Below are 57,671 nucleotides of genomic sequence, written 5' to 3' on the forward strand. Positions count from 1 at the left end.
AGAAGAAACGCTCTCGGATTCATTGACCGAGACATAGCCGCCGCGGGTCTCCGTGGATCCTTCGCTGCGGCCAGTATTGGGGGCCGAGAGCCACCACGCGCCGACACCCACGATCAGTGCGATCGCCAAGCCGGCAGAGGTGAATAGGAAGAATCGCTTCAGGTCGGTATCAACCATCGCTCACCTCTCTTCCGCTCAGCGAGCGTTATGCACCGCCTATGAGCAAATATAACGAATCTATAACTCGCCAAGGACGATAACACGAATAGGGGACCCGTGAAAAGAGCGATAAGCCAGAAAAGTTGAGCGCTGCGGCGCTTGTGCTTGACAGCGGGGACATCAGACGTTAGCCGCGGTGTGCCTATTGGGCGGGTTCAGGAGCCCATTTCGCCGCGCGGCGCGCACTCCGGCTCCACGTGCCGGTGGGAACAAATATTGCGCCGAGGTAAGCCGTGGTAGATATGGGATAAACACGCGTCATCGCCCTCATACAGTCCATCGTCCTTCGGGCAGCTCCACTGTTGCTGTCCCGCCGCGGCGAAAGCGGACACCAGCGTAGCTCAGGGGTGCGACGGTGGCGCGGTCGGAGTGAATACTGAACAAGCACGGGAGTGAGGTCAGCATGAGTAGTTGGGATGAAAGCATTTTCACCGAGGACGTCAATGTGGAGTTTCTCGATGAGCTCTCCACCCTCGACGGCGAGGAGATCATCGAAGCTGTTGACGATGCCTGCACGCTAGCCCTGCGCCAGCCCGAGGTATCCGAGGCCGAGCTGCACAATGGGCTCGCCGCCGCCACCATCGCCGCCATTTGGGCTGGCGCGCCCTATAGCGCCGGTGCGGTCGTGGAGGACTATCCCTTCATTCGCGAGTTCAGTGGCTCGGGCTCCGAGGAGCTGCGCGAGACCGCGGCCGAGCTCTTGGAAACCTCGGTCGAGGACGCAGACATCGACGTATTCCTCGAGGCGCTCAACTAATGCTGGTTGCCGTCGAAGGAATTGACGGGGCAGGAAAGAACACGCTCGTCACTGCCCTGCAGCAGCGCATCCCCAGCATGGAGGTGCTCGGCTTTCCCCGCTATGAGGACTCCGTGCACGCCCAGCTGGCAGATAAGGCCCTCAAGGGCGGCATGGGCGATCTCATCGACTCGATTCACGGCATGGCCACGCTCTTTGCTCTCGACCGTTTGGGGGCGCGGGAGCAGCTGGCCGCCGCTGCGGCTGATCCCACCCGAGTGCTGGTGCTCGATCGCTATGTGGCCTCCAATGCCGCCTATACCTCGGCGCGACTGTGCGATGACTCCGCAGCGCAGTGGGTGGCGGAGCTTGAGTTCACCACCTTTGCTCTGCCCGCGCCTGATGTGCAGGTGCTGCTGGATACGCCGGTGCAGATGGCGGCGGCGCGAGCGCAGCGTCGTGAAGCGCAGGATGCCACCCGCACCCGCGATGCCTATGAGCGCGACGCGGATCTGCAAACGCGCACGGCCTGTGCTTATCGACGCCTCGCCGCGGAAGAATGGGGCAGCCCGTGGATTGTGGCCGCCCCGGAGGATTCGCCGGCGAAGACAGCTGAACGCATCATGAATACATTAGGTATGGAATTATAAAACTATGGGTGCACCGAAAATTCTCGTCGTAGATGACGATCCCGCAATCTCTGAGATGCTGGTCCTCGTGTTAAAGACCGAGGGCCTGCAGGCGATCCCGGTTCTCGATGGCGCCGAGGCCGTGAGTGCTTTCGAGCAGCATCAGCCCGATCTCGTGCTGCTGGACCTCATGCTGCCCGGCATGAATGGCATCGATATTTGCCGTGTCATTCGCCAAAACTCCACCGTGCCGATCATCATGCTCACCGCCAAGACGGACACCGTGGACGTGGTGCTCGGGCTGGAGTCCGGGGCCGATGACTATGTGAATAAGCCCTTCAAGGTTCAAGAGCTCGTGGCGCGCATTCGGGCGCGTCTGCGCCGCGCCGATGATGAACCCGGCGAGCACTTCGAGATCGGTGGGCTAAAGATCGATGTGCCGAGCCATTCCGTCACCCGTGATGGGGAGGAAACCCAGCTCACCCCGATCGAGTTTGATCTGCTCACCGAGCTGGCCCGCAAGCCCGGCCAGGTGCTCTCCCGGGAGGAGCTGCTGGAAAAGGTCTGGGGCTATCACAATGCCTCCGATACCCGACTGGTGAATGTGCACATTCAGCGCCTGCGCGCCAAGATCGAGAAGAATCCCGAGAATCCGCAGATCGTATTGACCGTGCGCGGCGTCGGTTATAAGACCGGCGCAGTGTAGGGCGAGCCGGCTCATCGTTGTGACCATCCGCCAACTCAAATCCGAGGCGCGGCGACTGCGCTACACCGTCGCCCACAAGTGGAACACATCACTGCAGATCCGAGTGATCGGATCGATCTTCGTGGTGTGTGCCCTTGTCGTGCTCATTTTGGGTCTGTCCATGATCTCGATCACCACGCAACGGCTGGTGGACGCCAAGCTGGACATTGCCAATTCGGAAATCGATAGGGCGCGCCAGACCGTGGAGCAGCAAATCGCCTCCATCGATTCCGCCACCAGCTTGCAGCTGCAGGTGAACTCGGCGCGCTCGGCGCTGGCGGCGCGCGCCGGCGGGCCAGTGGCGGATAAGGCCGCGGTATACGAGCCGGTGGTGGTGGTCAATAGCGATAATGATGCCGATGTGATCAGCTCCCCCGAGGGCTATCAGATTCCGCCCCGCCTGCGCCGCTTTGTCAGCGAAGGGCAGGTCTCCTATCAGTTCACCGTGGTGGACAATGCGGATGGCAGCAGCGTGAAATCGCTGATCATTGGCACGCCGACCGATTCTGGGGTGCCGGATCTGCAGGTATATCTCGTGCTCTCGATGGAAAACGAAGAGCAAACCCTGGCGCTGATGCGCGGCCTCTTCGCCGCTGGTGGCGTGGTGCTGCTGGTGCTGCTGGTGGGCATCTCGTGGCTGCTCACCCAGCAGATCACGGGGCCGGTGCGCTCGGCCTCACGTATCGCCCAGCGCTTCGCCGATGGGCACTTCCGCGAGCGCATGGTGGTCGATGGCGAAGACGAGATGGCGCGCATGGCCATGAGCTTTAACTCCATGGCCGAGGAGCTCTCCAAGCAGATCGACCAGCTCAAGGAATATGGTGATCTGCAGCGACAATTCACCTCCGATGTCTCCCATGAGCTCTCCACCCCGCTGACCTCGGTGCGTATGGCCGCCGAGTTGATCGCCAATCAGCGCGAGGAGTTGGATCCGCTCACCCAGCATGCCTCCGATGTGCTCATTCGCGAGCTCGACCGCTTCGAGGCCCTGCTCAAGGACCTGTTGGAGATCTCCAAACACGATGCCGGAGTGGCGACGCTATCCGCCTCCGAGGGCGATGTGCGCTCGGTGGTGACCTCCGTGTGGAAACAGGTCAAGCACTTGGCCGAAAAGGTGGGCGTCTCGGTGCGCTTCGACCTGCCGCAGGAGCCGGTGATGGCCACCGTGGATCCGCGGCGCGTCGAGAGAATCCTGCGCAATCTCGTGGCCAATGCCATCGACCACTCCGAAGGTAAACCGGTGTTGGTGCGCCTGCGCGGCAATGAACAGGCCGTGGCCCTGGCGGTTTGCGATAACGGCGTCGGGCTCAAGCCCAGCCAAGAGGAGCTGGTATTTGAACGCTTCTGGCGGGCCGATCCCTCCCGCAAGCGTCACTCGGGCGGCACCGGGCTGGGGCTGGCCATGTCCCGCGAGGATGCCCAGCTGCACGGCGGTCGCCTCGAAGCCGTCGGCGAGCCCGGCGTGGGCACCATGTTCCGCCTCACCCTGCCGCGCCACCCGCATGAGCACGTCGAGGAGTCGCCGCTGCCGCTGGATCTCATCGATACCTCAATCTCGGTAGGGGTGACCGAGCTGCCCACCGATGAGTTCGAGGCCCAGGCGGCGGCCTCCGGCTCCGCCCTCGGTGCGGCCGCAGAAGAAGAGGAGACCACGGAGCCCGCGGCGGCAGCCACCGCTGGTGCCACTGCCGCGAGTGCTATGGCTGCGAGCGCCACCGAGCTATCGGAGGATGAGATCGCCGAGATCTCCGATGAAGAATGGGCCCGCGCTGAGTTCGGTGCCTTCGATGATCCCGCCGCAGCGGGGGAGAGCCACCCCAGTGCAGCTGCTGAGGAGACTGCGGGCGAGATGGATTCCACCGAGGCGTCGCAGGCGCGGCCGCCGCACCGGGACTACCTAGCCGATCTCATGGAAATCTCGGAAGAGGAACTCGCCGCCGCGGAGTTGGAAGATTTTGGTCCCCTCGAGGATTCCGAAGACCCCGACGATTCCGCGGACTCCACAGACTCCGACGGCGCAGCCGATGCCCCCGCCGCTGACTCGCACACGGAGCCGCCGATGCTGAAGGAGGACGATGATGACTGGCGCGAATAAACCCCGAGCCGCCGCCCGCCGCACCGTGGCGGCCGCGGTGCTGGCCACGGCGCTGCTCACCGCCGGCTGCACCAGCCTGCCCACCGATTCCGATCCGCAGGCGCTGCGCTCCTTCGAACCCGGGGCCGATGTGGGCGGAGAGCTCACCCCTGAGCCTGGGCGGGAACCGGACCTCCTGCTGCGCGATTTCTTTACTGCCTCGGCGAATCCCAGCAAAAACTACGCCAGCGCTCGCAACTTCATGACCTCCGAGGCCGCCGCCGCGTGGAAAGAAAGCCCCGAGTCCAGCACGGGGGCGATCATCGTCGATCGTGTGGATCTCAACGCCAAGGGAACCCCACGCGATGGCACAGTCGGCTACACGGTGCGCGGCGAGGTGGTGGGCTACCTCCGCGAGGGCGGGGTCTATCAGCCGGAACATGCGTCCTTTGAGGCAGAAATGTCGCTGAAAAGAGTGGACGGCGAGTGGCGGATCGCCTCGCTACCCGATGGTGTCATCATCGAGATGAGCGAGCTGAGCAAGCAGTATCAGCCGCGCGATATCTACTTCTTTGATCCCAAGTTCCAAAGGCTGGTGGCGGATCGCCGCTGGGTCTATTCCGATCCGAATTCCCTCGACACCACGCTGCTGACGCTATTGGCGGCCGGTCCGCGGGAGGCGCTGCGCGAGGGCGTGAAATCGGCGCTGCCGCCGAATTCCACCTTCATTGGCGAGCAAAACTCGGCCTATGAGTTCACGGGGCTGCAAACCCTCAGCTCGGAAGAACGGCAGCTCTTTGCGGCCCAAGCCGCTTGGACCCTCGCCCGCTCCGATATCGCCGATCCCTACACCATCACCTCCGATGGCCTGCCGCTCACGGCGGGAGCGAATACCACCTCATTATCGGATGTGGCCGAGTTCAATCCCTTCGCCTCCGCAGCGGTGTCCTTGCCGCTCTATGCGGTGGCGCAGGGAGAGCTATATTCCATCGAAAATGACACCCCGGCGCGAGTCTCCACCCAAGGCGGGACCAAGGGCGTGATGCAATCGGCAGACGTGTTCGCCAGCTCGGACTCGGTGGCGGCGGTGTATTCCACCGATCCCAGCGAGGATGAGGACCCCGAGGTGTCTGCGGTGGATGAGTCGGTGAAGGACTCCACCCTCTACTACGGCGGCTTCGATGTGCCGATGAAAAAGGCCCTAGAGGGGCGCAGCATCACCCGCCCCACCTTCGCCGCCGATGGCCATGCCATCTGGAGCGTGGTGGATGGCACCACCGTGGTGCGCACCGCGCGTTCCACCTCCACGGGGGAAGTGGCCAATACCGAGGTGGACGTGGACGAGCTCTGGGACACGATCGACGTCGAGGAGGAATCGCGCCGCCCGCCGATCACGGCGCTGCGCCTGTCGCCGACGGGCGTGCGCGCCGCGTTCATCGTCGAAGGCGATGTGTATCTGGGCACGGTGGTCTCGGAGCAGTCGGGCGAGTATGCGCTGCACGCCATCCAAAATATTGCGCCCTCTCTGGGCAATCAGGCCACCACATTGGACTGGACGCCCACGGGCTCGTTGATCGTGGGCACCAAGAGCCAAGAAACCCCGGTGTGGCAGCTCTCCACCGATGGCTCGGAGGCGATCGCATTGCCCAATGGCAATATCACCGCCCCGGTGCGGGGAGTGGCGGCCGGCAACTCCAACTATGTAGTAGCCGATCAGCACTCGGTTCTGCAATTGCCCATCGGCGGTAATTCCACCTTCTGGCGCGAGGTCCCGGCCCTACAGGGAACCCGTGCGATCCCCGTGGTCGCGCGCTAAGCTGCGGGCACGAGACGGCGCGGAATCGCCCTGAAAAGAGGGCGCGCCGCTAGGGCCCACACGGGGGAGGCTTGCCATGAGCGGGGCGTGGGAATGGATGCTGCCGGTACGCTGCGCGGGATGTCACGCGCCGGGGGTGCGTGTATGTCCGCGGTGTGCGCGGGCGTTGGCGCAACCACCGGAACTGGTTATGCCCACTGTGGAGCTGGATATTCCGGTATGGGCCTGCGGCCCCTATGGCGGGGCGCATCGCCAGATCATCGTGGAGATGAAAGAGCGCGGACGGGTGGATGTGATCCCGCACGCGGCGGCGGTGCTGCGGGCGGCGCTGGAGTTTATGGCCGCGCGCGGTGAGCTGCCGGAGCCGCAGCGGCTGAGCCTCGTTCCGGCGCCCACCACCCGGCGCAATGCGCGTCGTCGCGGCGGCGATCATGTGACCGCGCTGTGCCGCCACACCCGTATCCCCACCTCTGAGCTGCTCTTCCGCACGCCCAGCGCCCGCGATTCGGTGGGTTTGAGTGCAGCGGAGCGGCGGCGCAGCCTAAGCGGCTCGGTGCGGGTGCGGCGGGCCCCGCGGCCACGGTTTCCCGCTGTGCTTGTCGACGACGTCCTCACGACAGGATCCACTCTGGCCGCGAGCCGGGCCGCGCTGGCGTATGCGGGGGTAAGGGTGATCGGTGCCATAACCTTAGCGGCGGCTTAGAGAAATCCACGTTGCTGGGCTAATGCGGACTCGTCCTGTCCGCTAAGGGCGAACATCGTTGAGAACCCTAGAAGATTGGTCATAACCAGATGTATTCTTGAGGTGCAAGACATCATCGTCACCGCAGACCGCGGAGGAGCAATCCAGCCCTTCCGTTGGTGGTGGCCAACCCCGGGAGGTACACGCACGTGACTACACCTGCTGACAACACCGAGACTCTGCGCCCAGAAGCACAGGTTCGCATTACTGGACGTAACGTTGAGGTTCCCGAGCACTTCGCTGAGCGTGTCAATACTAAGCTCTCCAAGATCGAGCGCCTCGATCCCACTCTCACCTTCTTCCACGTCGAGCTGCAGCATGAGCCGAATCCGCGCCGTGCCGATCGCGCCGATCGTATTCAGATCACCGCCACCGGTAAGGGCCACCTGGCTCGCGCCGAGGCGAAGGAGGATAGCTTCTACGCCGCGCTGGAGACCGCGCTAGCCAAGATGGAGCGCTCGCTGCGCAAGGTGAAGGCCCGCCGCACCATCAGCCGTTCTGGTCACCGCGCCCCGCTGTCCACCGGCGAGATCGCCCGCGAGCTCGTGGATGAGGCAAAGGCCGCCCGCGAGGAGGAAGATGATCGTTATGCAGACACCTACGCCGACAAGGTGGAGGATGTCATGCCCGGCCAGGTCGTTCGTCGCAAGGAGCACACCGCTACTCCGATGAGCGTGGACGATGCTCTGTCTGAGATGGAGCTTGTGGGCCACGATTTCTACCTCTTCATCGATGAGGAGACCAACCGCCCGTCCGTGGTGTACCGCCGTCACGCTTTCGACTACGGCCTGATCGCCCTGACGGAGGACGAGGAGAGCTAATCCCTCGACCGCCACGGCGGGAATGCCATTCGACCCGCCCGGAGCAGAGAAGCTCGGGGCGGGTCGCTGCTGTGTCCGGCCCGCCCAGCTCGGGCGGGTTAGCTGCACCCTCCAGCCAGCCGGCGGGGCTGTGCTCTTAGGGCATGCTGCATCGTCTGGGTGCTGGGGTGCGTACAATAGGCACAGACTTGTGGCAGCTGCGCCTTATCTTCATCTTCGATAGTGCGTTATGCTGCACGAAGCAAAAGCTTGAACGTGGGTGTGTCGTGCGCCGCGCCGATGAAGGGCGCGGTGGCGGCGCGTCGCTCCGGTTGTCGATATATAAGGAAAAGTAGAGCCTGTGCTAGGACTGTCAAAGCTACTCCGGATGGGTGAGGGGCGCGCTGTGAAGCGTCTGCGTCACCTCGCTGATCAGGTCATCGCAGTGGAATCGGATTACGAAAAGCTCAGCGATGATGAGCTGCGTGCAAAGACCGACGAGTTCAAAAAGCGCCTCGAGGACGGCGAAACCGTCGATGACCTCGTGGTTGAGGCATTCGCGGTGGCACGCGAGGCGTCGTGGCGTGTGCTCGGCCAGAAGCACTACCCGGTGCAGATCATGGGCGGCGGTGCCCTGCACTTCGGCAATGTGGCCGAAATGAAGACCGGTGAGGGTAAGACGCTCACCTGTGTGCTGCCCGCCTATCTCAATGCCCTCGAGGGCAAGGGTGTGCACGTGGTCACCGTGAACGACTACCTGGCTAAGCGTGACTCCGAGTGGATGGGTCGTGTCCACCGCTTCTTGGGGCTGCGTACCGACGTGATTCTGGCTACCAAAACCCCAGCGCAGCGTCGTGAAGCCTATGCTGCCGACATCACGTATGGCACCAATAATGAGTTCGGTTTCGACTATCTGCGAGACAATATGGCGCGCTCGCTCAACGATTTGGTGCAGCGCGGCCACCACTACGCCATCGTGGACGAGGTGGACTCCATCCTCATCGACGAGGCCCGCACCCCGCTGATTATTTCCGGCGCCGTGGAGGGAACCTCGCAGTGGTACACCGCCTTCTCGCAGATCGCGCCGCGCATGAAGAAGGACATCCACTATGAAGTGGACGTGCGCAAGCGCACCATCGGGGTGAAGGAAGAGGGCGTCTCCTTCGTCGAGGACCAGCTCGGCATCGACAATCTTTATGCCCCCGAGCACTCGCAGCTGGTCAGCTACCTGAACAATGCGCTCAAGGCCAAGGAGCTGTTCACCCGCGATAAGGACTACATCGTGCGCAACGGTGAAGTCATGATCGTGGATGAGTTCACCGGACGTGTGCTTTCTGGTCGCCGCTATAACGAGGGCATGCACCAGGCCATTGAGGCCAAGGAGCAGGTGGAGATCAAAAACGAGAACCAGACTCTCGCGACCATCACCCTGCAGAACTACTTCCGCCTCTACGACAAGCTCGCCGGCATGACGGGTACCGCCGAGACCGAGGCCGCCGAGCTGCACCAAATCTATAAACTCGACGTGATCGCGGTGCCGCCGAACCGCCCCAACCAGCGCAGCGACGAGCCCGACTTGATCTACAAGACGCAGGAGGCGAAGTTCGCGGCCGTGGCCGATGACATCGCCGAGCGTGTGGAGAAGGGCCAGCCGGTGCTGGTGGGTACCACCTCCGTGGAGCGTTCCGAGTACCTGTCCACCCTGCTGCAACGCCGCGGCATCAAGCACAATGTGCTCAATGCCAAGCACCACGAGCAAGAGGCCCAGTATGTGGCCCAGGCGGGCTTGCCGGGCAATGTCACCGTGGCCACCAACATGGCCGGCCGTGGTACGGACATCGTGCTGGGCGGCAACCCGGATATCCTCGCGGACTTGGCCTTGCGTGAGCGCGGCTTGGATCCGGTGGAGAAGCCGGAGGAGTACGAGGAGGCCTGGGACGAGGCCATCGCCGAGGCCAAGAAGCGCTCCGAGAAATACGCCGAGCAGGTGCGCGAGGCCGGTGGCCTCTATGTGCTGGGTACCGAGCGTCACGAGTCCCGCCGCATCGATAATCAGCTGCGTGGCCGTTCCGGCCGCCAGGGCGATCCGGGCGAGACCCGCTTCTACCTCTCGCTGCGCGATGAGCTCATGGTGCGTTTCCGCGGCCAGGCCATCGAGTCCATGATGAACCGCCTGAATGTGCCGGACGATGTGCCGATCGAAGCGAAGATGGTGTCTAACTCCATCAAGACCGCGCAGTCGCAGGTGGAGAACCAGAACTTCGAGGCGCGCAAGAACGTGCTCAAGTACGACGAAGTGATGAACGAGCAGCGCAAGGTGGTCTACGGCGAGCGCCGCGAGATCCTCGAGGGCATGGACGTCGAGCCCTTCGTGAAGAACATGATCGACGAAACCCTCTCGGCCTATGTCGCCGCCGCCACCGAGGTCGGCTACGTCGAGGACTGGGACCTCACTGAGCTGTGGAACGCCCTCGAGGCGCTCTATGGCCCCAGCTTCGAGTACCAGGAGCTCATCGACGGCACCGAGTATGGAGCGGCCGGCGAGCTCTCCGCCGAGGAGCTGCGCCAGGCGCTGATCGACGACGCCCGCTCCTGCTATGCCCAGCTGGAGGAGGCCGTCACCTCCCTCGGCGGCGAGGAGCAGATGCGCAACTTGGAGCGCACCATCATCTTGTCCATCGTGGACCAGAAGTGGCGCGAGCACCTCTATGAGATGGACTATCTCAAGGAGGGCATCGGCCTGCGCGCCATGGCACAGCGCGATCCGCTGGTGGAATACCAGAAGGAGGGCGGCGACATGTTCAATGCCATGAAGGACGGCATCAAGGAAGAAACTGTCCGCCAGCTCTTCCTGCTGCGCCAGCAGTTTGTGCCCAAGATGGAAGAGGCCGGCACCGCCGACATCAACAACGATGGCAAGATCGACGCCGAGGACATCGGCGGAGATGTAGCCAAGGTGCGCGAGGCCGAGTCCAAGCGCACCTACCGCGGGCCCGCCGAGAGCTAAACTCGCCCGCCCCGCCGCCCGCAGCACATCAGCTGCGGGCGGCGCCGCTTAAAACACCCGCAGCGTGTGAACACACCACAGCCTGCGGGTTGTTTTATGCGCGTGCAGCTGCATGGCCCCGGCCATGAAGCGGTGGTGGCTCACTGCGCCCAGTGGCTGGCCGAGGCGCACCACAAAGTCGAAGCGGTCGGGGCGGTAGACATCCGGGATCACCCGCAGCTCAGCGATAGGTGGGGGAGTGGAATCCGCCGCGACTTTCTGGGCGGCGATGAGCCGACGCATCATGGCCACATGAGCGCGAACCTGCAGGGCGAAGCGGGCAGGAGCGAGGGTGCTGGGCTCCGCGGCCCCGCTCATCACCGCCAGCATTCTGCTCACCGGAGGTTGGGCGATGCTGTGCAGATCCGAAAGCCGGCGGGGCTGGCGCGCTCTGGGGGCGGTGCCGGGCTGGGCGCCGGAGTGTGCCGCGGATGGTGCCGCCCCGCCGCCGAGATGGCGCCGCGACTCTGCAAGGGAGAGTGCCGATTCGGCGGCGGATGTGGCGGATGCGGTGGCGGCGGATAGCGCCGCGGCTGGGGGCAGCTTTTTCAGATGGGTGCTACCGGCGATGGAGATAAAAGGCGAGCTCTGGGCGCTCATGGCTCTCATAGGGCCTTCCTGCGCGGGAGGTGCGCGATCGCGGAAAGCAGCCCGCGGCCGCGTGGCGGCTTGTGGCCCGTGGAATCCCCCTGTGTCCCGCGTATAGTATGGCATGGTTAGCAGCGCGGCGCCCGCCGTGCCTGCATAGATGCGCCCCTGGGGCGATAGCAACAACACAAGGAGAACAATGCGCGGACTGGTAGTGGATTATGTGGGAGTGCTCGATGGCTCAGAAGAGGTGCAGCGTCGCTGGCGTAACTTCTTCTCGGCGCTGCGGAAGAAGGGCGCACCGATCGCCATTTTGTCCAATGATCCCGGCGGCCCCGGTGCGGATGAGATCCGCGAGTGGGAGTTCCGCGGCATCGTCGATGCGGTGCTTCTCTCCGGCGAGATCGGCGCGGAAAAGCCCACCGTGGAGGCCTTCCAATTCGCGGCCGACACCTTGGAGTTGGAGCGTAAGGACCTGGTGATGGTGGATGATTCCATCGTGAACGTGCGCGGCGCTGTGGAGGCCGGCCTGATCGGCGTGTACTTCCAGCAATTTGATCGCGCCATCGTGGAGATCGCCGGCGTCTTCGAGATCGAAGGGGAATTCTAAGACGATGCGCGTCTATCTTCCGGCCACCTTTCCCATGCTTGAGCAGCTGCACAGCGAGAGCGTGATCCACGCCCGCAATGGGTGGGCTTTTGCCCTCACCCCGGCGCTGCGCGAGTTCTACACCAGCGGCGATGATGAGGAGCTCTCCGAGGTCGCCTTCGACGATGCGGCGCTGGCCTCCATCCGGCTTTTGGCTATCGATAGCGAGCAGCGTTTCCCCCATCGCCGCGTGGTGATCAGCGCGGATGTGGACGATGACGCCGTGGAATTCCAGCCGGAGATGGGCGAGTCGGTGGTGCGGCTTAGCCCTGCCGAGGTGGCGCTGCGCGATGTGGCCGCGCTGCATATTGACCTCGAGGACGCGGAAGCTGATATCGAGCGCGCACTCGCCGTATTGGATGCCGCGGAGCTGGGCGATGAGGATGCGCAATTGGCGGTGGGGGACGCCGCCGAGCACTTCTTGGCGTGGTACGACCCCACCGAACTGCCCTTTGTAGTGGAGTTACTCTAGCTGGCTGAGATTTCGGGGGTAAAACTAGACAGGTGGGGTGGTCGGGGCTAAGGTACGCTAACGTAATAGTTATTTCTTGGAGAGAAAATATTTTGGAGGCCTAGCTGTGGCCACCCCACCTGCCGATACCCCGCGTAGCCGCCGCTTCAGCCCGGACCGGCTACGGAAGTTCCGTCGCGCTCTCGGCGCGATCACTCACCCCCTGCTTCCCGATGACTACACCGCGTTGCTCAACCACCGGTGGTCGACGCGCGAGCTGCGCGGCGAGATCACTCGGATTGAAGCACTCAACGAGCGCACCGTCAGCCTGGAGATCGCTCCCGGCTGGGGAGTGCCCTTGGACTTTCAAGCGGGGCAGTTCATCGGTATTGGCCTGCCCATCGATGGCCGTTTCGTCTGGCGCAGCTATTCGCTGACCAACGCCCCGGTGCAGGGCAGCGACTCTATCTTCCACATCACCGTGCGCGCGATCGACGGCGGCATGGTCTCGCAGCATCTCATCTCCCACGCCCGCGCCGGGATGGCGATTCGCCTCGCCGCGCCCGCAGGAGATTTTCACCTCACCGATCCCGTGGCCGATCACCTGCTCTTTATCTCCGCCGGCACGGGCATTACCCCCATCATCAGCATGCTGCGCTATATCGCGGATACCGGCGCCATCGAAGACACCACCATTGTTATTGCCCATTCGGTGCGGGAACGCTCCGATCTGCTCTTTGCCGAGGAGCTCGAGCATCTCGGCACGCATCCGAATGTTCGCCTGCTGCTGACCATTACCAGCGAGCAGGGGCGGATGACTATGCAGTCGCTTATCGACGCCATCCCGGAGATATCCAGCTACGCCGTCTATGTCTGTGGCCCCGAGGAGATGATCCGCGCCGCAGAGGACGAGCTGGGTGCCGTGCTGGATGATCCCAGCCAGATCCGCAGCGAGCGCTTCACCTTGGACCGCTCGAAGGCGGGATCCAACCCGGGCGGTGTGGTGAGCATTGGAAGCAATGCCTCGGTGGAAGTCGATGGCGCCACCACGGTGCTGGAGGCTGCGGAAAGCATCGGGGTGGCCCTGCCACATGGCTGCCGCATGGGTATTTGCCATACCTGCGTCCAAGAGATCAAGGAGGGCCAGGTTATGGATTTGACCACCGGCCAAACCTGCGGCCCAGGGGAGCGAGTGCGCGTGTGTAACTCGGTGCCCTGCGGGGACGTCAGTATCTAAAACCAGCACAATTACTGCACAATCGCTGCAACGCGAAGGAGAGACACAGAGACATGGCTATCGATAACATTCGCGCTTATTCGCATCTCACGGACGAGGACATCGCCGCCATCGGAGCTCGCTTCGACGCAATCAAGCAAGAGGTGGAGTCTGATCTGGGAGAGCGCGATGCGCGCTATATTACGAACCTGATTCGGGTGCAGCGCGGCTGCGAAATTGCCGGCCGCGCGGCGCTGTTCTTCGGCAAGAACAAGACGGCCTTTGCCACCGGCACCGGGCTATTGGCGCTGTCGAAGGTCCTCGAGAACCTCGAAATCGGCCACAATGTGATGCACGGCCAGTGGGACTGGATGAACGATCCCACGGTGCACTCCACCACGTGGGAATGGGACAATAACTGCCCGTCGGAGCAGTGGATGCACTCGCATAACTACATCCACCACACCTTCACCAACGTCCTCGGCATGGACAATGACGTGGGATATGGCGTGTTGCGCGTGACTCGTGACCGCAAGTGGCAGCCCTATCACCTGGCGCAGCCGCTGACCAACACCATCTTGGCCACCTTCTTCCAGTGGGCGGTGGCATTCTACGATGTGGAGCTGGGCAAGATTCCCGCCGGCAAGGCCACCTGGGAGGAGACCAAGCCGAAGCTCTGGCAGACCATCGCCAAGGTGCGCAACCAGATGGCCAAGGACTACGCCATCTTCCCGCTCGTGGCGCTTCCCTTCGGCTTGGGCGGCACGATGCTCAAGGGCAATATGCTCGCCAACTTGATCCGTAACCTATGGGCCTATTCGGTGATCTTCTGCGGGCACTTCCCGGATGAGACCGAAACCTTCACCAAGAAGCAGCACGCCACCGAGGACCACAACCAGTGGTACCTGCGCCAGATGCTGGGCTCGGCCAACTTCCGCGGCGGTTTCCTGCTGAGCGTGCTCTCCGGCAACCTCAACTACCAGATCGAGCACCACCTCTTTCCCACCATGCCCTCCAACCGCCTGGCCGAGGTGGGCAAGAAGGTGGAGAAGGTCGCCCGCGACTATGACCTGCCCTATCACACCGGTTCCTTCCCGGAGCAGTTCTTCAAGGTGCAAAAGACTCTGCTCAAGCTGAGCCTGCCGCCGCGCTTTATGGTGGCCGATAAGGACAACGCCCCGGAGGTGCGCTCCAATGCGGCCTTCAGCGATAAGTTCCCGGTGGAGCAGTATCTCCACGTGGGCGAGGGCGAGAACGGGGTGCGCCGCGGCCTGGCCACGGGGCTGATCATGCTGAAGAAGATCCGCCCCGGGGTGAAAGAAGTAATGCTGAACTTCTCCGGCCGTACCCCGCTGCGCCGCTAATTAGGGCCGGTTCCACGGCATCGTCACGTTCAGCGGGATCTTCATGGTCTCGCTGGCGGCGCGTCCCGCGAGGGAGGCGGTGGCGGCGGCCAAGAACAGCGCGAGATAGGCGCTGGAGGTTTGGCCGGTGAACTCGATGGTGACGATCACCGCGAATAGCGGTGCGGCCATGGAGGTAGAGAGGAAGCTGGCGCAGCCCAGCAGCGCGAAGTCCGAGGCCGGCAGCCCCGGCATGAAGGGCTGGAGGAACACGCCGATGCAATAGCCGGCGAGCGCACCGATGGCGAAGCCCGGGGTGAGCACACCGCCGACCGCGCCGGAACGCAAGGTGACAAACACGGCGATGCCCTTGGCCACTAACAGGGCCGCAGCGAAGGTGAGGGCCGGTCGGCCCACCAGCACCTCGGTGGCGGCGAGACGGCCATTGCCGAGCACAGTGGGCAGATAGATAGACATCAGCCCCACCAGAATGAAGGCCGCGGGGATGGTCCACATCATGGCTGCGCCGTGGGTCTTATTGCTCTCTGCGCGAGAAATAGCGCTGCGAAACACCACGCCCAGCAAGCCGCAGAGTGCGCCCACGATGATCGCGGCCCCCAGATTGCCCCAGCCCTCAGAGAGCGGAATGGTGGCATAGAGCGGATCATTGCCCACCACGATGCCGGAGGTCACTGTGGCCACCGCGGAGCAGGCCAGCACGGTCATCATCGCGCGAATAGTGATGGATCCGAGGAGAATCTCCACGGCGAAGATCGCCCCAGCGAGGGGGATGTGATAGATCGCGCCCAAGCCGGCGCCGGCTGCGGCCGCCACCAGAATACGGCGGGTTTCCGAATCCAATTCCAGCCGGTGCGAGAGCTGGCTGGACATCATGGCGCCGAGTTCGCGGGGAGCGTTCTCGCGGCCCACCGAGGCGCCGGCGGCCACGGTGATCATCTGCAAAAAGGCGTTGATGAGGGTCGATAGCACGGGCATGGGCTTGCCCTTCATGCCCTCGGTCACCGAGCGAATCGGCTTGCCCTTGGTTTGCAGCAGATAGTAGGCCACACCGGCCAAAAGCCCAGCGATGGTGATACCCCAGAAGCGTTGGGCGGCGGTGGTGCCGGCGGTGAGGTGGGCCGTCATGCCTTCGTGGCGGCCATAGACCAGCATTTCCACCATCTGCATCGTTTTCACCAGCGCCGCGGCCCCGAGGCCAGTGCCCACTCCCACGATGAGCGTGTAGATACACAGCAAGGCGAGGCGCTTGAGTCGGGCCTGCGGGGTGGCTGCGCCGGTGCCCTTGCGGCCGCGGGCGCCGGTGTCGCCACTATCCGCCGGGGCGCGATCGGAGCTGGCGCGTGCCGCCGTATCCGTGGCCCCGCCGTTGGCTGCACCGCCGCTGGCCGCGGCGGTGTCCTCGCTGGCTGCCTCGCTATCCTCTGCTGGGCGCTGGGTACTGCTCACAGGTTTTTCATCTCCCATTCATCATTGGAGTGCAAAGACGTGAGCAGCAGGCGCACCGCCTCGGCGCGGCGAGCTGAGGGGCCGTCCAAATCGTCTAATCCGCACTCAGGATCGGCAGGAGGCCCGAGGTGGGTGCAGCCGCGCGAACACGTCTCGGCGGCGGCCGCGAGATCATCAAACACCGCGATCACGTTCTCTGGGGTGACATGGGCCAGCCCGAAGGAGCGAATACCTGGGGTGTCAATAATCCAGCCGCTGCCGGAGTCGAGGGGCAGCGCCACCGATTGGGTGGAGGTGTGGCGTCCCTTGCCCACGCCCGAGACTTCACCGGTCGCGCGATCCGCATCCGCCACGATGCGGTTGACCAAGGTGGATTTCCCCACCCCGGAATGGCCTATGAGTGCGGAGACCTGGCCGTCGATGAGGGCATTGAGCTCATCGAGGGGATCGTTAATCCCGCACACCACCACCGGCACCTCGAGGGCGGCGAACTCGGCGGCAAAGGCAGAAGGATCGGCCAGATCGGATTTGGTCAAGCACAGTACCGGCGAGAGATTACCCACATAGGCCGCCACCAGAGCACGTTCCACAAAGCCGGCCCGGGGCGGGGGATCGGCCACGGCGCACACAATGAGTAGCTTCTGGGCATTGGCCACCACGATCCGCTCATAGGGGTCGGTATCGTCGGCGGTGCGGCGCAGCACCGAGGAGCGCTCGCTGAGTTTCACAATGCGGGCCAAGGTGCCGGGCTTGCCGCTGGTATCGCCCACCACGCCCACGCGATCGCCCACCTCGATGGCGGTGCGACCCAGCTCCCGGGCGCGCATGCAGGTCACGGTGTCCGCAGGGGCGCGGCCATCTAAGGCGACGCCCCAGCGGCCGCGGTCTTTGCTAATCACCATGCCAAACTCGGCGTCTTTGTGCTTGGGGCGGTGTTTCGTGCGCGGCCGCGAGCCCCGAGAGGGGCGGATTTTTACATCGGATTCATCAAAATCGCGCCGGGATCTACTCACTATCTCACCTCACTCGTGCCGTGTCGGGGCGGCGGGTTGTGCGCCGTCGATCATCTGCGCCCACATGGTGTCGAAACCGGGCAGGGTTTTTGCGGTGGTGTCGATATTTTCCACCTGTACCCCCTCGGTGACGAGGCCGATAATGGCCCCGGCGGTGGCCATGCGGTGATCGTGGTAGCTGTGCCATACCCCGCCGTGCAGCGGCGCTGGGGTGATGGTGAGCCCGTCTGCGTGTGCCTCGCAGCGCCCGCCGAGCCGGGTGATCTCGGTGCTTAATGCCTCGAGGCGATCGGTTTCATGCCCGCGCAAATGCGCGATACCGCGCAGGAACGAGCGGGAATCGGCCAGGGTGGCCAGGGCGGCCACGGTGGGGGTGAGCTCGCCGATATCGCTCATCTCGATATCGATGCCGCGCAGCCGGCCATCGCTGGGGCCGGTGACCACGAGGTCGTGGCTATCGCCGCGCGAGTGCAGCTCGGCCTGTGCGCCCATGCGGGTGAGGATGGAGCGAATCTCGTCCCCGGGCTGGGTGGTGGTGTGCGGCCAGTGGGGGATGCTCACCTCGCCGCCGGTAACCGCGGCCGCCGCAAGGAAGGGGGTGGCGTTGGAGAGATCGGGTTCGATAGCCCAGTGCCGGCCCCGGATGGTGCCGGGGCGTACCCGCCACACGTGGCGCTCGGAGGTGTCCACCTCTACGCCTGCCTCGCGCAGCATGTCGATGGTCATATCGATATGTGGTTGGGAGGGCAGCACGGTGCCGGTGTGGCGCAGCTCGATGCCCTTGTCGAAGCGGGCGGCGGCCAGCAGCAGGCCGGATACGAATTGGGAGGAGCCGGAGGCGTCGATAGCGATCGTGCCTCCCTCCAGGCTGCCGGTGCCGTGCACCGCGAAGGGCAGCCGGGTGCCGTTGATATCCGCGCCCAGCCCGCGCAGGCCGTTGAGTACCGCGCTCATGGGGCGGGTGCGGGCTTGGGCATCGCCGTCGAAGAAGACGGTGCCATCGGCGAGTGCTGCCACCGAGGGCAGGAAACGCATGAGGGTACCGGCCAGTCCGCAATCGATGGTGGTGCCCGACAGCGGCTGGGGTTGCACGCGCAATTCGATATTGGGGCTGCCATGGGAGGGGGAGATATCGCTGATAGAGACGCCCAGGGCTTTGAGGGCGGCGATCATCAGGTCGGTATCGCGGCTGCGCAGCGCCCCGGAGATGGTGGAGGGCCCGTCGGCGAGCGCGGCTAAGATGAGCGCGCGGTTCGTCATCGACTTCGATCCGGGGATGTGTACGCGGGCGCGTACAGGGTCCGTCACAAATGGGCTGTCCCACAGGGGCATGCGTGCTGAATCCATACCTCGATTCTAGGGCTAGGGCCCGGTGGCGTCGTCGATGCGCCCTAAAACCGCAGGTGATTGTGAGCATACGGGGGATGCGTGGCCAGGCTGCTGGCACAATGGGCACTATGTGTGGTCGTTTTGTTTTATTCACCACTGAGCAGGAGCTGCTGCGCCATGCCCAGCGGGTACTCGGGGTGGCGGAGATCGACGCGCCCCAGGGCTGCCCGCCGCCGCGCTACAATATCGCCCCCACCCACGCGGTGCCGGTATTTGTTTCTAGCGAGCTGCTCAGCGATGCCGCTCCGACGGCTCCGCTGAGCCTGCGGGCCGCACGGTGGGGCTTGCTGCCGCATTGGAAGAAGGACAGCACCGGTCCCGTGCTCTTTAATGCCCGAGCTGAAACCGTCGCCACCAAGCCGTCCTTCCGCGACGCCTTCGCCCATTCCCGCTGTGTGATTCCCATGGATGGCTATTACGAGTGGAAGGATAAGCAGCCGCACTTTGTCCACCGGGAGGACGGCGAGCTGCTGTGGGCTGCGGGCGTGGTCGCCACCGGGCTGGAGCAGCTCTCCACCACGATCATCACCACCGCCAGCGCCGAGCCGCTTGCGTGGCTGCATGATCGCATGCCGCGCCTGCTCACCGCCGAGGAGGCCCAGGCGTGGCTCACCCAGGATCAGCAGGCGGCGGAGGCCATCGTCTCTGGGCCGTCGCCGGAGTCCCTGCGCGCGAGTGTCATCACCACCCCAGCCGATAGGGCCGTGGGCCGGGTGGGCAATGATTATCCCGAGCTGATCTCCTAGCAGCACGCTTATCGACGCTCACCTGCTGCCGCGCCCTGTTGTCGTCCTAGGGTGCGGCGAGATCGCTGAATTCAGCGCCGAGGACGGCGGCCATATCGCTGGCGCGGAGCTGGATATCGAGCCCGCGCTTGCCGCCGGAGACATAGATGGTCGGATGCGCCGTGGCGCTGGCGTCGATACGCGTGGGCAGGAGTTTCTTCTGCCCCAGTGGGGAGATCCCGCCGGTGATATAGCCGGAGGACTTTTCGGCGTCATGCGGATCCGCCATGCTCACCTTGGATACACCGAAGGCGTGAGCGGCCTTCTTCAACGACAGCGAGCCGGTGACCGGTACGCAGCACACCGCGAGGCTGCGGCGGGGCCCACGGCCGGCGCTTAAGTCCACCACGAGGGTTTTGAAGATGGCCGCGGCCGCGACGCCCTCGCTCTCGCCGAGCGCTGCGGCAGCCTGCTGGCCGAAGTGATCGTGGCCGGCGTCGAACTCGTGAACCTGGTGCTCGATTCCGGCCGCGCGCAGCATCGCCAGGGCGGGAGTGGCGGCACCCGCGGCACCCTTTTTCTTTTTCTTTGCCATAACGGAGACACTATAACGCTGGATCGCCCTAGCGCCGCAGCGATCAAACGCTAGGCTTAGAGAGTATGGATACGCCTGTACCTTCCATCACTGATCTGCCAGTGCGCACCCAGGATTACTTGAAGAACATTTTTGATATTTGCGAGCGGACGCAGGCGCCGGCGTCGTTGAAAGAGCTCGCCACCACGATGGGGCAGAAGGCCCCCACGGCCTCTGAGGCGGTGAAAAGGCTGGCGCAGAATGGCTATATTCACCGCGAACCCTATCGCGGCATCACCCTCACCGCGCAGGGGCGGCAGCTGGCCCTGGCGATGGTGCGGCGGCACCGGCTGGTGGAAAGCTTTTTGGTGGAAACGCTGAACTATGGCTGGGACGAGGTACACGAGGAGGCCGAGCTACTCGAGCACGCCATCTCTGATCGTTTGCTCGGCCGGATTGATAGCTTTCTCGGGTTCCCCAGCCGCGACCCGCATGGGGATCCGATCCCCAGCGCGAGTGGGGAGATCGACACCGTGGGTGGGCAGTCGCTGGCAGCCGTTGCTCCCGGCACAGACACGGTGGTGGAGCGCATCCACGATCACAGCGTGGATATCCTGCGCTATCTGAACGATAACGGCATCGTGCCGGGGGCGCGCATCAGAGTGGAGCAGCCGCCTTTCGACGGCATGGCGGCACTCTATGTGGGCGCAGCTGACGGCACCTGGTCGGCCGAGCCGGTGCTGCTCAATGAGGAGGCGGTGCGGTGTGTGGATGTGGCGGCCCCTAAAATAAATGAGGACGACTAGGACGCACGGCGCACACCGCGACTATAGAGGCAGGAGCCACGGGAATAAGCATGGTGGACACACCTGAGGACGCACAGGCCACGAGCCGAGCGCGCGCAGGCGAGGACGAGCGCAGCCTTGAGCAGCGTTTCGAAGACGACGCCCTGCCGCTGCTGGATCAGCTCTATGGTGGCGCGCTGCGCATGACGCGCAACCCGGCGGATGCCGAGGATCTCGTGCAGGAAACCTATTTCAAGGCCTATCAGGCCTTCTCCTCTTTCCAACCGGGCACCAATCTCAAGGCGTGGCTGTACCGGATCATGACCAACACCTATATCAACAGCTATCGCAAGAAAAAGCGCCGGCCGCAGCAGCTGCCCACCGAGGAGATCACCGATCATCAACTGATGAATACCTCCACCCACGATTCCACCGGGCTGGAATCCGCCGAGGTGGAGGCATTGAAGCTGCTGCCGAATACCCAGATTGCGGATGCGATGAACCAGCTCAGCGAGGACTATCGCATGGTGGTCTACTACGCAGACGTGGAGGGGCTGGCCTATAAGGAGATCGCGGAGATCATGGGCACTCCCCTCGGAACGGTGATGAGTCGGCTGCATCGGGGAAGAAGACAGCTGCGCGATGCGTTGAGAGAAGTAGCTGCCGATCATGGCATCGGCGTGGAGCCCGAGACTGACAGCACCGAGCAGGCCACAACAACGCGGAAGGTGAGCCAATGAGAGACTGCGGACGCAAGCATGAATGCTCCGAAAGCTGCGAGCGCGCCTATGCCTCTCTCGCTCGGCTGCTGGAAGGGGATTGCAGCCCCGTCGAGCGGGAACAGCTGCGCCGGCATGTCCAGGCCTGCCCAGAGTGCTTTGAGCGGCTCGGAATAGAGGAGCAGGTACGTGAGCTTCTGCGGCAGTGCTGCTGCCAAAAAGCCCCCACCCGGCTGCGCGAAACCATCCGCTTCAAGATGCGCGTGGAGTGGACCATCGGCTAGCCGCAGTGGTGGGGAACAAGAGAAAACCCAGCGTGGTTCTGAAAAGAAACCAGGCTGGGTTTTGCTGCGCTAGGGCCTAGGCCAGTGGCTTAGGCGTTGGGGCGCTTACCGTGGTTAGCGCCCTTCTTACGACGGTCCTTACGCTTGCGACCACGCTTGCTCATAGTGGTCTCCTTCCTAGAGGTGGGTATGAATGAAAAGAAAGTTTGAGTGCCCAGTGTATCGTCTCACTGACGGCGAGAACAATTCACTGCGGCACTCATGCTTCCTAGACGGTGGCGCGGGAGCGCTGGCGCGCTAGCGCCTTATTGCGGCGCTTGAGGGCGCGGCGCTCGTCCTCGCTCATACCGCCCCAGACGCCGGCATCCTGGCCGGACTCGAGGGCCCACTTGAGGCAGTGGTTGGTTACTGGGCAGCGGTTGCACACCAGCTTTGCCCGGGCGATCTGTGCCAGGGCGGGCCCGGAATTTCCTACAGGGAAGAAGAGCTCGGGGTCCTCGTCGCGGCAAACTGCGTTGTGGCGCCAGTCCATGGTGTACTCCTTAAAGTTAAGCTAAAGCTTTTGTGCATCTATTGGGGTGAATTATCGGTTTCGGGTGAAGGCAGGGTACGCATCGGATGATCCGGATGGGGGCGTTCTTCTCGTCGCAGTTCTGACATCCTACGGCTAGTAGAGGGCACGAGCGACTCCCAAGAAAATGGGGGCCGTGCTTGCTAGCTACAGTGAAGCCAGTGGAGAGAAAAATTAACGCCCGCCGCTTAAGCTTTCCGTCTCAGCTGCGGGTTTAACGTATGGTTAATCTCTGCTTCTACCGAAGTTCGGCAAAGGGTTGCGCTTTCTTTGCCTTCGCTGAAGTGAATTCTTGCACGACTATGTCTGTTTGGCTAGAGCTTTCGCCAAATTAGTGACATATCTCACGAAAAATGAGCGCTCTCAGGGGCGATCACGTCGATCACATCGGGGACAGAAACGATATCGATGCGATCTGTCTCGCCCATAAACTCGCCGTCTAGCTGCCACTTCGTCTTCTCTGTCAGGGTGAGTGTAAGTGCGTTGATATCGTCAACTTGGATTTCTCCGGTATCCACGGGCAAAGCAGACCAGAATCGGACATTCGAGCCCACCGTCTTCATCAACGCCGCTAGGCCACCGGCCCCTTCGGCGCTGGTGAGAGCGAAGATTGAGAGGCCACCTTCCGTTCGGGCATCGGGGTTGGTCACAACCGGAACGGGGCCGGCAAATGTCCAGGGATTGGTATTGGATACCACCACCAAGGGCAGCTCTTTTTCCTCCCGCACGGTGCCGGCGGTCTCCGCCCGGAAAGAGATATGTGGCGGGTGCGCCCGCAGGCGACGCCAGGCGCGTGCCGCAATAAGCGCGTATTTGCCGGGGGTGGCCGAGATGCCGCGCTTGCGGGCCTGCTCCATCGAGTGAATCACGGCGGCATCAATGCCGATACCCAAGTTCACGCAGAGCCAGCGCTTGGACTCATCATCGTCCGGATTTGTCTCTGCCGAGCCCACATTATGGGCCATGGCCAGCGGCAGGCGCCGCACCGTGCCCTCGCGGAGCAGATCCGCGATCTCGGCGGCGGCCTCCGTGGGATCATTGGGCAGTCCGAGGGCGCGGGCATAGACATTGGCGGAGCCGGTGGGAATGATCACCAGCCGCGGCAGCTCGGCAGCATCGGGGCGGGCATCGACATCCTTGCCCAGCAAGCCGTTGATCACCTCGCCGACAGTGCCATCGCCGCCGAGAATAATGATGGCGTCATAATCAGAGCGCCGCAGCCCAGCGCAGATCTCCTCGGCATGCTGCGGATAGGCCGTATGGACAGCCTTGATGGACGTCACTGGCGCGAGCGCGCTCACAACATCGCGGACAATGGCATGGCTGACGCTCGTGGAGTTCGGGTTCATCAAAAGTAGGCTTCGCACGATTCCCCAGTGTAAAGGATTCCGCTCCCGCGACGGCGCGCCGCATCGCCGCGGGATGTCTAGGGCGCAGCCACCGGCATTGTATAGACTCATGTTCTGTGAGCAGAGCAGAAAAATCCCGCCGCAGCCCCGAGTCCACGCAGCCTGCAGAGCAGGCCGCATCCGCCGTTCCCGCCCCCATTCGCTGGGCGGCGATACTCGGCGGGGTAGAGGGGCTCCTCGGTATCGCGTATGGCATCTTTCTCATGGCCCGTGACCTGCTGGGTTATCGCGATGCCTCCGCCGTTTTCGAAGATGAGCTGCGCGCCGATCTGCTCGGCTTCGGCACCGGCGTGGTCTTTCTCATCTTCTTCGGCACGGTCTGCGTGGCCGCCCTATTCCTCGCCCGCGGCAAGCGCTGGGGTCGTGCGCCCGTGCTCATGCTCAACATGCTGCTTATTCCCATTGCCTTCTATATTCACAGCGCCGGGCACACCCCCTCGGCCATTGCGGTGGGCATTGTGGGCCTGCTCGGCTTGGGCCTGCTCTTCAACGGGGTCGCCGTGCGCTGGGCGGCAGCGCAGTACTAGTCGAGAATATGCCTGCAGGGTGGCGTCGATAAGCGATTATCGACGCCACCCTGTGATCGTTGAGCCCTGTTGGGCGATAATCGTATCCCCAGAAAGGCGCAGGTTAATAGGGGTGGAATCGGCGCCATCGTCGATGGAGGCGCGGACATGGTCGATCCGCTTGCCCCGGTGCCACTCGGCGAGGGCGAGGCCATCTCGGACGGGATAGGCCACGGCATCGGTGCCCATCGCCACCCCGGAGCCGATGGCGTCGGAGAAGATGTGCTCCACGGCAAGGGTCGTGGGGTGGAAGAGGATGAGGCCGCGATCGGTGTAGACCGTGATGTGGTGGGGAAGATCGGCGTGAATGACGTTGCGCGGATCGAAAAGCGGCGCTATGCCGCGCTCACTTAGTACCTCGCCATTGCTGCCATAGGAGACAATGCGGCCCTGGATGCGCAGGTCTTGGGGCGGGTAGTACACCGCGGCGGCGTCCTCAGCGACGGCCAGAAGCTGGGCGTCCGGCTGCTCGAGCTCGATGGTTGTCTCCGGTTCCGGTTTGCGGGAATCCTCGGGGTTGCGGTCGAAAAAGTGCAGCCGCGCCACAGGGGCGCCGCTGTCATTTCCGGCCTGCTCAGGAGCGCAGATATCGATGAGGGCCAAGGTGCTCAAACGAGTCAAAGCGGAGCCAATGCGGCAATAATCGCGGCCCAGCTGTTCGCGCTCCTGCGGGGCGGGATCCTTACCCACCTGGATGGTGCGCACCAGATCCGAGCGCCACAGCACCACCAGTTCATCGTTGTACACCCCCGCGGCATCATTGGAGCGCAGCGAGTGCACGGGCTCTTCGGTGAGCACCGCGCGGGTGCTCTTATAGCGGCCAGTATCGGCATCGATGGCGGTGGTTTCACCGCAGCCGAAGCCCGTGGAGAAAGACACCATCACCTGCGAAAAAGCCAAAGATAGCGCGCAGACGGTGGCATCGCTGCGCTCATAGGACCAGCGCTCGGTCTCGGTGGCGGGGTCGAAGGCGAATACCCGGTGCTCCTCCGCGGCGATCACCAGCCCGTCGATCACATAGGTATCCCGCTGGTGCAGCGGGGAATCGGTGGTGAACGTCCACTGCTTGTGCATGGACTCCGGGAAGGAGGTGACGATGCTCGGCACCTGCGGCGGCTGCTCCTCCGGGCCGATGGAGCTGCGCAGATGCGCGTGACGGGCCGGGGCGCTGATATATGTGAGCACGCAGACGAGCGCCACCAGCAGCGCGAGCACAGCCCAGCCCGCAGCGGGGGTGAGGCGGCGCCGAGCAGGGGTGGCAGCACCAGCCGCACCGCTATCGCGTGAACTCATGAGGCTGAAGGATACCGCACTTTCTAGTTACGGCGCCCGCGCCCTCCGCGGCCGCCCTGCTGACCGCGGCCCTGGCTGCGGCCCGCGCCCCGCGGGCGACTACCGCGACCACGCAGGCTCGAGGCACCCCCGCCGAAGACGGGGCGGGCATCGCCGATGGAATCCGTGGCGCCCTCGGGAATATCGAGGGCCTCGAATAGCTCGGGGGAGGTAGAGAACCACTGGGGCGGTTCCGGCTGATCGAGCTTGAGCTCATCATTGATCAGCGCCCACTTGTGCAGCTCATCAAAGCCCACCAGGGTGACGGCCGTTCCGGTGTGACCGGCGCGGCCGGTGCGGCCAATGCGGTGCACATAGGTCATCGGATCGTCCGGGGTCTGATAGTTGATCACATGGGTGACATCATCGATGTCGATACCGCGGGCGGCCACATCGGTGGCCACCAGGATCGTGATGCGTCCCTCGCGGAACGCACTGAGCGAGCGCTCGCGGGCCGATTGGCCCATATCGCCGTGCACTGCTCCCACCGCAAAGCCATGGGCGGCGAGGTTTTCGGCCAAGGTCGCCGAGGAACGCTTCGTGCGGGTGAAGATGATGGTGCGGCCACGGCCGGGAGCCTGCAGAATGCGGGAAATAATGGCCGTTTTATCCATCTGGTGCGCCTGCATCACCACCTGGCGGGTAGAGGCGTGTGTCTGCGAGGACTCCGCCGACTCGGCCCGAATATGCACCGGCTTGTGCATAAAACCCCGGGCCAAGGTGATGATGGGGCCGGGCATAGTGGCCGAGAACAACATGGTCTGGTGCGCGTGGGTGAGCATGGCCATGAGCTTTTCAATATCGGGCAAAAAGCCCAGATCGAGCATCTCATCGGCCTCGTCGAGAACTAGGATCGCCACCTCGTTGAGTCGCAGCGCCCCGCGCTGGGCGAGATCAAGGAGCCGTCCCGGGGTGCCCACGACCACGTCCACGCCGCGTTCGAGCGCCGAAATTTGATCCTCATAGGGGGTGCCACCGTAGATCGCGAGTACCCGCACCGGCAGGCGGGCTGCGGCAGTGGCGAGATCCTCACTCACCTGCACCGCCAGCTCGCGGGTGGGGCAGACAATCAGGGCGCGCGGGGTGCCATCGAGCTCCGCGACGTCGGCGGCATCAAAGACACGATCAAGAAGCGGCACGCCGAAACCGAGGGTCTTGCCCATGCCGGTGCGGGCCTGGCCGATAATATCGGCGCCATCGAGCGCTAAGGGGAGCGTGAGCTCCTGGATGGCAAAGGTGTGGGTGATGCCCTTGTTGGCCAAGGCCTCCACGATCTCCACGGCGACGCCCAGCTCCGCGAAAGTCGGCGTGGTGGCATCCTTTGTGGCGGCTGTACTGCGAGAAGGTGGCGCCGCGGCGGGCGCGGCAGCGGCCTCTCTAGCCGCAGGAGGAGCAGTCGCCGCAGCCTTCTCGGAAGGTGCCGGTGCGGCCTCAGCTACCTGCTGGCGCGTGGTGTGGCGACGCACTCGGCGGCGGGAACGCCTCGAACCGGCAGAGCGAGGCTGATCGTGGGCGGTGGAAGATCCTTGGTCAGACACATCTATAGATACTAACTGTCCTGCCACTAGTATTGGAGACTGCCTCAGTGCACGGTGGCAGAGAACTACTATCCTCACTGTGCATATGAGACGATAACCGTTAATTCATACGCACCGGCGCGGCAGCCTAGGCAGGTGCCGCGCCATCGTCACAGACATGAAAAGAGGGCATCTTTATGGACATCAAAATTGGTTTCAATGACAGCCCACGCGAGCTTGTTATCTCCACCGATCGCGCCCAGGATGAGGTGCTCGCGCAGGTGCAGCAGGCACTCGCTAGCGCAGAGCCGAGCTCTGTGACTCTGGATGATGACAAGGGCCGAAAGTATGTGGTCCGTAGTAGCTCGATCGCTTATGTGGAAGTCGGTTCCACACACGCTCATCCAGTGGGCTTTATCAACTAACGCAGCCGACAGGCGCAGCGCGCAGGATTACGAGGCAGAAGGAGTAGCGAGTCATCGACGAGAGAAGATATCTACGCGGCCAGGACGGGGAGGACCGCCCCGACCGCTATAACGCGTGGAATAGCGACGATGACATCGCTGCCCCGCGCCACCACAGGCCGGAGCCGGACCCCTCGCCGGGACGGCATGAAGCAGCGGGGGAGCGTCGAGAAGCAGAAGAGTCCAATGACTCCTTCTTCGTGCGTTTTGCCCGCGACTATGGCTGGCGGGCCTATGCCATTCCGGTGCTGGCGATCATCACCGTGTGGGTGCTCGTCGACATCATCCACCAGCCCGCCGATACCACACCCCCTACCGCCTCCTCTGTCCCACCGGCAGCCACGAGCACAGGTCGCGACGAAGCGCGCCCACCGGTGCCTAATCCCGCGGATCTCGCGTTTGTGACCGAAGGCGGGCAGCTACCCGCAGGCGGGCCCTATACCGAAGACGGGCGCGGCACCTACCGCATGGTGGGCGCCCCTGGTGCCGAAGCCGGGGCGGGACGCCCGCGCACCGTCACCTATGTGATCGAAGTGGAAGAGGGGCTCAACCCCGCCCACTATGGCGGCGATGATGGCTTTGCCGCGATGGTGGATGCCACCCTGACCAATCCCAAGGGCTGGACCGCCGATCCCGAGTTTGGCTTCAAGCACATCGACAATCCGGACAAGGCCGATCTACGCATCCAGCTGAGCAGCGTGAACACCACGCATAAGAGCTGCGGCGCCAACCTGGGCATGGAGACCTCCTGCTTTACCTCCGACGGCAATCGCGTGGTGCTCAACGAATCCCGCTGGGTGCGTGGCGCCCGGCCTTTCGCTGGCGATCTCGGCGCCTATCGCCAATACCTCATCAACCACGAGGTAGGACACGGTATCGGCTATGCACAGCATGTGCCCTGCGGCCGCGATGGCGCCCTCGCGCCGATCATGATGCAGCAAACCCTCAGCCTCTCCAATTCGGAGCTGAACAAGATCGACCCCAACGAGATCTACCCCGACGATAACGCCACCTGCAGCTATAACGCGTGGCCCTATCCGAACGGCAAGAAGGAATAAATTCGGTGACTCTCACACCGCGGCCGCTGCCCCCTGGGGCGACGGCACGTTATGCCCGCCATCTCTCCCTGCCCGGAATCGGGCTGCAGGGGCAGCAGAAACTCTATGGCGCCTCGGTGCTGGCGATTGGTGCCGGCGGGCTCGGCAGCCCGGTGATTGAATACTTAGCCGCGGCCGGGGTGGGGTGTCTGGGCATTATCGACGCCGACGAGGTGGACCTGTCCAACCTGCAGCGCCAGGTGGTGCACCGCACCAGCGATATCGGCACCCCGAAGGTGCAGTCCGCGGCGCGCTTTGCCCGCGAGCTCAACCCCGAGGTGGAGGTGCGCACCCACCACTGCGCACTCACGGCCACTAATGCCCTCGAGATCCTCCGTGCCTACGACATCGTGGTGGATGGCTCCGATAACTTTGCCACCCGCTACCTGGTGGCCGATCACTGTGCCGAGCAGTCCATCCCGCTGGTGTGGGGCAGCATCCAGCAATTCGGCGGGCAGCTATCTGTCTTCGCCGAGGGCTATACCCTGCGCGATATTTTCCCCACCCCGCCGCCGCCCGGTAGCGCCCCCAACTGCGCCGAGGCCGGCGTCTTTGGCGTGCTGCCCGGGGTGATCGGCACCATGATGGCCACCGAGGTAATCAAGCTCATCACCGGATTCGGGACCCCGCTCATCGGCCGCCTCGCCACCTGGGATGCGGCGAATAACAACTTCAAAACCTTCTCCTTTTCCCCGCACCCGGAATCGGCGGCGCTGCGGCACCGACCCGTGGTCGAGGCATGCGGGCGGGGAGACGGCCCAGCACCGACGACAGCTGATGCTGCCGCGGTGGATGCAGCCACCCGCGATAGCGCCGATGCCCAGGAAGGACACAGGATGGATTCCCAGAACACACCCCGCGACGCCGATGCCCCCAAGGAGCCGGAACACCGCTCGATGGAGGAGCTGCCCGCCCTGCTCGAGGAGGGCATGATCTCGGTGGATGTGCGCGAACCCATCGAATGGGAAGGGGGAGTGCTGGGAGAGAGCCTGCTCGCCCCGCTCTCGCGGCTGCGCGCCGGGGACCTCGGCCAGGTCGCCGAGCTGGATCGCGCCCAGCCGGTGGCGCTGTATTGCAAAGCGGGAGTCCGCTCCGAAGAGGCCGCCCGGATCCTGCTCGCTCATGGTTTCGAGCGCGTTATCACCCTCGATGGGGGCATCATGTACTGGTGGATGAACCAGTAGAAGGCGCAGCTGGGAACGCAATCTCGCCTGTGGCCGTGGTGTGCGCGCCGGGCGGGTGGGGTGCAACGCTAATCTAGGGGCTATGACTGACACCACCGACTCGACACCCGTGGGCTCGGTACCGGGGCACGTTTTTGAGGCTTTCCGAGTGCCCACCCATCACATCGCCGCCGCAGAGCGACTCGGCGCGGCGTGGGATAACGGCATCAAATGCGGAAACGTGGTGATTTCCCGCGCCCCCTCGGCGTCTTTTGCCGCGTGGTCGGCCAAGCTGCGCGATAGCCTCAACCCCCGTGGTGTGCGCCTAGTGCGGCCGGTGCGCTCCACCGATGGGCGCGTGGTGATCTCGGGATTCCGGGCGAACGCCTATGTGGTGGGCGAACCAGCGCAGCGCGTCGATGAAACCGTGGGCGCGGCCCTGCTCCTCGCCGATGCTCTCGCCGAGGTGCCGGTGCCCCAGTGGGTGGGCCGCGATATGCAGCAGGTCGACGATGAAGCCAGCATCTTTCAGCTGGCTGATCGTGCCACGTGGGCAGAACAGCCGGCCGAGCTATTGGCCCGCGCTTTTGAGGGCGATCGCCCCGCCAGCGGCCACGAGGTGGAGGCGCTGAGCGCCGCCGCGGAGCTACATCGGCGGGTGCCCGAGATTCCCCTCGAGGTGCAGCTGGGCCACGCGGACATGCTGGGTACCACCATCTTCTCCGGGAGCCAGGCGCCGATTGTGACTGAGATCGTGCCCGTGGCGCATCCGCATGCGTATACCGCAGCGCTGACGATGGTGGACGGCATCATCGCCGATGCCGTCGATATCGGGGTGCTGGATCGTTTCTCGCATCTGCGTTATCTCGACGCCCTGGCCGCCCGCGGGGTGCTCTATCGCCTCTATGTGCACGCGCTGCACCCAGCGAGCCGCCCCGCACACAGCCGCCGCATTGTGGCGTTGGCCCGCGAACTTGGCGAGCGTCTCGACGCCGACTCCTAGCCCAAATTTCCCACCCGCATTCTTCGAATGTGTGTTCTTAGTTGTTGAGGGGCAATTCGCTGTGAGTGTCCACTACCTCTGCAAGAATGATGGGCATGAATAGCACCCCGCAGATGGCCCCACCGCCGAACCCTACGGTGACAGTCACCTACCCCGGTCCGCGAGATACCCCTCGCAGGACGTGGTCTGCGGCCGTGCACGAGCTGGTGCACGCTGAGCTGACAGGCACCGTGAAGCTCATCGGCGCCGCCAACACGGGTGTGAGTTCCGCACTGAGCGATACGGTGGTGGGTTTGATCAATGCGGGGGTGGATCCGGCGGAGATTGCGCTGATCACCACCGCCAAGGAGACGGCAAGTTATCACCGCAGCGAGCTCTCTTCTCTGCTGGGCGGCCGCGCTGAGGGCTTTGCCTCCGCCGGAACGCTCGTGCGCTCTATTCACTCCCTGGCTTTCGCCATTGTCCGGGCCGCGCGCCAGCGCGATATCGGCACCTCGCCCCGCATGATTACCGGCGCCGAGCAGGATGCCGTGATCCGCGAGCTTCTCGACGGCCACCGCGAGCGCGGCGGCGCCTATTGGCCGGAGGAGCAGCACGAGGCACTCGAGCTCGTCGGATTCGCCCGCGGCCTGCGTGACTTCCTGCTGCGTGCCCAAGAGCGCGGTTTAGGTGCCGCGGACCTCGAGCAGCTCGGCGAGGACTGGGACCGCCCCCTCTGGACTGCTGCGGGGCAGTTTTTGCGGGAGTATCACCACACCATGGCACTGTCTGGCCAGGACTCGCTCAACGCCTCCGAGCTGCTGGCCGAGGCTCACCGCCTCATCGTTGATGATGAGCAGCTCGCCCAACAGGTGGCCCGCTCAGCGCGGTATCTGCTGGTTGATGACGCACAGAATCTCGATCCCAAGGCAGCTGGGTTGATCGAGGCGCTCACCCCGCACACCACGCTCATGGTGCTCGGCGGCAACCCCGAGCACTCCGTATTCCACTTCCGTGGCGCGGATCCCGACTTCTTCCTCGACTACCACGCCGAGCACACCATCGAGCTGACAGAGCCTCAGGTGCAGGCGCGCTCGCAGTATGTGGTGGCCGCCGATGCCCGCAGCCACCACGACTTCATCGCGGACCGAGTACGCCGCGCTGGGCTGCTCGACTCGGTGGCGTGGCGCGATATCGCAGTGATCGTGCGCAGCTCTGGGGAGATCGGTAGCCTGCAGCGGGCGCTCTTGATCGCCGGTGTGCCCGTGCACGTGGACAACTCGGCGATGGTACTCAAGGAACAGCGGGTGGTATCGAGCCTGCTCATCGCCGCGCGGAGCCTGCTGAGCCGTATCAGCAGCACCGAGCTGAGCGAGCTCATCCTCGGCCCCGTCGGTGGCGCCGATCCGGTCACCTATCGCCGCCTGCTGCGCGGTGTGCGTGCCGCAGAAAAACTCCACGGCGGTAGCCGCCGGGCCATCGAGGTACTCGAGGATCTCCTGCTTCCCCAGGCACCGGGCTATACCGCCCCGGAAAACGCCGAGATTCGCGATAGCCTCACCGAGCGGGAAACCCAGATTTTGCAGCGCACCACCGAGGTACTCGAGGCGGGGCGGGCGGCCTATGAACGCGGCGAGTCCGTTGAGGCGGTGCTATGGGCGTTGTGGGAGGCGACCGGTCTCGCCCAGCACCTGCAGGCGGTCTCGCTTCGCGGCGGAGCGTCCGGCTCCCAGGCGGATCAGGATCTCGACGCTGCCATGGCCTTGTTTGATACCGCCGGCGACTACACCGAGCGTCGCCCCGGGGCCTCCTTTTCCAGCTTCATCTCCTATATCGATAGCCTCGATGTTCCTTCGCTCACCCGTGAGCGGCGCGGCGCCAAAACAGATGCCGTCACCATTCTTACCGCCCACTCGGTCGTGGGCATGCACTTTCGCCTCGTGATCGTTGCAGGGGTTAATGAAGGTGCATGGCCGCAGCTGGGAGAAACGGGCACCCTATTCGGCCAGGAAGAGTTAATCAATCACACAGACGAGGACATCGACCCTGGGGTGTATGTGACCCACACGGCCGAGCGGGAAGCAGAAGAACGCCGTCTGCTCAGCTTGGCCTGCTCCCGAGCGACTGAACAGCTCTACATCATGGCGATCGATGACACGGAGAGCGAAGATGGAACCACCGAGCCCTCCCGTTTCCTCGCTGCCACCCCGGTGAGCATGCGGGTGTATAGCGCCGAGACTGCCGCCGGCACATCTGAGGACGCCGGGGCGGTGCGCGCCATTCATCCGCGTATGCTGTCCACCTCGAGTGTGATCGCGGAACTGCGGCGCACCCTGGAAAATCCGCACGCTCCCGCAGCGGATCGCGAGCATGCCGCATATCATCTCGCGCGGCTAGCGGAGGCCGGCGTGCTGGGGGCCAGCCCGCAGGAGTGGTGGGGCATGCGTGCGGCCTCTACTACTGAGCCTTTGGTGCGCGCCGGGGAGACCATCCGTTTATCTCCCTCCGCCATCGAAAAGAGCCTAGATTGCCCCCTCAACGGCACCGTGGCGAAGTTCGCTGACTCCGCCAGTGGCAGCCCCCAAATCACCGGCACGCTCGTGCACGCCTTTGCCGAAGCCATTGATAATGGCGCCGAGGAGAGCGTGGCGCGCGAGTTGGTGGAGCATGCCTTTACTCAGCAGCTCGATGATGCAGAGTGGAGAAAGGATGCGGAGATCGCTCGGTTTAGCACCATGCTCGATAAAACAGTGTCGTGGATCCACTCTGCTAATGCCGCGACCACCTTGGTGGGTACCGAGCGACAGGCATGGGTGCGCGTCGGCCATCTCACAGAGGGCGAGCATGATGTGATGATCTCCGGCCGGCTGGATCGTATCGACCGCAGCGGCGATAGCCTGCGGGTGGTGGATTATAAGTCCTCCGCCCAGGCCATTGCCCAGAAAGAGGCCGCCGATCATGCGCAGCTCTCGGCCTACCAGGTGGCCGTGGCGCACGCCCGCCTCGATGCGGAAGGGAATCTCGCCACCCGCCGCCCCGAGGACCCTGAACTCGAGCGAGAAGGGGCCGTGCTGGTCTATCCCGGCACCAGCACGAAGAAGATCACCACCCGCGAGCAAGCACGGCTCGATGAAGAGCAACTCGCTGCTTTTGAGGACACGCTCATGGCGCTGGCGCGGGAGAAAGCACAGCCGCGGGTGCGGGCTCAGCTCAATGAGAAACAGTGCACGTATTGCACGTTGAAGGCGGTATGCCCGGCACAGGATCAGGGAAGGAGCATCTTCAATGCCTAAGCAGAACAATCCGCGGCTGTCTCCCCGTGAGCTCTCGGAGCGACTGCAGCAGCCCTATGCACCGACCGAGCAGCAGGCAGCGGTGATCGGTGCGGAACAAGGATCACTGCTGGTGGTGGCCGGTGCCGGCGCCGGTAAAACCGAAACCATGGCGGCGCGCGTGGTCTGGCTGGTGGCCAATGGGCTGGTGCGCCCCGATCAGGTTCTGGGACTCACCTTCACCCGGAAGGCCGCCGGCCAGCTGGAACAGCGCATCCGCCGGAACCTCGCCACGCTGAAAAACACCCTCGGGCTCGCCGTGGATGAGCAGGGCCGTGAGCTCAGTATCGAACCGAAGGTAGCCACCTACGATTCCTACTGTGGGGATCTTGTGGCCGAGTACGGCCTCTTGCTGCCCATCGAAACATCTGCGCGCCTGATCACCGAGACCGAGCTTTACCAGTACTGCTATGAGGTGGTGCGGGAGCACTCCACCGCGATCGCCAGCGATCCCAGCGTCAGCTCGGCTATCGACTCCACCCTGGCGTTGATGTCCGCACTCGACTCCCACCTCGTCGATCCCGCGGATCTGAAGGAGGCGCAGGACGACTATATTTCGCTCATCGACGGGCTCGAGACCAGCTCGCGGCAGAAAAAGCAGTACAAGTCGGGGAATGTCGAAAAACTTGTCACGGCGATGACGAAGCGCCAGGACTATCTGCCGCTGGTGCAGGAACTGCGGCGGCGCATGAAGCGCGATAATGTGGCCACCTTCGCGCAGAAGCTTTCTGCGGCGGCCCGCATTGCCCAGAAATATCCCCAGGTGGGCTATCGCGAACGCCGGAAATTCCGGGTGATCATGCTCGATGAGTACCAGGACACCTCCAATGCCCAGCGGGTGCTGTTGTCCCATCTTTTTGGCAATACCGACCGCGCGCTGAGCATTACCGCTGTGGGCGATCCCATGCAGGCCATCTACGGCTGGCGTGGCGCCACCTCCACCAATCTGGACCAATTCGCCACAGACTTTCCCCGCATCGCCGAAGATGGCGACACCTCGCCGGCGCCGAAGAGCCAGCTCACGACCTCGTGGCGCAACCCGAGTAGAGTGCTCGAGCTGGCCAATGCCGTCTCCGCCTCCGTGTTGGAGCGTGATGGGCAGCAGCGCAGCGTCGAAAAGCTCAGTTCCCGGCCACAGGCCGCGGCGGGCGATATCGCCCTCGGATGGTTTCGCACCTATGAGGAGGAAGTGGAGTATGTCGCTGGACGTCTTGCCGAACGCTTCCAGGACAAGCAGGAGGCGGGAGAGCGCTTCACCGGCGCCGTTCTGGTGCGCAAGAACCACCACATCGCCGCGATGGCGGCAGCCCTGGCCCAGCGCGGTATCCCCTATGAGATCGTTGGCCTCGGCGGGCTGCTGGAGGTGCCGGAGGTAGCGGATGTGCTCGCCATCGCCACCATGCTCGTCTCGCCGGAGAATAATGAGGCCGCGGTTCGCGTGCTGTGCGGCCCGCTGGTGAATCTCGGGGTGCAGGATCTCAAGGCGCTCCACCGCCGCACCGAGAATATTGCCGGCCGGGTGAACTCCAGTGGCGAGCTAGAAGAGGATGAACGGCTCGACTCGCCCGATCCGCTGGAGCGACTCCGCGCCGCCATCGACCAAGCGCTCAGCGATGAACCCGATGCCCATGTGGGGCTTGTCGACGCCATCGCGGACCTCGGAGAGCCGGAGCGCTATAGCGAGGAGGGCTATCAACGGCTCGCCGAGCTCGCCTCGAAGCTGCGCTATCTGCGCTCCTATTCGCTCTCCAAACCGCTGACGGACATTATCGCCGATATCGAGCGGGTATTTTCCATCCGTACCGAAGCACTCGTGCGCCGCGATCCGAACAGCGATGGCAGCGCCGGGGTGGCGCATCTGAACCAGCTCGCCGAGAAGGTGGCCGAGTTTAGCCGCACGCCTGGGGCCTCCTTGCAGTCCATGCTGAGCTACTTTGAGCTGGCGAAGGAGCATGAGCGTGGGTTTGACCGCGCCGAGATCGCCGTCCACAGCGACCGCGTGCAGCTGCTCACCGTGCACAAAGCCAAGGGCTTGGAATGGGATACTGTCGCGGTGCTGCACTGCGATAACAGCACCTACAACGATGGGGAAACCAGGCAGAAAAGGTTTGATAACTGGCTCAACTCGGTCGGGGAGCTGCCCCCCGTGCTGCGCGGCGATGCCGTGATTACCGATATCGCCGGGGTGGAGAACCCCAATGGCGTGCCGGTGCTGGACCTCGAGGGAGTCACCACCCAGAACGAGGCGGACGCGGCGATCACCGAACACCGCGATGAATTATGGCGAGGCTATCTCGATGAGGTGGTGCGCCTGTTCTACGTGGCCATCACCCGCACCGAAAACACGCTGATCGTCAGCGGGGCGGCGCACGCCGATCCGGCCAGCAGGGAGACCACGCCCTTCGAGCACTTCACGGCGCTAAAAGAACTCGCCCCCGAGTCTGTGGTGCACTGGTACGACAGCAGTGAGAGCGAGGAGCCGGATCCTGCCGCCGCCACCGCCGAAGAGAGCACCACCCCAGCGGCCGAGGCGACGGATCTGCGCTTCCCGCGGCTGTGGAAGGAAGAAAAGGCCCAAGCGCTGGCGCGCAACCACGGCATCGCCAGCTATAGCGAGGACATTCTCGATGCGGCGGCCACGGCCGTGGAGGCGGCCCGCCACCGCCGCTGGGAGGATCTTCCCGCCAACTCCAGTGAGCTCAGCCAGTTGTGGCAGCAGGAGGTGGAGGCGCTCATCGCCGAACACGAGGCCGCCGCTCGGCCCGTGGTGGAGGTAGAGCTCAGCCATGAGCTCTCCACCTCTGATCTGGTGTCGCTGAAGTCCAGCCCCGAGGATTTCGCCCGCCGCCAGCACCGCCCGGTGCCCTTCAAACCCAATGCCTATGCCAAGCGGGGCACGGCGCTGCACCAGTGGATCGAGGATCGCTTCGGCGCCACCTCGCTGCTCGATGATGAGCAACTGCCCGGGGCGGGGGAGGAGATCGATCCCCAGGGCGTGGAGCTCGAGCAGTTGAAGGAGAAATTCCTCGCCAGCGAGTGGGCGGAGCGCACCCCCACCTATGTGGAATACCCCTTCGAGATCTCACTCGGCGGCAGCATGGTGCGCGGGCGCATCGACGCCATCTTCCACTTCGGTACGGACGAGGAGTCCGGCTGGTGTGTGGTGGACTGGAAGACAGGCCGCCCGCCCACAGGCGCGGACATGCAGGCAGCGCAGATCCAGCTGGCCGTGTACCGGCTGGCTTGGGCGCGGCTGCTGTCGCGGCGATATGGTCGAGAGATCGATCCGGACTCGGTGCGTGCAGCCTTCCACTACATCGCCTACGATCACACTCTCGAACCGAGTAAGCTACCCGATGAGAATGAGCTCGCCGCGCTGGTGCACACTGACGGTATCGGCACGACAGACTGAGCGTGTGCAGCCGGCGAGTGCCCACCACTGATGACCCCCGCAACCAAGCAGCAAGGATATAGCCGTGGCGAGAATGCGTAAAAGGTTCGGATCCCGAGCCCGCGCGAGGCAACCCGTGGTACGCCGCCCCACCGAGCTGGATGATCTGCCGGACTATGCACTGCTGAATATCATCCGCATCCCGGAGGACAGGCGCTCCTCGCCGTGGCTGCTCATTGCGCGCCGCGTGGTGTATGCCATCGTGCTTATCCTCACGGTGACGGTGATCGTGTACTTCGATAGCGGCGGCTATACCGAACCGCTGTCCTTTCTCGATGCGCTGTACTACTCGGTGGTGTCGCTCTCTACCACCGGCTACGGTGATATCGCCCCGGTGACAGACCGGGCCCGCCTCCTCAACGTCATTGTGGTCACCCCGCTGCGTATCGCCTTCCTGATCCTCTTGGTGGGCACGACGCTGGCGGTGCTCACCGAGGAATCCCGCCGCACCCTACAAATCCAACGATGGAGGAAGCGCTTGCGCAATCACACAGTGGTCATCGGCTACGGCACCAAGGGACGCTCCGCAGTCACCGCGCTGCTGGCCGATGGTGTGCCGCCCGGACAGATCGTGGTGGTTGATACCAACCGCCAAGCACTCGAGCGCGCCTCGGGGCACAATCTCGTGACGGTCCAAGGCAATGCCACGAAATCCGATGTGCTCAAGCTGGCCGGAGTCTCCCGCGCCCGGGCCGTGGTGGTGGCACCCAATCAAGACGATGCCGCAGTGCTCATCACCCTCTCGGTGCGTGAAATCGCTCCCTCGGCGATGATCGTGGCATCGGTACGCGAGTCCGAAAACCTGCACCTCGTGGAGCAATCCGGCGCCGACTCGGTGGTGATCTCCTCCGAGACCGCCGGCCGCATGCTGGGCTTGGCTACCGTCACCCCTCCCGTGGTGGAGATGATGGAAGATCTTCTCTCCCCGGGCGAAGGCTTTTCCATCGCCGAGCGCATGGTCAAAGAAGACGAGGTGGGCGCCAATCCCCGCCACCTGGCCGATATTGTGCTGGGCGTGGTGCGCTCCGGCAAGCTCTACCGCATCGACGCCCAAGAGGCGGAATCCGTCGAACCCGGCGACCGGCTGCTCTATGTGCGCCGCGTGCTTTCCGCCGATATCCCCGATACCGAGCCGCCGCGCGGAGAAAGCACCTAGCCCGTGCCGGATCAGTCTGCCGATCGCTACCTTCTCGTTGGCCCGCACCACATCATCGCGGCACAGCTCGACGCGGCCGAGCTGCGCCGCTGCGGCATCAGTGCTGAGGCGATGCGACAGCGAGTGAGCGTCGATACGCACCGCCAGCTCTATGCCGTGCAGGCCGATGCCGCCGCCCTCGAGCGCGCCGCGGCAGCGGGAGCACGGCTGTGCGGCCCCGGTGATCCCGAGTTCTGGGAGGGCTCGATCGCCGGGGAAGGGGAGCTGCTGCGCGCCCTCGCCCTAGTGAAATCCAAGGCCAGCACTCATTTTCACCCCGCCGATGGCTCCGCCTTGGACTATGCCGCCGACTCCGCCCAGGCGCGGGGCAGTAGTGGCTGGGTGTTTCCGCGCATCGACCCTGCCGTGATTGGCGTGGTGGAGCTGCAGGACCAGCACCGCATCCTCGTCGGGCGCAATGCGCAGCGCTCGCAGTATTTTTCGCTCATCGCCGGCTATGTGGAACCGGGCGAGTCGATCGAGGCCGCCTTCGTTCGCGAGGTGCTGGAGGAAACCGGCCGGCGTCTCGGCGAGGTGCGCTATGTGTCCAGCCAGCCCTGGCCGCTCTCGGGCTCGCTGATGCTGGGCATGTACGGCACCACCGCCGATGTGGAGGCCCACTGCGCCACCGATAATGAGCTGCGTGAGACCCGTTGGGTGAGCGCGAGCGATATTCGCGAGCAGCGCTTCCCGCAGCCGCGCGTGGGCTCGATTGCGCACAGCATGATGCATGCCTGGGCAGCAGGTAGGCTCTTCGAGGCGCTGCGCGCCTCAACAACCAGAACTCAACCCTAGGGAAGGTGCTTTTCGACGCCATGTTCAGCCTCGATGACCTCGACGAGGACCAGCGCCGCGCCGCCGCGGCGCCCCGCGGCCCCGTGTGCATTCTGGCCGGCGCGGGCACCGGCAAAACCCGCACCATCACCTATCGCATCGCCAATCTCGTGAACGAGGGCATGGTTTCGCCCAACCGGGTGCTGGCGGTCACCTTTACCACCCGTGCCGCGGCGGAGCTGCGGGAGCGGCTGCGCAGCATGGGGGTGGCGGCCGTGCAGGCCCGAACATTCCACTCCGCCGCCCGCCGCCAGCTGGCCTATTTTTGGCCCTCGATCGCCGGGGATCTGCCGTGGCGGATGCTGGACAATCAATTCGGCGCGGTGGCCCGGGCGGTGCGGGCGGTGGGCCTGGATACCTCCACGGAATCCATCCGCGATGTGCTGGGCGAAATCTCTTGGGCCAAAGCCAGCCTGCTCACCCCCGAGTCCTATCCCGCGGAGGTGGAAAAGACGCTGCGCACCGCCCCGGCGAATCCGGCGAAGATCGCCCAGGCCTATGAGCGCTATGAGCAGCTAAAAAACACCAAGGACGGGGTGCTGCTCGACTTCGATGACCTGCTCATCCACGTCGCTGGGGCGCTGGAGAACGCGCCCGCGGTGGCCGAGGAGTTCCGCGATCAGTACCGCACCTTCGTGGTTGATGAGTACCAGGATGTCACCCCGTTGCAGCAGCGGGTATTGGAGGCGTGGCTCGGGGATCGCAGCGATCTCACCGTGGTGGGCGATGCCAACCAGACCATCTATTCCTTCACCGGCGCCACCCCGCGCTACCTGCTGGATTTCCCGCGCCGCTATCCCCAGGCCACCACCGTGCGCCTGCAACGCGACTATCGCTCCACCCCGGAGATCACCTCCGTGGCCAATAGCGTGATCGCGCGCGCCAGCGGCCGCATCGCCGGCACCCGGCTGGAGCTGGAGGGGTTGCGCCCCTCGGGGCCCGCGCCGAGTTTTCAGTCCTACCCGGATGAATCCGCCGAGGCCCGTGGGGTGGTGGAAAAAATCCAGCAGCTGATGCAGGAGGGAGTACCGCCCTCGGAGATGGCTGTGCTCTTTCGTATTCGCGCCCAGTCACCCATCTACGAGCAGGCGCTTGCCGACGCCGGCATCCCCTACCAAGTCCAGCAAGGCGAAGGCTTTTATGAGCGGCCGGAGGTGCGCCAAGCGATGGCGCTGCTGGTGCGCGCCGCGCAGAAGTTCAACCGCCAGATTCAGGTGGAGCGCACCGCTGGTGTGGCCGAGGAGGAGCTGCAGCGCATCGGGCCCAGCGGCGTGGAGCTCACAGGCTATGTGCGCGATCTGCTTGCCGATGTGGGCCTCAGCGAGAAGGAGCCGGAAGGCGCGAAGCAGCGGGAGCGCTGGCAGTCGCTGAAGGCGCTGGCGGATGTGATCGAGGATCTCGCCTCCTCGCATCCCCACTGGGGATTGCAGGCCGTGATGGATCAGGTGCATCAGCGCGCCGCCGCGAAGCAGGATCCCACCGTGCAGGGCGTCACCCTCGCCACCGTGCATGCCGCCAAGGGCTTGGAATGGGATGCCGTGTTTGTGGTGGGGCTGGTGGAAAAAACCATTCCGATCAGCCACGCCATCAAGGCCGGCAACGAGGCGATCGAGGAGGAACGCCGCCTGTTTTATGTGGGCATTACCCGCGCCCGTGAGCATCTGAGCTGTTCTTGGGCGCTGGCCCGCAAAGAGGGCGGGCGTGCCTCGCGGAAGCGAAGTCGCTTTCTTGATGCGGTGGTGCCGGAGGTGGATCTGTCCTCTGTGCCGCCGCGCTCCAAGCGCTCCAAGCGCTGCCGCGTCTGCGGCACCACGCTGCTGACCCCGCAGGACAAGGTGGCCGGCCGCCACGAGGACTGCCCCTCGGGGGCGGATGCGGCGATCTTTGAGCGGCTCAAGCAGTGGCGTCGCGCCGAGGCCGAGGAGCTCAACGCCCCCGCCTATATCGTGTTCACCGACGCCACCCTCACCGCGATCGCCGAGGAGATGCCCTCCACCAAAGCCGAGTTGCTGGATATCTCGGGGATCGGGCCGATGAAGGTCGAGCAATTCGGGGAGTCGCTCTTGCAGCTTCTCGACGAGCTGCGCTAGCCCTTACTTGCCGTTCGCGGCCGCGGCCGCCGCTGGGAGGCTTCGAAGCACACCGGGCAGATCGGATGGGCCGCCACCGTGTCTTCCTGCACCGCCGTGTGGGTGACCGTCCAGCGGGTGCCGGCGCGCACCAGCTCCGGCTGGCTGCCCTCGTGGATCGCCTGGACGAGGGCGGCGATGACTGCCGCGGTGGCGGTGGTGGTGATGGGGCTGGGCTGTAGTTTGTGCGGGACGCGCTGGGCCACGATATCGGACCATGCGGGATCGGCGTCGCTGCGATAGAGCTCCATGCATAAGGGACACGGCCCACGAGTGCCGCGGCGCATCGGGCCGATGCAATAGTGCCCGTCAATCACGTCCACCACAATCAGCGGCTGCTCCTCGGCGATGAGCTGGGTGAGCAGCGGGGCGAGGAAACGGTGCTGGCTGATCTCATCAATCACCAGCACCGGGTGGGTGGGCAGCTGCGCAATATCGTGCACGAAGGGGGCCAGAAAATCTGGGTGCTGGGGCTGGTGCAGGCTCACGCCCGTGGCGCTGAGCACGCCCGCCACCTGGGTGGCGAGGGGAGAGCGCCCGATGAGGCTCGCGGTACGGCCGCTGTCGGGGCAGGCTTCGAGGATGCGGTGCTGGAGGAGATCGTCGATAAGCGAACGCGCCGCACTGCCGGCCATACCGGCGTCTTCGAGCCAGGTGCTGAGCTGGGTGCGCGGTGTTGCCCGATGGACGCGGCGGAAGCAGCGGGCAATGGCGGCGCCCATGACGGGGCTGAATTCGTCGATGACCACCGCGGTCTGCGGGTTTTGCCCGAATTGCAGTGCCCCGCAGGGGCGGATGAACACAGAAATACCCTCGCGCAGGCGCACGGTGGCGCGTGGTGCCGCGGTGTCGTGATGCTCCGCTGGTGCTTCCATAAGACGTTCCCCCCGAAACCCCGTTCTGCACTGGCTGCGGCCGACGCCGCCGTGTCTGGGGATAGTTCTACTACACTCACCCGCCCCGCGCAGCCGAGCGGACTACACTGGCGTGCTTGTGAGTACAGAGCAGCCCGCAGTGACAGTCATTCGATCGGCGCGAAGAAAGAAAACCGCAGCCATCGAGGCCCGCGGCGATGGCTATGTGGTGCGCATTCCCGCCCGATTGACGGCGCGCCAAGAGCGCGAGATGGTGGCCTCCCTGCTGCGCCGGGTCGAAGCGAAGCGCTCCCGCGGCCAGCTCAAGGATGACACCGCCTTAGAGCGCCGCGCCGCGGAGCTCAATGAGCGCTATCTGGAGGGGCGGGCGCGGGTCAGTTCCATCCGCTGGGTGCATAATCAGCGCCGGCGTTGGGGATCCACCACCCCCGCCGATGGCACGATCCGGCTGAGTCACCGGCTGCAGCCACTGCCCAGCTATGTGGTGGATGCGGTGATCGTGCACGAAATGGTGCACACCTTCGTTCCCGGTGGCCACGGCCCCGAGTTTCGGCAGTGGGTAGAGCGCTACCCACACACGGCAAAAGCTGAGGGCTTTTTGGAAGCCCTCAGCTTTATGGACGAGCGCCCGCTCCGCGAGGAGGGGTCGGATACCTAGCGGAGGCTAGGCGTCGCGGCCGCTGTCCTTATCATCCTCGTCCTTATCGTCGCTGTCCTGAGCGTCCGCATCCTTGGCGTCCGCATCCTTGGCGTCCGCATCCGCAGCGCCGGAGTCCGTGTTCTCGGCCTCGCGGGCGAGTTCCTCTTCGAGCTTGGCGATCTCGGCGATGGGATCGAAATCGCCGGAGTCCTCGGAATCCAGCAGGCCATCGATGAACTCGGCGGAGTTATCCAAGTCCTCGGCCACGGGCAGGAAGTCGGGGTGATCCCACACCGCGTCGCGGCGTTCGATACCCACAGCGGTTTCCACGCGGCGCCACAGCTCCTGGGCCTCGGCCACCTTGGGGGCAGCGAATTCGATGCCCACCACCTTGGCAAAGGCCTTTTCGGCGGAGCCGCCGGTGGCGCGTCGGCGGCGCCATGCCTCATTCATCGCCGCGGTCGAGGGCACGCGATCGCCCATGGCTTCGGTGACCACGAGTTCCACCCAGCCCTCGACGAGCGCGAGCATCGTTTCCAAACGGCTGACCGCGGCGGCGTTGCGGGAGGTGACCGTGGGGGAGAGGTCCATGCCCTGCAACCGGGCCATGGCCTCCTGGATGCCCTCGGGGTCCTGGGCCTCGGTCTGGATTTCGCGCATCGCCTCTTCCACATTGGAGGTGTCGATCACGAGACCGGCGGCGTACTCCTCCACCGAGGAAACGAGACGCTCCACCAGCCAGGGCACGTGCTTGAAGAGGCGCTGCCGGGCGGCTTCGCGGGCGCAGAGATAGACCAGTGCTTCCTGGGCGGGCACCCCGAGATCCTTGGACATGGTCTGCAGATTCTGCGGCAGCACCGCGGTGGTATCGCGCGGGGCCACGGGCAGCCCAAAGTCCGAGCCGGTGAGCGCCTGGGTGGCGAGCTCGCCGAGCGCATTACCCAATTGCATACCGAAATTCATGGAGGACATCCGAGAGAGCATGCCGCGCATCGGCGCGATCATCTCCTTGGCCTCCTCGGGCACATTATCGAATTGCGCCTCGTTCATCTGCTCGGCCACAGGCGTCACAAAACGCTTCCACATGGGCAGCGTGTGCTCGAGCCAATCGTGGGCGTTCCACGCCTGCACCGAGGCTTCCGAGGTGGGCAGCTGGGTGGCGTCGTCAAGCCATAGCTCCGCTAGCCGCACCGATTCCCGGACGGCCTCGGCGTCATTCGCCCGTACCGGGCCCGGCGATCCCGCAGCTTGGCGGGCGATACGCTCGGCAAGGCTATAATTCACCGGCCCCTCCGAGTTGGGGTCGTTCATACTCGAGCCCATATCGCTGAGCATCTGCCCAAACTGGTTGAGCATGTCGCCTAAACCACCGGATACAAACTTGGGGTCATCCCCCGAGCCTCCGGAAAAGAACATGCCAAAGGGCGATTGGTCATCCCGACGGCGGTCATCGTCATCGTCTTCATTACCAAAAGAAAATCCAAATCCGTTACGGCTCATGGCACCAAATCTACCGCGCACGGAGTTGGGCTTGCTAGCGAGACAGCCACGCTGAGAGCGAACAGGGCGCGAGCCACGAGTGTTGAAGCCTCGTGCTGTGGGGAAGGTAATGTGGTCAGTCGTGAATCCTCGTAAGCGCACCTTGACCTACGGCGCCATTCCAGTGGTGGTGCTCGCCGTGCTCGCCAACCTCGATCACGTTCCTGGCACCGATATCTCGCTGACAGTGCCCTATGCCGCCGAGGGGCCCGGCCCGACCTACGATGTGCTCGCGGAGTTTTCCGGGGAGCCGGTCGTGGAGATCACGGGAGCGCCCACCCAGACGACCACGGGCAGCCTCGATATGACCACGGTGGTGGTGCGCCACAATATGTCGCTGGCCCAAACCATGGGGCGCTGGCTGTTCAGCGATGACACGATCGTGCCGATCGAGGCAGTGTTTCCGCGGGATAAGACGGAAGAAGAAGTCCGTGAGATCAACCAGCAGGCCTTTGTGGATTCCGAATCGGCGGCGGTGGTGGCGGCGATGGGTTATCTCAACCGCCCCACCGAGGTAGAGGTGCTCTCCGTGGCCGAGGGCTCCGCCGCCGAGGACAAGGTGCAGCCAGGCCAGGTGCTGCTCGCGATCGATGACACCCCAATGACCACGCCCGAGCAGGCCCGCGAGGCGGTGCAGTCTCATGAGGTAGGCGATGAGGTCACCGTGACCCTGCGTGATGAGGACGGCACAGAACAGAGCGTCACCGTGGAGCTGGGGGATAACCCCCGCGCCCCGGGCACGCCACTGCTGGGCATTGTGATGAGCGCGGTTCCGGGCGATAACCTCGATGTGGATTTCCATCTCGAGGACGTCGGCGGCCCCTCCGCGGGGCTGATCTTCACTCTCGCCGTGGTGGAGAAGCTCTCTGCCGAAGACATCAATGCCTCCTTGCATGTCGCCGGCACCGGTACCATTAGCAATGACGGCACCGTCGGCCCCATTGGTGGCATTCAGCATAAGGTCACCGCCGCCCACCGAGATGCCGGCGCGGAGGTATTCCTCGCCCCGGAAGCTAATTGCGCGGAGGCGCTCAAGGGCGATCACGGCGATATGGACATCATCAAGGTCACCGATCTCGCCGGCGCCATCGAGTCCATGCAGGCCTATAAAAATGGCGGCGACTATCCCACCTGTGACTAGCCGCCGCTTGGGCCTTCGGCCCTAGGACGCGGAGTTCTTAGTCCTCGGAGTCCGCGTTGTTCTCCTCATCGTCGGCAGCGGCCGCGTTATCGGAGTCCTGCTCCTCGGGCTCCGTCGGCTCGCTCTCCGCGGTCCCCGGCTTCTCGGCAAGCCCCAGTTCATAGATGCGCTCTTCCGGATCCACATCATCGGTGGACACCATCTGCTGCAGAATCAGGCCCTTGTCCTTATTCACCACGGTGACAATCGCCGTGGTGCCCATAATGGACCAGCCGACCACGCGATCCTCGGACTTGTCCACCACCTGCGAATTCGAAAACTCGGTCAGCGCCTGCATCACCGACATCGACTTCGGCTTGGAACTCATGAACTGGAACGTGCCCACCTTCGGGCCGGTGCACGTGATCGAATTCGGCAGGCCATTCGGCTGGCAGTCATTGAGCTGCTCAAAGAGCTCCCGCGGCGCCAGATCGCCGTACTTCTCATAGGCCCTACCGATGGAGGCATCCTTAAAGTCCCGTGTATCGGTGCTGCTCGTTGTGCTTGTCGACGCCGTCTCGGTGCTGTCGTCGCTCTCTGCCGAGGATGTTTCCGAGGTACGGGTCGAGGTCGTGGAACTGGAGGAGCTCTCCGCTACATCCGAGGCCTCGCCCGAATCCGAGCATCCCGCCGCCGTGAGCGCAGCAGTGAGGGCGAGTGCCATCAGGGGCAGAATCCGAGAATCTTTCATGACAGTGTTTTTCCTCCGCGTGGATGCACAATCGATGCGCACGCTATATAAGAACATTGACCTAGAGCACAGCGCACCACCCATGCTAGTTCACGCATACCGGCCGCTTGGAATCTTGTGCCCGCGGTGGGAGCGGGGCCTAGTCCACATTCTCCTCGAAGGAATAGCGCAGCGCGGCAATCACGCCCGGGGCTACCCCGGCGCCGCCGCGGAGCTCAATATCGTCCTCCGCGAAGGCCCCCTTGGCCTCCAGCTCCTCCTCGGTGGGGCGCAGCTGCAGCAGAGTCAGATCGCTTCCGCCGCGCACCACACCAGAGAATAGCCGCGCCGGGCGGGCCGTCGTATCCGCGTGCTCTGCGCTGTCTTTAAACATGATCTCTTGGGCGAGCACCGCGCCCTCCACGCCCTCGGGCCACATGATGCGGGCGATATAGTCGCCGAGTTCCTCGGAGCCCGGCTGGATGTGCTCGGGAAGATTATCCTGCACCACGAGAACGAAGGGCGAGTCATCGATGTCCTCCGGGAGAGCGTCGATAAGCCTCTCGCGAGGAACGAGTGCGAACAGGGTAGGGGTGGCGTCCCAGCCCTCGGCGTGGATGAACTCGACTGCCTCCAGCATGGCCTTGTTGAGGGCCTGCGGCAGAAGATAGGTGGCTGCAGATTCGTCGTGATTGCTCATGGCTTCCTTGGATTACGTAATGTGGTGAACTGTCTATGCAGTTTTGGTAGATATGAGTGTGAGATGTGCCGGAGCTGGGTGTGGCTGCGGGACGTCCTCGAGCAGCATGAGGGGGTCCGCAAGCATCACTATGTGCACCGCATCCGCTGGCTGGCCTCGCCCACGCTCGCACGGACTCACTCCCGCGCCCAACGGTACGGGAACCGTGGTTGATAGAGCGTGACTTAACCTAACAATGTGCATCAAGGAGAATAGCGTTGTCGAATAAGCGGCCCTCGTCCGGCCCGCCCATTAAACGCCCACCGAAGGCCCTCAGCTGGACCTTAGGCATCATTATCGCTCTTGTGGTGATCGCCCCCATGGTCGTCGGCTTCTACACCGACTGGCTGTGGTTTCAGGAAGTAGATTTCACCGGAGTGTTCACCAAGGTAGTGCTCAGCCGCATCGCCTTGTTCTTTGTGGGCGCCATCCTCGCTGGGGGCATAGCGTTCATCGCCGGATACGTCACCTATAAGAATCGCCCCGATTCCCTCGAGGCGATCGATCCGAATAACCCGATCCACCAGTACCGCAAGGTGCTGGAATCCTCCCTGCGGGGTGTGCTCATCGGGCTGCCGGTGTTGCTGGGATTGTTCAGCGGCTTCGCGCTGCAGCGCGAGTGGCGCACCGTGTTGATGTTCTTCTCCCGAGAAAGCTTCGGGGAAACCGATCCGCAATTCGGCCACGACCTCGGCTTCTACGCCTTTGTGCTGCCCATGCTGCAGCTGATCGTGTCCTACCTGTCGGTATTTCTCATCATCGCGTTCTTCATCGGCCTCATCGGGCATTACCTCCTGGGAGGTATCCGTGTGGGCAACCGCATGACGGGGGTGCGTGCCTCTATTTCCACCTCCGCCCAGGTGCAGCTGACCGTGACCGCCGGGCTGTGGATGCTGGTGAAGGTAGCCGGCTACTATCTCGAGCGCTACTCGCTGCTCTTTAGCAGGAACGAAACGTTCACCGGCGGTGGCTACACCGATATCAACGCGATCCTGCCCGCCAAGATCCTGCTCATGGTGATCGGCATCGTGGTGGCCATTGCGTTCTTCTCCGCGGTGGTGCTCAAGGACCTCCGCATTCCCGCGCTGGCCACCGGCCTGATGGTGCTCTCTGCAGTGGTGATCGGGACGGCCTATCCGCTGATTATTGAAGAGTTCTCGGTGAAGCCGAACCGTGCGGAGAAGGAGCGCGAGTACATCCAGCGCAATATCGACTCCACGCGCTACGCCTATAACCTCACCGACGACAACGTCACCTACATGGAGAACTGGGGAGCAAAGGGCGCTACCGACGAAGAGGTGGCGAATGACCGGGCCACCCTGTCCAATATCCGCCTCCTCGACCCCGAGGTGCTTGCCGCCACCTTCACCCAGCAGCAACAGCTGCGTAACTTCTATGGCTTCCCCGACACCCTCGCCATCGACCGCTACACCACCGATGGGGAGCTGCGCGACTATGTGGTGACCGTCCGCGAGATGGACCCGAACGCACTGAGTGATAACCAGCGCGACTGGATTAACCGCCACACCGTCTACACCCACGGCAATGGCTTCATCGCCGCCCCCGCCAACCAGGTGGATGAGGTGGCCCGCGATGTGGGATCCACCCGCGGCGGCTATCCCGTGTACAACGTCTCCGATCTGCAGGCGCTGAAGCAAAACCGCAACGATGAGGAAGTAAAGAAGCTCGGTATCGAGGCGAAGCAGCCACGTACCTACTACGGCCCGGTGATCAGTGAGGTCCCCGCCAATGTGGACTACTCCATCGTGGGCGATACCGGCGCCGGCCCAGTGGAGTACGACACCGACACCGACCGCTTCACCTACGACGGCAAGGGCGGTGTGGACGTGGGCAACATGTTCAACCGTGCTGCCTTCGCGCTGCGCTACCAAGAGCTCAACCTCTTGCTCTCCGATCGAGTGGGCAGCGATTCGAAGATTATCTTCAACCGTGATCCGCGCGAGCGCGTGAAGAAGGTGGCGCCGTGGCTGACCACCGACTCCAAGACCTACCCGGCTGTGGTGGATGGACGCATCAAGTGGATCGTGGACGGCTACACCACCCTCGCGAACCTTCCCTATGCGGAACGCACCTCGCTGACCAACGTCACCGAGGATGCCCGCAACCCCGAGGGAACTAACCAGCTGCTCTTCAACGATCAGGTCAGCTATATCCGCAACTCGGTGAAGGCAGTGGTGGACGCCTATGACGGCGATGTTCAGCTCTATGCCTTCGACGAGCAGGATCCCGTGCTCAAGGCCTGGAGCGATATCTTCCCGAATACGGTGAAGCCGAAGTCCGAGATTTCTCCCGAGATCATGGACCATATGCGCTTCCCCGAGGATCTGTTCAAGGTGCAGCGCGAGCTGATGACTCGCTACCACGTGGATGATCCTGGCGTGTTCTTCAACAACGATGCGTTCTGGTCTGTGCCCACGGATCCGACCGCAACGGAAACCCGCACCAGCGAACAAGCTGGCGGCAACGAGGGACGCCAACTGGCCCAGCCGCCCTACTATGTGGTGGCCGCCGACCCGAAGACGGGCGAGCCCAGCTTCCAGATGATCACCTCCTTCCGTGGTCTGAAGCGCGAGTTCCTCTCCGCACACATGGCGGTGTCCTCCGACCCGGACAACTATGGACACATCACGCTGCGTGTGCTGCCGACGAACACCCAGACGCAGGGTCCGCGCCAGGCGCAGGACACCATGATCTCCTCCGATCAGATCGCGCGTGACCGTTCCCTGTGGGAGCGCACCAACAAGGTGATCGACGGTAACCTCCTCACCCTGCCGGTGGGCGGGGGAGAGATCCTCTACGTGGAGCCGGTGTACACCCAGCGTAAGGACCAGGCCTCGGCCTTCCCGAAGCTGCTCCGCGTACTGATCTCTTATAACGGCAAGGTGGGCTACGCGCCCACCATCGCCGAGGCCCTCGACCAAGTGGGTATCGACCCGAAGGAAGCCGCCGACCTGGATGAGGCCGAGACCGTCGACGCTGGCAAGGACGATGCCACGCCCGAGGACGAGAAGAAGGACGAGGAAGCATCCGCCGAGGATAAGAAGGATGACAGCACGGACACCCCGAGCGGTCCTGCTAGCGGCAGCGGCGATCAGGGCGAAGCCATTGATCGCATTAACCGCGCCCTCGAGAACCTGCAAGACGCCCGCAATGGTTCGAACGAAGAGTACGGTCGTGCCCTCGACGAACTCGATGATGCGGTGCGTGACTACCAGGAGAACTACCAGAACTAGCGCCCTATAACGCTAGGTAGTACGCCGCTTAGAGCGCCCACAGCCCTGCGGGGTTGTGGGCGCTGGTGTTTGAGGTGGTGTGCGGCGGTGTGCGGTGGTGTGCGGCGGTTCTTGGGGAAGTGTGTGCGGTGGTGCGCGCCGGGTATGGCCTGGGCTGTCTAGTGTGGTTTATCCCAGCGGGGTAGTGCCGAGAATCCGCAGTACACAGAGCGATTTGGATGCTGCGCTATTCCTCTGTATAGTTATCACACGTCGCTGAGACAGGCCGCAAGGCGTGAAACAGCAACAAGTGCATATATGCACCCGACGCGGGGTGGAGCAGCTCGGTAGCTCGCTGGGCTCATAACCCAGAGGTCGTAGGTTCGAATCCTGCCCCCGCTACCACTTTCCGAGAACCCTCGGCTTCCGATTGGAAGTCGGGGGTTTCTTGCTGTGCGGATAGCTTCTGGGGGAGAGAAGGTCAGTGACGTCAATATCAGAGAAAATTGGGCCACTACTCGGGGCAAGCCCAAGCATGTAGCTAGGACGCTACGCACTCTAGATAGAGATGAACCGTTTAATCTAGGTTTTGAGATCATGCTGGGGTCTGGGGCTGCAGGAAACGCCTCACTACGCCATATAATGTCGAGACGTTTTGAAGGTCCTCCCGCGTGCCCAGTCGGAGAGAGCCAGCCAGCCAAACCCTCTCTCAAACTACCGCTGGTGGTGTATACATGGGTGTACATGTACGGGCGATGTGTTGATCCTGAGTCTACGAGATGTAGAGAAGGCTCACTCGGATGTGCTGGTACAGCACACTGGCGCCTGCGGGGTTTTTATGTACGGAAGACCTACATGGCTAACTAGACGAATTGGAATACGTCTATTTGCTGCCGGAATAGAATCTGGAGTAAAGAACCCTAGGGCTATTGCTGGCTATCGAAAGGTATGTGGGGCGTGATATAGCTAGGGGTGTAATGATTAATTCTGGGGTTCATTGCTTGGTTGGCACGTATGCGGAGTTGTTCAATGTAACTTTTGGTAGTTCGTGCTCCGAGAGTTACCCTAATAACGTAGGGTGCTATGAAAGAAGTATGGGGAGAGGGGAATCCCGTGTCGCTTTCCCTAGGGGGTTTCGTTATTTTTGATGGTAACGGTACTCCGTCGGGTTCCTTTTCCGAATGGTATGCAATGCGAAAAAGGTATGATTGATGATGGAATTAAAGCGTCATTTGCTTGCGTTAGTGTCCCTTATGGGGGTCCTGATGCTAGCCAGTGGGTGCTCAACTTCAGCTGACGAATCGGCCGTATTAGATTCAATGGTGAATGATAATGGGGTGTCGAATTCCGGGGCAAGAGGGTCCGATGAGCCAATACTCGGTAGCGTCACTGATGACGGGAAATGTGATGGGTCCGTGGTCCGGATAGACCTGGAGAAGCCGACTGCTACCATTACATACCATGGTCAGCCGGGGGATGAAGTGACTATCTCCTTAGTCCCAAACGGCAAATCTTCGGAGTTTGACTCTGCGATACAGCAGCATTTTGAGATGGGCAGTATGCAGACAGAAATGCAACTTCCCACGGGGATACCGAATAGTTCTATTTCGCACATTGAAGTTTCGGCATCAGGAAGAGTTGGTATAGCTGGAAAATGTCGGATCAATGTCCCGTAAGTGTCTTCATGCGCGCAGGGCGTTTTACGTAAAGTGGGCATATGGGTAGAGTGATTCTCGGTATTTGCCACCATTGCTGTAGCTGCATGAATCTATGTATAGGTTATTCAAGATGTGGGTATGTAGTAAGGCAATTGTGGGATGTGTTTACCAGAAGGTTGTCCGCGTTCAAGGTTGTGTGCGGTTTTAGTGTACATCCACGCTCGGTGGATGGTCATTTATAAACGTTTAGTGCTTACCCCCGTGGGGTAAAAAGTTTGCCCGCCATTCGTCTTTTGCATTTTAGAAGGCGACTAATCCCCTAGGGGTCAGACTGGCGTAAGGTGGGTGGATTGTTTTTACCTTTATTAATCTGTTTGAGGTAAAAATAGTGTGAGCGGATAAACAGGCTTTCTTAGTCCGATACGTGCCCACAAATATCCATCGAGCGGTAGTTGCGATCAGCTACCTCGAAGTGAGATAGGCACAACGTAGGGTGCCGTTGCTCATAGAGTTTGCTAAGCACTTTAGCTGGTGATTGAAACAGGCAATGTTCATGGCGGCTGAGCAACACAGCAGAAAGTGTCCAAGCATGTAGTCGGCATTGCAATAACACAAGTTCTTGTGACCTGTGAGTTAAAAAGATGTGTAATGTATCGGCCCGGTTCAAGGCCTTAACTCGAAGGTTGTAGGTTTGAATCCTGCCCAGTACCTCTTTCGAGAATCTTAGGGTTCTCATTGAAGTCCAGAGGTTTCTTACTGCGCGATTTCTTGTAGGATATGGGCGCCACTCTCCATTCACTTTGAAACATGTCGCAGCGTTAGTGCGTCTTCTAGTACATCTTTCCCGCTCCAGACTTGCCGTAGCGCGCGTCCACCAGCCGGTAGTACTCCTCCCAGCTGTCGGCCTCCATCGGAGACTTGTCCGGATCGAACTCCTCTGCTTCTTCCTCCTGCATCTGCTGCATTCGGAGAGCCCTGATCGGCTCGAGGTACATCTCCTCGAGAACTATTTCGCTCCCGATGTAGTGCGCCTGTTCGTGAATCTTCATCCACTCGTCGACGTTCTCGTCCAGCCGTTGCCCCGGATTCTGCTTCGCCCAGTTCGCCTTCGCGTTCTCGGTCGCTTCGTAGATTGCTTCTCCGGTCCTGTCCAGCAGTTCCTGCCAGGCTTCCTCGATCGAGTCCTCGTCAGTCGGAAGACCCAAGATATCGTGCCACTCCTTCAGCATCTCCGGCTCTGCGTATGTCGCCATTGTTGCTGTCTCCTCTTTCTGCTTGGGGTGTTGGTTGATGGGCGCCGTTGAACGTGACGCACAGCTTCAGTGATTCTGTCATCGTCTGCTCGTCTCCGGCAGGCCATGTGAGCTATCCCTCTCGGCGAACACCCCTCCATGGTGGATGGCGCTGCTCGGCCGATGTCGAGCAGGAGCACAGGACTAGTTTTTCGGCTGAGGGCATGGGGCATCACGGTGCTGTGCGTTGCCGCCAGATTCTGTCGGTGGGACTGTATCGCCGAGTGATGATGGCCTTCTCCAGGGCCTCGTGGATGATTCGCACGTTCGTTGCGATGGGGCTCATGGTGCGCGCTACGTCGCTGTTCTGCCCGCTGCGGCCTCGTGTACAGAGCCAAGAACGTGACTATGACGCTCCTCACTCCAGCGGCTCGCCGACTCACAGCAGCTCTCATTGCCTCGATGAGAGTGTCTAATACGCGAGATTATTCTCACTTTTGGGGTGCGAATAACGTAATAGGGAGGCGCCGTGGCGAGGAGATACTGGAGATTTCCTGCTGCACCTTACATAAGCCCGCCGAGCAGAACCGCTGATCACCGTTCTGCATGTGTAGCGTGGTGGGTAGTAGGACGTCACTTTCTTCCTCGAGGTCATAGACCCAGGAGTGCGCCTATCCAGCAGCCAGACCTATCGCTCCCATTGCATTCCGGTGAGAGCGCTAGATGTTTACCGCGGCTCTTTCCCGCAGAGAATGGACATTTCCCTTGTCGCCGACAACAGAACCACACGACTCCCATTCGGTACGGCATGCACTGCCGAAAAATAAGACACCCCTCATACCGGCGGTGGATTTCGATGAACGCGTAGCCCCGTGGCGCACACGAAACCTCATCATCAGTGTCATTGTTCCCACGATTCTCGTCATGGTCGTGGTGTTCTGTAGCGACATCCTCGTCGGGATCATGGGTGACCTTTCTGCCAGTGTCTCCTCCCTAGCTGTGATGTCCCCGATCAACATAGGCTCCACCCTCGGGCGCATCCTTGCTGTCCTCCTGTGCCTTCTGCTGCTCACCAAGGTGTTTCGGTTGCGGCTGCCCGATCTGGGTATGGTCCGAGAGAACCGCTTCGGCACCTGGATCACGGGTGTCGGTTTCGGCTTCGCCGCGGTGACCATCGTCTACCTGCTCAACGTGCTCGTCGGGGCCCTCGACGTCACGTTCACCATGAAGGCGAGCGAACTGTGGATGCTTCTGCTGGCGGCTGTCTTCTTTGCGTTCCAAGGATTCTTCGAGGAACTGCTCTTTCGTTTCTTCCTCATCCCAGCCTATGCTGCGCGGATCACCGTGGCAGGCGCTATCGGCCTCTCGTCGATCCTCTTCGCATTCATCCACCTGAACAACCCGAACCTGACCATCTTCGGTCTGGTGAACTTGGTGCTCTACGGCGTCGTATTCGGCACGATGTATTGGCGCACAGGTAACGCCTGGTTCGTCGCCGGCTGGCACAGCGGCTGGAACTTCGTGCTCGCCATGCTCTACGGATCGCACGTCTCCGGCAATGTCCTACCCGGTTCCATCGTGTCCTCGGCTCCGAGCGGCAGTGCACTGCTCAATGGAGGTGAGTTCGGCCTGGAGGGGTCGGTGCTCACCACGATCCTCGGCATCGCGATCATTGCGTGGTGCATAAAGACAAAGAAAAAGGACACCACCGCAGTGGTGTCCAAGCGGGTGCGCTAAACACCCCCTGATCAGCGCCGATAATGCGCACAGCAGGGACATCGCCTCACGGACGCTCTTAGCGGCCATCTCGTCCGCGAAGCTGCTGTGGTTCATCCCGCGCCGCGGGGCACTGGTGCGTCGAGAATGCCGAGAACTGGAGTGCCCAGTGCGCCCCGCCTGGGGAACGCCCTGGGTGTTGTTTAGCTTTGGGTGGTGATGCTCCAGCCGGAGGCGGCTTCGCGGCGGTTCCAGAAGCGGCGGTAGGGGCCGTTGGCTGCGTAGAGTTCGGTGTGGGTGCCGTGTTCGGCGATGTGGCCGTCGTCGCTGAGTACGATGATGTGGTCTGCTTCGCGTACGGTGTCGAGTTTGTGTGCGATGACGAGTATTGTTGCTTCGTCGCGGAGCTTGTCGACGCTGGCGACGATGTTGGCTTCGTTTTCTGCGTCTAGGGCGCTGGTTGCTTCGTCGAGGAGCACGATGGGTGCTTTTTTGAGCAGGGCGCGGGCGACCGAGACGCGTTGCCGTTCGCCGCCGGAGAGAGACCGGCCGCCCTCCCCGACACGAGCATTCCACCCCTCGGGCAGTCGCTCGGCAATAGATGTCACCCCAGTGAGAGCAGCTGCTTGTTTCACCTCATCGTCGCTCGCTCCTTCCCAGCCGACGCGGATATTTTCCATCAGGGTGTCGTCGAAGAGGTAGACGTCCTGGAACACCATGGACAGTTGCTGCATGAGCTGCTCGGTGGTCTGCTCACGCACATCGACGCCACCAACGCGAACGACACCGGAATCAACATCCCAGAAGCGAGAAATAAGCCGGGCAACAGTGGTTTTGCCAGAACCCGAAGGCCCCCACCAGGGCGACCATGGTGCGCGGCGGGACGTTAAAGGACAGGTCGTGGATGACCGGGCTCTCGGCGTCGTAGCCAAAACTGACGTTGTCGAACTCGATCTCCCCGGGGGAGGGGAGCTCGGCTTCTGCGGATGGCTCAGAGAGAACCTCGGCATCGAGAATATTCATGGCTTGATCTAATGGTGCCCGCGCCATGTCCATGCCGATGAGCGTGTCCATCAGCGCATTCAGTACCTGGCTGTATCGCAGGCATCTGTCTTCCTGTTGATATCTGGAAGGTGAACGACGTAATCCGCGCACTCCTCGATAAGTTCCTCGTCGTGGGTGATAACGATGACCACCGCACCAGCGTCGGCAAGCTGCCGCATCCGCTCAGCAATAGCGACCAGATGAGCCTGGCCGACACCCGAGGTGGGCTCATCGAGGATGTGTACCTGTTTGTTCTGGGCCATTGCTGAGGCAATGACGAGGCGCTGCCGCTGTCCGCCGGAGAGCGACTGGGGGTGGCGATCTTCTAACCCGTCGAGATCGAGCTGGGCGAGAAGCGTGCTGACGTCGATAGCCTCGCGTTCAGAGGCGGTGTGGCCGAGGGTGATCTCGTCCTCCACGGCCTCGGCGAAGAGCTGACGGCTCACGTCCTGCATGACGATGTAGCTGGCCTTGGTGCGGGCGGCACTGCGCATGGGGGTGCCGTTGATGCTGATGGTGCCGCCGCGCGCCGGCGAACTCAGGCCGCACAATAGGCGCGCCAGCGTGGTTTTACCGCAGCCATTTGGTCCGGTCAGGGCGGTGATAGCGCCGGCTGGGAAGGATGCCTCAGGGATATCGAGAATCTGCTTCGAGAGATAACTGAAGCGGATATTGTTCAGCTGCAGGCCAGCGCTGCCCTTTGGTGGCGCGGGAGGATGCGTGCCCTCCGGTGGGGTGATCCGGCGCAGCCCCAATTCGCGGCGCTGAGCGTCGGAAAGCGCAAAGAACTCTTCGCCGGTGAAGCGGTGTGCCAGCCGGCCATCGCGGAAATAGAGCACCTGGTCCGCGAGGTCGCGGAGGAAGTAGAGGCGGTGCTCAGCGACGACGATGGTGCGCCCTGCGTCCTTTTGGTGGGCGAGGATATCGTGCAGATCGGCGATGGCATCCGGGGAGAGATTGGATGAGGGTTCATCGAAAAGAAGTACCGGTGCTTGGCTGGCGATTGCGGCGGCGCAGGCAACCCGCTGAGTTTGACCGCCAGACAGTTCGTTGAGTTTGCGGCCAATAAGGTGCTCAGTGGCTGTTTCTTTCG

47 protein-coding genes, 1 tRNA gene and 1 pseudogene (2 of these 49 running past the window's edge) are annotated in these 57,671 nt (G+C 63.1%); 31 read left to right on the top strand and 18 right to left on the bottom strand.

What is annotated here, in order from left to right; translation table 11 throughout:
- Positions 1–177 carry the beginning of a hypothetical protein gene (locus KRX12_RS09385; protein ID WP_218366455.1) on the bottom strand. It extends 699 nt beyond the left edge of the window, so the window shows 177 of its 876 coding nt (coding positions 1–177); its start codon is at positions 175–177; the stop codon falls past the left edge of the window.
- A 445-nt stretch (positions 178–622) separates the two neighbouring features.
- Here KRX12_RS09385 and KRX12_RS09390 point away from each other — a divergent pair, with 445 nt between their 5' ends.
- The 8 genes from KRX12_RS09390 to secA all read left to right on the top strand — a co-directional run bounded on the left by KRX12_RS09390 (position 623) and on the right by secA (position 10,768).
- Positions 623–976, top strand: a complete 354-nt coding sequence (locus KRX12_RS09390; protein WP_218365229.1) for a DUF4259 domain-containing protein — start codon at positions 623–625, stop codon at positions 974–976.
- Positions 976–1,605, top strand: a complete 630-nt coding sequence (locus KRX12_RS09395; protein WP_218365228.1) for a dTMP kinase — start codon at positions 976–978, stop codon at positions 1,603–1,605. Before KRX12_RS09390 ends, KRX12_RS09395 begins: the two co-directional genes overlap by 1 nt.
- Before the next feature lie 4 nt (positions 1,606–1,609).
- Positions 1,610–2,290 carry an MtrAB system response regulator MtrA gene (gene mtrA, locus KRX12_RS09400; RefSeq protein ID WP_218365227.1) on the top strand — a complete coding sequence of 227 codons (681 nt, stop codon included), beginning with the start codon at positions 1,610–1,612 and terminating at the stop codon, positions 2,288–2,290.
- Positions 2,291–2,309: 19 nt separating this feature from the next.
- Positions 2,310–4,424, top strand: a complete 2,115-nt coding sequence (mtrB, locus tag KRX12_RS09405) for an MtrAB system histidine kinase MtrB (protein WP_370625572.1) — start codon at positions 2,310–2,312, stop codon at positions 4,422–4,424.
- Positions 4,405–6,219, top strand: coding sequence for an LpqB family beta-propeller domain-containing protein (locus KRX12_RS09410; RefSeq protein WP_218365226.1), 1,815 nt, complete (start codon positions 4,405–4,407; stop codon positions 6,217–6,219). Before mtrB ends, KRX12_RS09410 begins: the two co-directional genes overlap by 20 nt.
- A gap of 190 nt (positions 6,220–6,409) precedes the next feature.
- A complete protein-coding gene (locus tag KRX12_RS09415) occupies positions 6,410–6,922 on the top strand; it encodes a ComF family protein (RefSeq protein ID WP_255550200.1) in 513 nt (170 codons plus the stop codon).
- Positions 6,923–7,110: 188 nt separating this feature from the next.
- Positions 7,111–7,782, top strand: coding sequence for a ribosome hibernation-promoting factor, HPF/YfiA family (gene hpf, locus KRX12_RS09420; RefSeq protein ID WP_218365224.1), 672 nt, complete (start codon positions 7,111–7,113; stop codon positions 7,780–7,782).
- A gap of 367 nt (positions 7,783–8,149) precedes the next feature.
- A complete protein-coding gene (gene secA, locus KRX12_RS09425; RefSeq protein ID WP_370625235.1) occupies positions 8,150–10,768 on the top strand; it encodes a preprotein translocase subunit SecA in 2,619 nt (872 codons plus the stop codon).
- 48 nt (positions 10,769–10,816) lie between these two features.
- Here secA and KRX12_RS09430 read toward each other — a convergent pair whose 3' ends face one another.
- Positions 10,817–11,407 (bottom strand): hypothetical protein, encoded by a 591-nt coding sequence (locus KRX12_RS09430; protein WP_218366457.1) that lies wholly within the window; start codon positions 11,405–11,407, stop codon positions 10,817–10,819.
- A 187-nt stretch (positions 11,408–11,594) separates the two neighbouring features.
- Between KRX12_RS09430 and KRX12_RS09435 the strand changes: the two genes are divergently transcribed.
- The 4 genes from KRX12_RS09435 (at position 11,595) to KRX12_RS09450 (ending at position 15,075) form a co-directional block, all read left to right on the top strand.
- Complete coding sequence (locus KRX12_RS09435; RefSeq protein ID WP_151550060.1) at positions 11,595–12,005, top strand: HAD family hydrolase; 411 nt, start codon at positions 11,595–11,597, stop codon at positions 12,003–12,005.
- A 4-nt stretch (positions 12,006–12,009) separates the two neighbouring features.
- Positions 12,010–12,516: a hypothetical protein gene (locus KRX12_RS09440; protein ID WP_218365221.1), complete on the top strand. Its 507-nt coding sequence runs from the start codon at positions 12,010–12,012 to the stop codon at positions 12,514–12,516.
- Positions 12,517–12,622: 106 nt separating this feature from the next.
- Positions 12,623–13,732 carry an iron-sulfur cluster-binding domain-containing protein gene (locus KRX12_RS09445; RefSeq protein WP_218365220.1) on the top strand — a complete coding sequence of 370 codons (1,110 nt, stop codon included), beginning with the start codon at positions 12,623–12,625 and terminating at the stop codon, positions 13,730–13,732.
- A gap of 53 nt (positions 13,733–13,785) precedes the next feature.
- On the top strand, positions 13,786–15,075 hold the full coding sequence (locus KRX12_RS09450; protein ID WP_218366458.1) for a fatty acid desaturase: 1,290 nt from the start codon (positions 13,786–13,788) through the stop codon (positions 15,073–15,075).
- Here the strand turns inward: KRX12_RS09450 and KRX12_RS09455 are convergent, their stop codons facing one another.
- From KRX12_RS09455 to aroA, 3 genes are read right to left on the bottom strand one after another with little or no spacing between them, the layout of a single operon-like run.
- Positions 15,076–16,521, bottom strand: a complete 1,446-nt coding sequence (locus tag KRX12_RS09455) for a chloride channel protein (protein WP_370625573.1) — start codon at positions 16,519–16,521, stop codon at positions 15,076–15,078. It abuts the gene before it with no gap.
- Positions 16,518–17,534, bottom strand: a complete 1,017-nt coding sequence (gene rsgA, locus KRX12_RS09460) for a ribosome small subunit-dependent GTPase A (RefSeq protein ID WP_218365218.1) — start codon at positions 17,532–17,534, stop codon at positions 16,518–16,520. The genes KRX12_RS09455 and rsgA overlap by 4 nt, the downstream gene beginning before the upstream one ends.
- 9 nt (positions 17,535–17,543) lie before the next feature.
- Positions 17,544–18,881, bottom strand: coding sequence for a 3-phosphoshikimate 1-carboxyvinyltransferase (gene aroA, locus KRX12_RS09465; RefSeq protein WP_218366459.1), 1,338 nt, complete (start codon positions 18,879–18,881; stop codon positions 17,544–17,546).
- Positions 18,882–18,991: 110 nt separating this feature from the next.
- Here aroA and KRX12_RS09470 point away from each other — a divergent pair, with 110 nt between their 5' ends.
- Positions 18,992–19,669, top strand: a complete 678-nt coding sequence (locus KRX12_RS09470; protein ID WP_218366460.1) for an SOS response-associated peptidase — start codon at positions 18,992–18,994, stop codon at positions 19,667–19,669.
- 46 nt (positions 19,670–19,715) lie between these two features.
- Here KRX12_RS09470 and ybaK read toward each other — a convergent pair whose 3' ends face one another.
- Positions 19,716–20,243, bottom strand: a complete 528-nt coding sequence (gene ybaK / locus KRX12_RS09475) for a Cys-tRNA(Pro) deacylase (protein ID WP_218365215.1) — start codon at positions 20,241–20,243, stop codon at positions 19,716–19,718.
- Between the two features lie 65 nt (positions 20,244–20,308).
- Here ybaK and KRX12_RS09480 point away from each other — a divergent pair, with 65 nt between their 5' ends.
- Genes KRX12_RS09480 through rsrA form a run of 3 tightly spaced genes read left to right on the top strand, consistent with a single transcriptional unit; the run spans position 20,309 to position 22,010 of the window.
- Positions 20,309–21,028: a metal-dependent transcriptional regulator gene (locus KRX12_RS09480; RefSeq protein WP_218366461.1), complete on the top strand. Its 720-nt coding sequence runs from the start codon at positions 20,309–20,311 to the stop codon at positions 21,026–21,028.
- 50 nt (positions 21,029–21,078) lie between these two features.
- Positions 21,079–21,747 carry a sigma-70 family RNA polymerase sigma factor gene (locus KRX12_RS09485; protein ID WP_151550052.1) on the top strand — a complete coding sequence of 223 codons (669 nt, stop codon included), beginning with the start codon at positions 21,079–21,081 and terminating at the stop codon, positions 21,745–21,747.
- A complete protein-coding gene (gene rsrA / locus KRX12_RS09490; protein ID WP_218365213.1) occupies positions 21,744–22,010 on the top strand; it encodes a mycothiol system anti-sigma-R factor in 267 nt (88 codons plus the stop codon). Before KRX12_RS09485 ends, rsrA begins: the two co-directional genes overlap by 4 nt.
- A gap of 89 nt (positions 22,011–22,099) precedes the next feature.
- Here rsrA and KRX12_RS11035 read toward each other — a convergent pair whose 3' ends face one another.
- The 3 genes from KRX12_RS11035 to KRX12_RS09500 all read right to left on the bottom strand — a co-directional run bounded on the left by KRX12_RS11035 (position 22,100) and on the right by KRX12_RS09500 (position 23,948).
- Positions 22,100–22,174, bottom strand: a complete 75-nt coding sequence (locus tag KRX12_RS11035) for a 50S ribosomal protein bL37 (RefSeq protein WP_370513275.1) — start codon at positions 22,172–22,174, stop codon at positions 22,100–22,102.
- Between the two features lie 104 nt (positions 22,175–22,278).
- Positions 22,279–22,542, bottom strand: a complete 264-nt coding sequence (locus KRX12_RS09495; RefSeq protein ID WP_151529467.1) for a WhiB family transcriptional regulator — start codon at positions 22,540–22,542, stop codon at positions 22,279–22,281.
- A 383-nt stretch (positions 22,543–22,925) separates the two neighbouring features.
- Positions 22,926–23,948: a diacylglycerol kinase family protein gene (locus KRX12_RS09500; RefSeq protein ID WP_218366462.1), complete on the bottom strand. Its 1,023-nt coding sequence runs from the start codon at positions 23,946–23,948 to the stop codon at positions 22,926–22,928.
- A gap of 98 nt (positions 23,949–24,046) precedes the next feature.
- On the opposite strand from KRX12_RS09500, the gene KRX12_RS09505 reads away from it, so the two are divergent.
- Positions 24,047–24,517 (top strand): hypothetical protein, encoded by a 471-nt coding sequence (locus KRX12_RS09505; protein ID WP_218365211.1) that lies wholly within the window; start codon positions 24,047–24,049, stop codon positions 24,515–24,517.
- Between the two features lie 36 nt (positions 24,518–24,553).
- Here KRX12_RS09505 and KRX12_RS09510 read toward each other — a convergent pair whose 3' ends face one another.
- The gene (locus KRX12_RS09510; RefSeq protein ID WP_218366463.1) at positions 24,554–25,849 is read right to left on the bottom strand and encodes a hypothetical protein; all 1,296 of its coding nucleotides are present in this window, start codon (positions 25,847–25,849) and stop codon (positions 24,554–24,556) included.
- Positions 25,850–25,872: 23 nt separating this feature from the next.
- Positions 25,873–27,180 (bottom strand): DEAD/DEAH box helicase, encoded by a 1,308-nt coding sequence (locus tag KRX12_RS09515; RefSeq protein ID WP_218365303.1) that lies wholly within the window; start codon positions 27,178–27,180, stop codon positions 25,873–25,875.
- A 422-nt stretch (positions 27,181–27,602) separates the two neighbouring features.
- Between KRX12_RS09515 and KRX12_RS09520 the strand changes: the two genes are divergently transcribed.
- The 9 genes from KRX12_RS09520 (at position 27,603) to KRX12_RS09560 (ending at position 42,013) form a co-directional block, all read left to right on the top strand.
- Positions 27,603–27,830: a DUF3107 domain-containing protein gene (locus tag KRX12_RS09520; RefSeq protein WP_218365209.1), complete on the top strand. Its 228-nt coding sequence runs from the start codon at positions 27,603–27,605 to the stop codon at positions 27,828–27,830.
- A 239-nt stretch (positions 27,831–28,069) separates the two neighbouring features.
- A complete protein-coding gene (locus KRX12_RS09525; protein ID WP_218366464.1) occupies positions 28,070–28,927 on the top strand; it encodes a DUF3152 domain-containing protein in 858 nt (285 codons plus the stop codon).
- Between the two features lie 5 nt (positions 28,928–28,932).
- Entirely contained in the window at positions 28,933–30,150 is a 1,218-nt protein-coding gene (locus tag KRX12_RS09530) for a ThiF family adenylyltransferase (protein WP_370625574.1), read from the top strand.
- 82 nt (positions 30,151–30,232) lie between these two features.
- The gene (locus KRX12_RS09535) at positions 30,233–31,132 is read left to right on the top strand and encodes a TIGR02569 family protein (protein WP_218366466.1); all 900 of its coding nucleotides are present in this window, start codon (positions 30,233–30,235) and stop codon (positions 31,130–31,132) included.
- Positions 31,133–31,227: 95 nt separating this feature from the next.
- A complete protein-coding gene (locus tag KRX12_RS09540; RefSeq protein WP_218366467.1) occupies positions 31,228–34,404 on the top strand; it encodes an ATP-dependent DNA helicase in 3,177 nt (1,058 codons plus the stop codon).
- Positions 34,397–37,855, top strand: a complete 3,459-nt coding sequence (locus KRX12_RS09545; protein WP_218366468.1) for a UvrD-helicase domain-containing protein — start codon at positions 34,397–34,399, stop codon at positions 37,853–37,855. The genes KRX12_RS09540 and KRX12_RS09545 overlap by 8 nt, the downstream gene beginning before the upstream one ends.
- 73 nt (positions 37,856–37,928) lie before the next feature.
- Complete coding sequence (locus KRX12_RS09550; RefSeq protein ID WP_151529602.1) at positions 37,929–39,050, top strand: TrkA family potassium uptake protein; 1,122 nt, start codon at positions 37,929–37,931, stop codon at positions 39,048–39,050.
- Positions 39,051–39,053: 3 nt separating this feature from the next.
- Positions 39,054–39,884 carry an NAD(+) diphosphatase gene (locus tag KRX12_RS09555; protein WP_370625575.1) on the top strand — a complete coding sequence of 277 codons (831 nt, stop codon included), beginning with the start codon at positions 39,054–39,056 and terminating at the stop codon, positions 39,882–39,884.
- Positions 39,885–39,904: 20 nt separating this feature from the next.
- Complete coding sequence (locus tag KRX12_RS09560) at positions 39,905–42,013, top strand: ATP-dependent DNA helicase UvrD2 (RefSeq protein ID WP_218365203.1); 2,109 nt, start codon at positions 39,905–39,907, stop codon at positions 42,011–42,013.
- Here KRX12_RS09560 and KRX12_RS09565 read toward each other — a convergent pair.
- Positions 42,010–42,927, bottom strand: a complete 918-nt coding sequence (locus KRX12_RS09565; RefSeq protein ID WP_218366469.1) for a TOMM precursor leader peptide-binding protein — start codon at positions 42,925–42,927, stop codon at positions 42,010–42,012. The two genes, KRX12_RS09560 and KRX12_RS09565, sit on opposite strands and share 4 nt — an antisense overlap.
- Before the next feature lie 118 nt (positions 42,928–43,045).
- Between KRX12_RS09565 and KRX12_RS09570 the strand changes: the two genes are divergently transcribed.
- Positions 43,046–43,585, top strand: a complete 540-nt coding sequence (locus KRX12_RS09570) for a SprT-like domain-containing protein (protein WP_370625576.1) — start codon at positions 43,046–43,048, stop codon at positions 43,583–43,585.
- A 6-nt stretch (positions 43,586–43,591) separates the two neighbouring features.
- Here the strand turns inward: KRX12_RS09570 and KRX12_RS09575 are convergent, their stop codons facing one another.
- A complete protein-coding gene (locus KRX12_RS09575; protein WP_218366470.1) occupies positions 43,592–45,067 on the bottom strand; it encodes a zinc-dependent metalloprotease in 1,476 nt (491 codons plus the stop codon).
- Positions 45,068–45,188: 121 nt separating this feature from the next.
- On the opposite strand from KRX12_RS09575, the gene KRX12_RS09580 reads away from it, so the two are divergent.
- Entirely contained in the window at positions 45,189–46,247 is a 1,059-nt protein-coding gene (locus tag KRX12_RS09580) for a PDZ domain-containing protein (RefSeq protein WP_370625577.1), read from the top strand.
- Between the two features lie 37 nt (positions 46,248–46,284).
- Here the strand turns inward: KRX12_RS09580 and KRX12_RS09585 are convergent, their stop codons facing one another.
- Together KRX12_RS09585 and KRX12_RS09590 are read right to left on the bottom strand one after the other, a co-directional pair.
- Entirely contained in the window at positions 46,285–46,977 is a 693-nt protein-coding gene (locus tag KRX12_RS09585; protein WP_218366472.1) for a hypothetical protein, read from the bottom strand.
- A gap of 139 nt (positions 46,978–47,116) precedes the next feature.
- Positions 47,117–47,656 carry a PPA1309 family protein gene (locus KRX12_RS09590; protein ID WP_151550039.1) on the bottom strand — a complete coding sequence of 180 codons (540 nt, stop codon included), beginning with the start codon at positions 47,654–47,656 and terminating at the stop codon, positions 47,117–47,119.
- A gap of 251 nt (positions 47,657–47,907) precedes the next feature.
- On the opposite strand from KRX12_RS09590, the gene KRX12_RS09595 reads away from it, so the two are divergent.
- Complete coding sequence (locus KRX12_RS09595; protein WP_370625581.1) at positions 47,908–50,949, top strand: UPF0182 family protein; 3,042 nt, start codon at positions 47,908–47,910, stop codon at positions 50,947–50,949.
- 307 nt (positions 50,950–51,256) lie between these two features.
- Positions 51,257–51,333: transfer RNA gene (locus KRX12_RS09600), tRNA-Met, on the top strand.
- A 2,083-nt stretch (positions 51,334–53,416) separates the two neighbouring features.
- Here the strand turns inward: KRX12_RS09600 and KRX12_RS09605 are convergent.
- A complete protein-coding gene (locus tag KRX12_RS09605) occupies positions 53,417–53,839 on the bottom strand; it encodes a hypothetical protein (RefSeq protein WP_218366474.1) in 423 nt (140 codons plus the stop codon).
- 825 nt (positions 53,840–54,664) lie between these two features.
- Here KRX12_RS09605 and KRX12_RS11040 point away from each other — a divergent pair.
- Positions 54,665–55,555: a CPBP family intramembrane glutamic endopeptidase gene (locus KRX12_RS11040; protein ID WP_218366475.1), complete on the top strand. Its 891-nt coding sequence runs from the start codon at positions 54,665–54,667 to the stop codon at positions 55,553–55,555.
- A gap of 182 nt (positions 55,556–55,737) precedes the next feature.
- On the opposite strand, the pseudogene KRX12_RS09615 reads toward KRX12_RS11040, so the two are convergent.
- Both KRX12_RS09615 and KRX12_RS09620 read right to left on the bottom strand, forming a co-directional pair.
- Positions 55,738–56,638, bottom strand: a pseudogene (locus KRX12_RS09615) (ABC transporter ATP-binding protein); the annotation flags it as partial.
- Positions 56,617–57,671, bottom strand: the 3' portion of a protein-coding gene (locus KRX12_RS09620) for an ABC transporter ATP-binding protein (RefSeq protein ID WP_218366476.1). The gene runs 394 nt beyond the window's last position; only the last 1,055 of its 1,449 coding nucleotides appear in the window; its start codon lies off the right edge, out of view — the gene reads right to left on this strand; it ends in the stop codon at positions 56,617–56,619. The gene KRX12_RS09620 and the pseudogene KRX12_RS09615, both read right to left, overlap by 22 nt.

It is taken from the genome of Corynebacterium sp. TAE3-ERU2, from assembly GCF_019209955.1.
In the GTDB taxonomy this organism is placed as follows: Bacteria; Actinomycetota; Actinomycetes; order Mycobacteriales; family Mycobacteriaceae; genus Corynebacterium; species Corynebacterium megadyptis.

Coding starts and splice junctions, on each gene's coding strand:
- KRX12_RS09390 (WP_218365229.1), top strand. CDS start 623: ATGAGTAGTTGGGATGAAAGCATTTTCACCGAGGACGTCAATGTGGAG.
- KRX12_RS09395 (WP_218365228.1), top strand. CDS start 976: ATGCTGGTTGCCGTCGAAGGAATTGACGGGGCAGGAAAGAACACGCTC.
- mtrA (WP_218365227.1), top strand. CDS start 1,610: ATGGGTGCACCGAAAATTCTCGTCGTAGATGACGATCCCGCAATCTCT.
- KRX12_RS09410 (WP_218365226.1), top strand. CDS start 4,405: ATGATGACTGGCGCGAATAAACCCCGAGCCGCCGCCCGCCGCACCGTG.
- KRX12_RS09415 (WP_255550200.1), top strand. CDS start 6,410: ATGCCCACTGTGGAGCTGGATATTCCGGTATGGGCCTGCGGCCCCTAT.
- secA (WP_370625235.1), top strand. CDS start 8,150: ATGGGTGAGGGGCGCGCTGTGAAGCGTCTGCGTCACCTCGCTGATCAG.
- KRX12_RS09430 (WP_218366457.1), bottom strand. CDS start 11,407: ATGAGCGCCCAGAGCTCGCCTTTTATCTCCATCGCCGGTAGCACCCAT.
- KRX12_RS09435 (WP_151550060.1), top strand. CDS start 11,595: ATGCGCGGACTGGTAGTGGATTATGTGGGAGTGCTCGATGGCTCAGAA.
- KRX12_RS09440 (WP_218365221.1), top strand. CDS start 12,010: ATGCGCGTCTATCTTCCGGCCACCTTTCCCATGCTTGAGCAGCTGCAC.
- KRX12_RS09450 (WP_218366458.1), top strand. CDS start 13,786: ATGGCTATCGATAACATTCGCGCTTATTCGCATCTCACGGACGAGGAC.
- aroA (WP_218366459.1), bottom strand. CDS start 18,881: ATGGATTCAGCACGCATGCCCCTGTGGGACAGCCCATTTGTGACGGAC.
- KRX12_RS09470 (WP_218366460.1), top strand. CDS start 18,992: ATGTGTGGTCGTTTTGTTTTATTCACCACTGAGCAGGAGCTGCTGCGC.
- ybaK (WP_218365215.1), bottom strand. CDS start 20,243: ATGGCAAAGAAAAAGAAAAAGGGTGCCGCGGGTGCCGCCACTCCCGCC.
- KRX12_RS09480 (WP_218366461.1), top strand. CDS start 20,309: ATGGATACGCCTGTACCTTCCATCACTGATCTGCCAGTGCGCACCCAG.
- KRX12_RS09485 (WP_151550052.1), top strand. CDS start 21,079: ATGGTGGACACACCTGAGGACGCACAGGCCACGAGCCGAGCGCGCGCA.
- rsrA (WP_218365213.1), top strand. CDS start 21,744: ATGAGAGACTGCGGACGCAAGCATGAATGCTCCGAAAGCTGCGAGCGC.
- KRX12_RS09495 (WP_151529467.1), bottom strand. CDS start 22,542: ATGGACTGGCGCCACAACGCAGTTTGCCGCGACGAGGACCCCGAGCTC.
- KRX12_RS09510 (WP_218366463.1), bottom strand. CDS start 25,849: ATGAGTTCACGCGATAGCGGTGCGGCTGGTGCTGCCACCCCTGCTCGG.
- KRX12_RS09520 (WP_218365209.1), top strand. CDS start 27,603: ATGGACATCAAAATTGGTTTCAATGACAGCCCACGCGAGCTTGTTATC.
- KRX12_RS09535 (WP_218366466.1), top strand. CDS start 30,233: ATGACTGACACCACCGACTCGACACCCGTGGGCTCGGTACCGGGGCAC.
- KRX12_RS09540 (WP_218366467.1), top strand. CDS start 31,228: ATGAATAGCACCCCGCAGATGGCCCCACCGCCGAACCCTACGGTGACA.
- KRX12_RS09545 (WP_218366468.1), top strand. CDS start 34,397: ATGCCTAAGCAGAACAATCCGCGGCTGTCTCCCCGTGAGCTCTCGGAG.
- KRX12_RS09550 (WP_151529602.1), top strand. CDS start 37,929: ATGCGTAAAAGGTTCGGATCCCGAGCCCGCGCGAGGCAACCCGTGGTA.
- KRX12_RS09560 (WP_218365203.1), top strand. CDS start 39,905: ATGTTCAGCCTCGATGACCTCGACGAGGACCAGCGCCGCGCCGCCGCG.
- KRX12_RS09565 (WP_218366469.1), bottom strand. CDS start 42,927: ATGGAAGCACCAGCGGAGCATCACGACACCGCGGCACCACGCGCCACC.
- KRX12_RS09575 (WP_218366470.1), bottom strand. CDS start 45,067: ATGAGCCGTAACGGATTTGGATTTTCTTTTGGTAATGAAGACGATGAC.
- KRX12_RS09585 (WP_218366472.1), bottom strand. CDS start 46,977: ATGAAAGATTCTCGGATTCTGCCCCTGATGGCACTCGCCCTCACTGCT.
- KRX12_RS09590 (WP_151550039.1), bottom strand. CDS start 47,656: ATGAGCAATCACGACGAATCTGCAGCCACCTATCTTCTGCCGCAGGCC.
- KRX12_RS09605 (WP_218366474.1), bottom strand. CDS start 53,839: ATGGCGACATACGCAGAGCCGGAGATGCTGAAGGAGTGGCACGATATC.